This window comes from Streptomyces sp. NPDC058525 (assembly GCF_042719495.1).
In the GTDB taxonomy this organism is placed as follows: Bacteria; Actinomycetota; Actinomycetes; order Streptomycetales; family Streptomycetaceae; genus Streptomyces.
On record NZ_JBHXNP010000073.1, the window covers coordinates 1 to 48,547 of the forward strand.

40 protein-coding genes and 1 riboswitch are annotated in these 48,547 nt (G+C 73.4%); of the genes, 20 read left to right on the plus strand and 20 right to left on the minus strand.

All coding sequences use genetic code 11. From position 1 onward, the window contains the following. The first annotated feature begins 221 nt into the window (after window positions 1-221). From ACFWP3_RS28570 to ACFWP3_RS28585, 4 genes are all read left to right on the plus strand, one after another. Window positions 222-1,322 (plus strand): hypothetical protein, encoded by a 1,101-nt coding sequence (locus tag ACFWP3_RS28570; RefSeq protein WP_384226563.1) that lies wholly within the window; start codon window positions 222-224, stop codon window positions 1,320-1,322. Continuing rightward, window positions 1,319-1,897: a toxin-antitoxin system, toxin component gene (locus tag ACFWP3_RS28575; RefSeq protein ID WP_384226565.1), complete on the plus strand. Its 579-nt coding sequence runs from the start codon at window positions 1,319-1,321 to the stop codon at window positions 1,895-1,897. The genes ACFWP3_RS28570 and ACFWP3_RS28575 overlap by 4 nt, the downstream gene beginning before the upstream one ends. Before the next feature lie 70 nt (window positions 1,898-1,967). After that, the gene (locus tag ACFWP3_RS28580) at window positions 1,968-3,401 is read left to right on the plus strand and encodes an NAD(P)/FAD-dependent oxidoreductase (RefSeq protein WP_384226567.1); all 1,434 of its coding nucleotides are present in this window, start codon (window positions 1,968-1,970) and stop codon (window positions 3,399-3,401) included. Next, the gene (locus ACFWP3_RS28585; RefSeq protein WP_384226569.1) at window positions 3,398-4,555 is read left to right on the plus strand and encodes a DUF6545 domain-containing protein; all 1,158 of its coding nucleotides are present in this window, start codon (window positions 3,398-3,400) and stop codon (window positions 4,553-4,555) included. Before ACFWP3_RS28580 ends, ACFWP3_RS28585 begins: the two co-directional genes overlap by 4 nt. Window positions 4,556-4,627: 72 nt before the next feature. Here the strand turns inward: ACFWP3_RS28585 and ACFWP3_RS28590 are convergent, their stop codons facing one another. Together ACFWP3_RS28590 and ACFWP3_RS28595 are read right to left on the minus strand one after the other, a co-directional pair. Next, window positions 4,628-6,142: a peptide MFS transporter gene (locus ACFWP3_RS28590; protein WP_384226572.1), complete on the minus strand. Its 1,515-nt coding sequence runs from the start codon at window positions 6,140-6,142 to the stop codon at window positions 4,628-4,630. Window positions 6,143-6,267: 125 nt separating this feature from the next. Further along, on the minus strand, window positions 6,268-7,113 hold the full coding sequence (locus ACFWP3_RS28595) for a bifunctional 5,10-methylenetetrahydrofolate dehydrogenase/5,10-methenyltetrahydrofolate cyclohydrolase (protein ID WP_384226644.1): 846 nt from the start codon (window positions 7,111-7,113) through the stop codon (window positions 6,268-6,270). 96 nt (window positions 7,114-7,209) lie between these two features. Further along, window positions 7,210-7,303: riboswitch (ZMP/ZTP riboswitch) on the minus strand. Between the two features lie 64 nt (window positions 7,304-7,367). Between ACFWP3_RS28595 and ACFWP3_RS28600 the strand changes: the two genes are divergently transcribed. Further along, window positions 7,368-8,129, plus strand: coding sequence for a class I SAM-dependent methyltransferase (locus ACFWP3_RS28600; protein ID WP_384226574.1), 762 nt, complete (start codon window positions 7,368-7,370; stop codon window positions 8,127-8,129). Window positions 8,130-8,345: 216 nt separating this feature from the next. Next, window positions 8,346-9,935, plus strand: coding sequence for an RNA polymerase sigma factor (locus tag ACFWP3_RS28605; protein ID WP_384226576.1), 1,590 nt, complete (start codon window positions 8,346-8,348; stop codon window positions 9,933-9,935). Between the two features lie 4 nt (window positions 9,936-9,939). Here the strand turns inward: ACFWP3_RS28605 and ACFWP3_RS28610 are convergent, their stop codons facing one another. The 6 genes from ACFWP3_RS28610 to ACFWP3_RS28635 form a co-directional block, all read right to left on the minus strand. Beyond that, entirely contained in the window at window positions 9,940-11,730 is a 1,791-nt protein-coding gene (locus ACFWP3_RS28610) for a hypothetical protein (RefSeq protein WP_384226578.1), read from the minus strand. Continuing rightward, the gene (locus ACFWP3_RS28615) at window positions 11,727-12,788 is read right to left on the minus strand and encodes an ATP-binding protein (protein WP_384226580.1); all 1,062 of its coding nucleotides are present in this window, start codon (window positions 12,786-12,788) and stop codon (window positions 11,727-11,729) included. Before ACFWP3_RS28615 ends, ACFWP3_RS28610 begins: the two co-directional genes overlap by 4 nt. A gap of 98 nt (window positions 12,789-12,886) precedes the next feature. Next, window positions 12,887-13,336: an SRPBCC family protein gene (locus tag ACFWP3_RS28620; RefSeq protein ID WP_384226581.1), complete on the minus strand. Its 450-nt coding sequence runs from the start codon at window positions 13,334-13,336 to the stop codon at window positions 12,887-12,889. Window positions 13,337-13,378: 42 nt separating this feature from the next. After that, window positions 13,379-14,773 (minus strand): amino acid permease, encoded by a 1,395-nt coding sequence (locus ACFWP3_RS28625; RefSeq protein WP_384226583.1) that lies wholly within the window; start codon window positions 14,771-14,773, stop codon window positions 13,379-13,381. A gap of 75 nt (window positions 14,774-14,848) precedes the next feature. Then, the gene (locus ACFWP3_RS28630; RefSeq protein WP_384226586.1) at window positions 14,849-17,077 is read right to left on the minus strand and encodes a phage holin family protein; all 2,229 of its coding nucleotides are present in this window, start codon (window positions 17,075-17,077) and stop codon (window positions 14,849-14,851) included. A gap of 181 nt (window positions 17,078-17,258) precedes the next feature. Beyond that, a complete protein-coding gene (locus tag ACFWP3_RS28635; RefSeq protein ID WP_384226588.1) occupies window positions 17,259-17,663 on the minus strand; it encodes a hypothetical protein in 405 nt (134 codons plus the stop codon). A 150-nt stretch (window positions 17,664-17,813) separates the two neighbouring features. On the opposite strand from ACFWP3_RS28635, the gene ACFWP3_RS28640 reads away from it, so the two are divergent. Further along, complete coding sequence (locus tag ACFWP3_RS28640; RefSeq protein WP_384226591.1) at window positions 17,814-18,584, plus strand: MBL fold metallo-hydrolase; 771 nt, start codon at window positions 17,814-17,816, stop codon at window positions 18,582-18,584. Then, a complete protein-coding gene (locus tag ACFWP3_RS28645; protein WP_384226593.1) occupies window positions 18,581-19,237 on the plus strand; it encodes a DedA family protein in 657 nt (218 codons plus the stop codon). The genes ACFWP3_RS28640 and ACFWP3_RS28645 overlap by 4 nt, the downstream gene beginning before the upstream one ends. Window positions 19,238-19,248: 11 nt before the next feature. Here the strand turns inward: ACFWP3_RS28645 and ACFWP3_RS28650 are convergent, their stop codons facing one another. The 3 genes from ACFWP3_RS28650 to ACFWP3_RS28660 form a co-directional block, all read right to left on the minus strand. Then, complete coding sequence (locus tag ACFWP3_RS28650) at window positions 19,249-20,571, minus strand: MBL fold metallo-hydrolase (RefSeq protein ID WP_384226596.1); 1,323 nt, start codon at window positions 20,569-20,571, stop codon at window positions 19,249-19,251. 19 nt (window positions 20,572-20,590) lie between these two features. Beyond that, window positions 20,591-21,808 (minus strand): aminotransferase class I/II-fold pyridoxal phosphate-dependent enzyme, encoded by a 1,218-nt coding sequence (locus ACFWP3_RS28655; protein WP_384226598.1) that lies wholly within the window; start codon window positions 21,806-21,808, stop codon window positions 20,591-20,593. A gap of 146 nt (window positions 21,809-21,954) precedes the next feature. Next, entirely contained in the window at window positions 21,955-22,527 is a 573-nt protein-coding gene (locus ACFWP3_RS28660) for a TIGR03086 family metal-binding protein (protein WP_384226601.1), read from the minus strand. Window positions 22,528-22,750: 223 nt separating this feature from the next. Here ACFWP3_RS28660 and ACFWP3_RS28665 point away from each other — a divergent pair, with 223 nt between their 5' ends. After that, entirely contained in the window at window positions 22,751-24,538 is a 1,788-nt protein-coding gene (locus ACFWP3_RS28665) for an NlpC/P60 family protein (RefSeq protein ID WP_384226603.1), read from the plus strand. Between the two features lie 16 nt (window positions 24,539-24,554). On the opposite strand, the gene ACFWP3_RS28670 is transcribed toward ACFWP3_RS28665, so the two are convergent. The 7 genes from ACFWP3_RS28670 to ACFWP3_RS28700 all read right to left on the minus strand — a co-directional run bounded on the left by ACFWP3_RS28670 (window position 24,555) and on the right by ACFWP3_RS28700 (window position 32,966). After that, window positions 24,555-26,522: a DUF5107 domain-containing protein gene (locus ACFWP3_RS28670; RefSeq protein WP_384226606.1), complete on the minus strand. Its 1,968-nt coding sequence runs from the start codon at window positions 26,520-26,522 to the stop codon at window positions 24,555-24,557. 78 nt (window positions 26,523-26,600) lie between these two features. Further along, complete coding sequence (locus tag ACFWP3_RS28675) at window positions 26,601-27,500, minus strand: arginase family protein (protein ID WP_384226608.1); 900 nt, start codon at window positions 27,498-27,500, stop codon at window positions 26,601-26,603. Between the two features lie 25 nt (window positions 27,501-27,525). After that, on the minus strand, window positions 27,526-28,083 hold the full coding sequence (locus ACFWP3_RS28680) for a GNAT family N-acetyltransferase (RefSeq protein WP_384226610.1): 558 nt from the start codon (window positions 28,081-28,083) through the stop codon (window positions 27,526-27,528). Between the two features lie 68 nt (window positions 28,084-28,151). Beyond that, a complete protein-coding gene (locus tag ACFWP3_RS28685; RefSeq protein ID WP_384226613.1) occupies window positions 28,152-30,158 on the minus strand; it encodes a prolyl oligopeptidase family serine peptidase in 2,007 nt (668 codons plus the stop codon). 10 nt (window positions 30,159-30,168) lie between these two features. Continuing rightward, window positions 30,169-31,542: a M20/M25/M40 family metallo-hydrolase gene (locus ACFWP3_RS28690; protein ID WP_384226615.1), complete on the minus strand. Its 1,374-nt coding sequence runs from the start codon at window positions 31,540-31,542 to the stop codon at window positions 30,169-30,171. Between the two features lies 1 nt (window position 31,543). Further along, window positions 31,544-32,377 carry a M55 family metallopeptidase gene (locus ACFWP3_RS28695; protein WP_384226617.1) on the minus strand — a complete coding sequence of 278 codons (834 nt, stop codon included), beginning with the start codon at window positions 32,375-32,377 and terminating at the stop codon, window positions 31,544-31,546. A 145-nt stretch (window positions 32,378-32,522) separates the two neighbouring features. Beyond that, window positions 32,523-32,966 (minus strand): SRPBCC family protein, encoded by a 444-nt coding sequence (locus ACFWP3_RS28700; protein ID WP_384226619.1) that lies wholly within the window; start codon window positions 32,964-32,966, stop codon window positions 32,523-32,525. Between the two features lie 170 nt (window positions 32,967-33,136). On the opposite strand from ACFWP3_RS28700, the gene ACFWP3_RS28705 reads away from it, so the two are divergent. Continuing rightward, window positions 33,137-34,159 (plus strand): Rv2578c family radical SAM protein, encoded by a 1,023-nt coding sequence (locus ACFWP3_RS28705; RefSeq protein ID WP_384226621.1) that lies wholly within the window; start codon window positions 33,137-33,139, stop codon window positions 34,157-34,159. Window positions 34,160-34,270: 111 nt separating this feature from the next. After that, window positions 34,271-35,860: an alpha/beta hydrolase gene (locus tag ACFWP3_RS28710; protein WP_384226624.1), complete on the plus strand. Its 1,590-nt coding sequence runs from the start codon at window positions 34,271-34,273 to the stop codon at window positions 35,858-35,860. Between the two features lie 3 nt (window positions 35,861-35,863). On the opposite strand, the gene ACFWP3_RS28715 is transcribed toward ACFWP3_RS28710, so the two are convergent. Next, on the minus strand, window positions 35,864-36,298 hold the full coding sequence (locus tag ACFWP3_RS28715) for a RidA family protein (RefSeq protein ID WP_384226626.1): 435 nt from the start codon (window positions 36,296-36,298) through the stop codon (window positions 35,864-35,866). Between the two features lie 12 nt (window positions 36,299-36,310). Next, entirely contained in the window at window positions 36,311-36,871 is a 561-nt protein-coding gene (locus ACFWP3_RS28720) for an adenylosuccinate lyase (protein WP_384226629.1), read from the minus strand. Between the two features lie 405 nt (window positions 36,872-37,276). Between ACFWP3_RS28720 and ACFWP3_RS28725 the strand changes: the two genes are divergently transcribed. The 9 genes from ACFWP3_RS28725 (at window position 37,277) to pssA (ending at window position 48,362) form a co-directional block, all read left to right on the plus strand. After that, window positions 37,277-39,073 (plus strand): 3-hydroxyacyl-CoA dehydrogenase family protein, encoded by a 1,797-nt coding sequence (locus tag ACFWP3_RS28725; protein WP_384226632.1) that lies wholly within the window; start codon window positions 37,277-37,279, stop codon window positions 39,071-39,073. A gap of 190 nt (window positions 39,074-39,263) precedes the next feature. Further along, window positions 39,264-40,079 (plus strand): TetR family transcriptional regulator, encoded by an 816-nt coding sequence (locus tag ACFWP3_RS28730; protein WP_384226634.1) that lies wholly within the window; start codon window positions 39,264-39,266, stop codon window positions 40,077-40,079. Between the two features lie 410 nt (window positions 40,080-40,489). Further along, window positions 40,490-41,827 carry a crotonyl-CoA carboxylase/reductase gene (ccrA, locus tag ACFWP3_RS28735; RefSeq protein ID WP_384226636.1) on the plus strand — a complete coding sequence of 446 codons (1,338 nt, stop codon included), beginning with the start codon at window positions 40,490-40,492 and terminating at the stop codon, window positions 41,825-41,827. A 22-nt stretch (window positions 41,828-41,849) separates the two neighbouring features. Then, the gene (locus ACFWP3_RS28740) at window positions 41,850-43,919 is read left to right on the plus strand and encodes a protein meaA (protein ID WP_384226638.1); all 2,070 of its coding nucleotides are present in this window, start codon (window positions 41,850-41,852) and stop codon (window positions 43,917-43,919) included. Then, on the plus strand, window positions 43,916-44,947 hold the full coding sequence (locus ACFWP3_RS28745) for an HpcH/HpaI aldolase/citrate lyase family protein (RefSeq protein WP_384226641.1): 1,032 nt from the start codon (window positions 43,916-43,918) through the stop codon (window positions 44,945-44,947). The genes ACFWP3_RS28740 and ACFWP3_RS28745 overlap by 4 nt, the downstream gene beginning before the upstream one ends. Before the next feature lie 4 nt (window positions 44,948-44,951). Then, window positions 44,952-45,464, plus strand: a complete 513-nt coding sequence (locus tag ACFWP3_RS28750; protein ID WP_326587072.1) for a MaoC family dehydratase — start codon at window positions 44,952-44,954, stop codon at window positions 45,462-45,464. 2 nt (window positions 45,465-45,466) lie between these two features. Next, window positions 45,467-46,672 carry an acyl-CoA dehydrogenase family protein gene (locus tag ACFWP3_RS28755; RefSeq protein ID WP_267720682.1) on the plus strand — a complete coding sequence of 402 codons (1,206 nt, stop codon included), beginning with the start codon at window positions 45,467-45,469 and terminating at the stop codon, window positions 46,670-46,672. A gap of 186 nt (window positions 46,673-46,858) precedes the next feature. Then, window positions 46,859-47,515 (plus strand): phosphatidylserine decarboxylase, encoded by a 657-nt coding sequence (locus ACFWP3_RS28760; RefSeq protein ID WP_069922629.1) that lies wholly within the window; start codon window positions 46,859-46,861, stop codon window positions 47,513-47,515. A 64-nt stretch (window positions 47,516-47,579) separates the two neighbouring features. Further along, the gene (gene pssA / locus ACFWP3_RS28765; RefSeq protein WP_384226646.1) at window positions 47,580-48,362 is read left to right on the plus strand and encodes a CDP-diacylglycerol--serine O-phosphatidyltransferase; all 783 of its coding nucleotides are present in this window, start codon (window positions 47,580-47,582) and stop codon (window positions 48,360-48,362) included. Window positions 48,363-48,547: the final 185 nt, after the last annotated feature.

The window sequence follows — 48,547 nt, forward strand, 5'->3', positions numbered from 1 at the left end:
GATCAGGATGGGTGCTGCGGCTTCCACCGGTCCGGCGGCGCCGAGACCCAGCGCCTCCACTCTCTTTCGCTCCTCCGTCCCAACTCCACTGCCATGCCAACCTTTTTTGAGCCGTACGGCAGGAAATGTTGTGTTACCGCTGGTTCGGCGCGGGGCGGGCGGCTAGGCTTCACGCAGCCCAGCCCCCTCGAACGTCTTGTCGACTTACGGAGAAGCAGCCGGTGCGAGCCGCCGCCCGACCCGATCTCACCGCGCTCTGGCGGCGCGTGGAGGAGCTGTCGGAGCGGCACGGGCAGGATCCGGCGCACGTGCTGGCCGTACCGCGGCTGAGCCACCTCTCCGGGGTCGAACCCGGCCGGATACCGGCGGTCATCGCGGGCCGGGCCGCGGAACTCCCCCTGGAACAAAGGGTGCACGAGCGCTTCCTGCGACTGCGCGCCACCCGCCGCGACAAGCACGGCCGGGAGTGGCCGCTCGCCGCCATCGCCGAGGACTTCGACGCGACCGGGGCCTCGCTGGGCCCTCTCAACGCGGGCACCGGACTGCTCCGGCTGGGCCACGCGGCCGGTGTGCAGCGGTTCTTCGGCGTGTACGCCGGCTTCCTGCTGGCCGACGGCAAGAGCGCCGTCGAACGGGCCCTCGCCCTCACCCCGGAGGGCCGCGACGACCTGGAGCACCTCTCCCACCTCACCGGCATGACCCCGCAGGCCATCCGGCTCACCCTCGACGGCAGACCGCCCCGGCTCCCGTTAAGGGAGCAGGTGCGGGAGCGGTTCGACCACCTGCGCCGCACCCGGGTACGGGAGGACGGCCAGCCCCACTCGCTGGCGGCCATCGCCAAGTCCTTCGACGCCTCGGGCCAGTCGCTGACCCGCCTCACCCAGGGCGAGGGCCTGCCGAACCTCGCCGCGGCCGCCGGGATCCAGCGGTTCTTCGGCGTGGAGGGCGGCTTCCTGATGTCCGACGACGCCGAGGCGCTCGGCACCACCCTCACCGCCCTCGCGCGCGAACTGGAGTGCGCGGAGCGGCAGCAGGAGAATCCGATGCTCGCCGTGCTGCGCGCGCACGACGTACGGAGCATCGTCACCCGGGCCGGCCGGCTCTCCCCGCGGGGCTGGAAGTCCCTCGCCGACCACCTGGACGACCTGCTCGCCCGGGAGGGCCAGCTCGGCCGGGAGGGCCGGCTCGGCCGCCCGGCGGGCGGCGACACCGGCGGACACCCGCCGGCCGTCGACCCGGCCCCCGAACGCCCGGCCGCCGACAGCCCCGCCCCGGAAGGCCCCGCCCCCGAAGGCCCGTCCGCCGAAGGGGGAGCGCGATGAGGACCACGCGTGCGATGCGCCGGCTCGCCGGGGAGCTGCTGGCGGACGTCCGGCTGTCTCCGCCGGCCGCGGCCGGCGAGATCATCGGGCGGCTGTGCTCCGCCTACGCGCGTCGCCGCGGCGGCCGCACGGTCGACTTCCGTTTCGCCTCCTTCCCGCCCGGCACCGCCAGCGGGCTGTGGCTGGAGATGGACGAGCGCGACCTGCTCGTCATCGAGGAGCGCACCCGCCCCGAGCACCAGCTCGTCATCGCCTGCCACGAGTTGTGGCACGTCGACGAGGGAACCTGCGACAGCCACGGGCCGGGCATGGCGGTGGCCGCGCGCCTGACGGGACGTCAAGGCGACCTGTCCGCACTGCTGTACTCCGATGCCGGACTCACCGAGGTGATCCGGCAGGCCGCCGCCCGCGCCGACCACGGGGATCCGGCGGAGATCCGCGCCGAGATCTTCGGCCTGCACCTCGGCAAACTCCTCAGGCCGTACCTGCCTCCACCCCGGGAAGAGCAGTTCCCCGAGGCGATCGAGCGCATCAAGACCTCGCTCGGCTGGGGGAGCCCCGTGTCACGACGGTGACCGGCCCCGCCCCAGCCCGCACCCCTCGCGCCGATGCCCTCAGCACGGCCCCGACAGAGAGCACGACACGATGACCCAGCCTTCCCCGCCCCGCCACGCCGTCGTCATCGGCGGCAGTCTGGCCGGCCTGCTCGCGGCCGCCGTCCTCGCCGACCACGCGACGGTCACCGTCGTCGACGCGGACCCCCTCCCCGAGGGCCCGGCGCCGCGGCGCGGACTGCCGCAGGCCCGGCACACCCATCTCCTGTGGTCCGGCGGTGCCCGCGCGATCGAGAAGATCCTGCCCGGCATCACCGACGACTGGACGGCCGCGGGCGCCATCCGCCGTAGCCTGCCCACCGACCTGGTGACCAAGACCGCCCAGGGCTGGATCCCGCGCTGCGGGGAGAAGCAGTTCAACATCTCCTGCAGCCGCGACCTGCTCGACTCGGTGGTCCGCACCCGGGTAACCGGCCTGAAGGGCGTGACCACCCTCCAGCAGACCCGCGTCCGGGCCCTGGAGGGCACGGCGGCCCGGGTCACCGGCGTCCGGGTCGACACTCCGGAGGAGCAGGGCCTGCTGCTGTCCGCCGACCTCGTGGTCGACGCGAGCGGACGCGGCTCGCGCGCCCGGACCTGGCTCCAGGCCCTGGGCGTGACCGGGATTCGGCAGGCCGAGGTCGACTCCGGCCTCGTCTACGCGACGAGGATCTTCGAAGCCCCGGCCGGAGCCCACGAGATGGGCTTCCCCATCGTGAACGTGCAGTCGGACCCGCGGGTGCCCGTCCCCGGGCAGACCGCCACGATCGTGCCCATCGAGAACGGCCAGTGGCAGGCCACCCTCTCCGGCACCCGCGGCGGCCAGCCGACCGGCGACCCCGACCGGTTCATCCCCTTCGCCAAGAGCATCCGGGACCCGATCGTCGGCGAACTCCTCGAGGGCAGGAAGCCCCTGACGGACGTCGCCGTCACCCAGGGCACCGCCAACCGCCGGATCTACTTCGAGAAGGCCGAGCTGCCCGACGGGTTCTTCGCCGTCGGCGACTCGGTCGCCACCTTCAACCCGCTCTACGGACAGGGCATGACGGTCGCCGCCCAGGGTCTGCAGGCCGTACGCACCCTGCTGCGGCAGAAGGGGCTCGCCCACCCCGGCTTCGGCCGCGAGGCGCAGCGCGTGATCGCCCCGCAGGTCGCGACCGCCTGGGAGCTCGCCACCTCGCAGGACATCCTGTATCCGGGGGCTACCGGGATGAAGCTGCGGGCCGGAACCGGCCTGCTCAACGCGTACGTCAACCGGCTGATGACGGGCGCCACCACCCACGAGGCGCTCACCGCCGCCCTGTTCAAGGTGCTGACCATGAGCAGCGGGCCCGCCCACTGGCTGCACCCGTCGGTGGTCTGGCACGTCCTGCGCGCGTCGCAGCGCGGCGCGCTCAAGGCGCCGCCGCTCACCGCCGCCGAGCGGGCCGTCGCCGGGCTCGGCCCGGTACCCGGCCCGGCCGACCCCGTCGGACAGGCCCGGTGAGCGAGGAGATCCTGCGCTACCTGCCGGGATCCGTGATGATCCTGGCGCTGCTGATCAAGGCGCCCGCGCTGCGCCGGGGATGGGACCAGCCCCTGAACCGGGCCGCGTGCGCGCTGCTCGTCGTGGGCGCCCCCCTGACGTTCCTGGCGTCGCCGTCGACGATCTCCACGGTCAACCGGCTCACCGGCGTGGTCAACTTCTCCGCGCCGCTGGTGTTCGGCCTGATCACCGTCTTCTCGGGGACCTGCGTCGTGCTGGTCCTCCAGTGGGGCGGCGGCCCGCCCGCGGCCGTGCGGCGGGCCACCCGGCTGACCGTGGCCGCGTTCGGCTCGGTGACCGTGGCGATCGTGGTGCTGTTCGTGATCGGCGACGCGCCGGTGGAGCGGCTGCGGGACCTGGACACGTACTACGCGACGACTCCGTGTATCCGCGAGATGATCGTCTGCTTCCTGCTGGCCCACACCGTCGGGACCTCGGCGCTGACCGTGCTGTGCGGGAAGTGGCTGTGGCGCGCCGACCGTTCGCTGCGCCCGCTGCGCACCGGGCTGGCGCTGATCGTCTTCGGCGGGCTGCTGGACCTGGCCTACCTCGCCCTGAAGTGGGCCTCGGTGACGGCCCGCTGGGCCGGCCGCGACTGGGTGGTCCCGGCGGACCTGTCGCTGGGGCTGGCCTACGGGGCGGCCCTGATGATCGGTGCGGGGTTCGTCGCGCCGCTGGTCGGCGGGTCGGCGGCCTGGCAGGACTTCGGCCGGTACCGGCGGCTGCGCCCGCTGTGGAAGGCGCTGCGCGGGTGCGCCGGCGCCCGGGCCCGGACGGTTCCGCTGGCCTGGTGGTCGCCGGTCGGGATCCGCCTGGTCCACCGCGAGTCCGTGATCGACGACGGCATCCTGGCGCTGGCCCCCTGGTTCGACCCGGCCGTACGGGACACCGCGTACGAGGTGGCGCGCGGGCAGGGGCTGGGCGAGGCCCGGGCCGCCGTGGTCGCGGACGCGGCCATGCTCGCCGCGGCCTGCCGCCGCCGGGCGGCTGCCGCGGAGGGCGGGCACGCGGACCCGTACCGGCTGGACAGCGGCCCGCTGGACTCCCTGGCCCGGGAGTTCCGCGCCTCGCCCATCGTCGCCGCGGCCCGCGAGGGGGCCACCGCCGGGACCTGAGCGGCGGCGCGCGGGCCGGGCGGCCGTACGGGCCGCCCGGATCCCCGCCCGGATCCCCGCCCGGATCGACGGTCAGGCGACCGCCGGCACCGGCTCGCGCGCGGCGGCCGCGGCCTCGCCGGTGAGGACCTTCAGGCGGCGGGTGAAGTAGACCATCACCGCACCCGCCGCGATGACCATGGCGCCCTGCCACAGGAAGTTGAGGCTCTGGCCGATCACCGCGTCCAGCCGCGGCAGCTGCGCCCCGATGGCGTCGCCGGTGGCGGCGGCCAGGAACCAGACGCCCATCATCTGGTTGGTGAAGGCGCGCGGCGCGAGCTTGGTGGTGACCGACAGGCCCACCGGGCTCAGGCACATCTCGCCCATGACCTGGATGACGTACACGCCCACCAGCCACATCAGCGAGACCTTCACGCCCTTGGAGGCGATGGCCGCCGCGCCCGACATGACCACGAAGGAGGCGCCGGTCAGCAGCAGGGCCAGGCCGAACTTGAACGGCGTGCTCATGCGACGGCCCCGCCGCACCCAGAAGGCGGCGAAGAGCGGGGCGAGGACGATCACGAACAGCGCCGGCAGGGACTGGGTCCAGCTGGCCGGGATGTGCCAGCCGAGCAGGGACAGGTCGGTCTTCTGGGCGGCGAACATGTTCAGCTCGTTGCCCATCTGGTCGTACACCAGCCAGAACAGCGTCGCGGCCAGGAAGAGCCAGACGTAGGCGCGCAGCCGGGTCTTCTCGACGGGCGTGACCTTGGGGCTGCGGTACATCGAGAACAGCACGCCGGCGGGCACGACGACGGCGACCACGGTGAGCACGAAGGTGATGCCGTCGATGCTCAGGGCGTGTCCGGCGGCGAGCAGGGCGATCAGCACGGCCGTGAAGACCAGGCCGTACGAGGACGTGCGCCGGATCCTGGACCGCTCGGCGGGCGTCAGCCGCACCACGGGCTCCTCGCGCAGCTGCCGCGCGAGCCTGCGGCCGCCGAGGACGTACTGGACCAGGCCGAGGGCCATGCCGACGGCGGCGGCGCCGAAGCCGAGGTGCCAGTCGACCTCCTCGCCGAGGTAGCCGACGACGAGCGGGGCGATGACCGCGCCGAGGTTGATGCCCATGTAGAAGATCGAGTAGCCGGCGTCGCGGCGCTGGTCGTCGTCGGCGGCGTAGAGGCGGCCGACGAGGGCGGAGATGTTGGGCTTGAGCAGGCCGGTGCCGATGACGATGAGGACCAGGCCGGGCCAGACGAGGGCGGGCTGCGGGAAGGCCATCAGGACGTGCCCGGCCATGATCACCACGCCGCCCCACAGGACGGCCCGGCGGGCCCCGAGGAAGCGGTCGGCGATCCAGCCGCCGGGCAGGGCCAGGAGCGAGATCATGGCCATGTAGACCCCCTCCACCGCCTCCGCGGTGCCCTCGTGGAGGCCCATGCCGCCGTGGCCCCGGGAGGCCGCGAGGAAGTGCACGAGGATCGCGACCATGCCGTAGAGGCTGAAGCGCTCCCACAGCTCGGCGAGGACGAGGGTGGCGAGCCCCCGCGGGTGCCGCGCGGGGCGCCGGGGCTGCTGCGTCTGCGTATCCGTCGGTCCGTTCACCTCCCCAGTGCAGCGCCGCGGCCCGGGTGCGGGGATCGGTCCTTCGACCTGTTACCGGGGGAAACGCGACGCCCCGTACCGAAGGGCCCGGGGCGTTCGCCGTACGGAGGGGGGTGCGGGGCGGGTCAGAGGTCCGCGAGCGCCGGCCCGGCCTGTGCGGCGGCGGCCTGGACGGTCTGCTCCAGCAGCACGGCGATGGTCATCGGGCCGACCCCGCCCGGCACCGGGGTGATCAGCGAGGCGCGGGCGGCGGCGGACTCGAAGTGCACGTCGCCGACGTTGCCCTCGTTGTACCCGGCGTCCAGGACCACCGCGCCCGGCTTGATGTCCTCGCCGCGGATGAATTCGGCCTTGCCCACGGCGGCGACCAGCACATCGGCCTGGCGCACGATCGAGGGGAGGTCCACGGTGCGGGAGTGGCAGTAGGTGACGGTGGCGTTCTGCTCGAGCAGCAGCATGCCGGCCGGCTTGCCGAGGATCGCGCTGCGGCCGACGACCACGGCGTGCTTGCCGGTGAGGTCCACGTCGTAGGCGGCGAGCAGGCGCATGATGCCGCCGGGGGTGCAGGAGACGAAGCCGGGCAGTCCGAAGCCCATGGCGGCGAAGGAGTGCATGGTGACCCCGTCGACGTCCTTGCCGGGGGCGATGGCCTCGAAGGCGGCGCGCTCGTCGATGTGGTGCGGGACGGGGTGCTGGAGCAGGATGCCGCTGATCTCCGGGTCCTCGGAGAGCGCGGTGAGGGTGGCCACCAGCTCCTCGGTGGTGGTCTCGGCCGGCAGCTCCACGTGGCGGGAGGTGATCCCGGCCTTGGCGCAACGGTTCTGCTTCATGCGCACGTACGTGACGGAGGCGGGGTCCTCACCGACCAGCACGGTCGCCAGACAGGGCGCGGTGCCGGTGCGCTCGGTGAGCTCGGCCGCGAGGGCGGCGGTCTGCTCCGAGATGCGGCGGGCGAGGGCGGTGCCGTCCATCAGCCGCGCCGTGGCCGTTTCGGCGGCAGGAGCGGCGGAAGGGGCGGAGGAGGTCTGGGCAGTCGTCACGGGGTCTCCTGAACGTCGCTGCGGATCGCGGTTCGCCCAGGCGCGCGGCAGTCGGCGTACGAGACGTACGCGGGCCGCTCCCCGGTGGTGATCCACCCGAACGCCAGTCACGGCCCGCCGCCCACTGTAGTCGACGGCCCGGTAATCCGGTGGTTGACCGGCGCCCGACCTGGGACGATCCAGACATGACGCGTACTTTCGACCATCTCGTCGCCGAGGCCGAAGCGGTCTCCGTGGACGGCTGGGACTTCTCGTGGCTCGACGGCCGGGCCACCGAGCAGCGCCCGTCCTGGGGCTACCAGCGGCTGCTCGCGCAGCGCCTGGCCCGGGCCCGGTCCGCCCTGGACATCCAGACCGGCGGCGGTGAGGTGCTCGCCGGCGCGGGCCCGCTGCCCCCGCTGACGGCGGCCACCGAGTCCTGGCCGCCGAACATCGAGCGGGCGACCCGGCTTCTGCACCCGCTGGGCGCGGTGGTGGTCGCCGACGCCGACGAGCCGCCGCTGCCCTTCGGCGACGAGGCCTTCGAGCTGGTCGCCAGCCGGCATCCGGTGACCGTCTGGTGGGAGGAGATCGCGCGGGTCCTGCGGCCCGGCGGCACCTACCTGTCCCAGCAGGTCGGTCCGGCGAGCGTCTTCGAGCTCGTCGAGTACTTCCTCGGCCCGCAGCCGGAGGAGGTCCGGCGCGGCCGGCACCCCGACGACGCCGTGCGCGACGCCGCCGCGGCCGGCCTCGAAGTCGTCGATCTGCGCTCGGAACGGCTGCGCACGGAGTTCCACGACATCGGAGCCGTGATCTACTTTCTACGGAAGGTGATCTGGATGGTGCCCGGCTTCACGGTCGGGCAGTACCGGGACCGGTTGCGCGAGCTGCACGAACAGATCGAGCGCGAAGGCCCGTTCGTGGCGCACACCGCCCGCTTCCTCGTCGAAGCCCGCAAAACGGGCTGACGATCGGGGGCGGACGGATCTGGCGCGGATAGGTTGCGCGGCCACAGCGTGGCGCAGGTCACTCAATTCAGCGCGTAACGAATCGACTCGGGCATGCGATGAACCGACAGGCGTCCTCGCGCGGCCCCGGAATACAGACCCCCCTCGGGTCTGTTTCCCGAGTTCGCGCGATGATGTCCCGCCCACCCTTTATCTGTTCGCAACGAGAGGCTCCTTGTGTCGCTCAGCCCGTCCCGTACGTTCCCTCCGGAGATCGCCGAATCCGAGGCCCTCGTCGCGCTCGTCGAGCGCGGCCGCGAGCAGGGTCACATCAACGGTGACGACGTGCGCCAGGCCTTCGAGGCCGGCCGCATCCCGGTGGACCAGTGGAAGCGGGTCTTGCGCAGCCTGAACCAGGTCCTGGACGAGGAGGGTGTCGCCCTCCACGTCAGCGCCGCCCCCGCCACGAAGGCTGCTGCCAAGAAGCCCCGCAAGGCAGCCGCCGCTCCGGCCCGCACCGTGGCCAAGAAGGCGACCGCGGCGCCGCGCCCCATCGGCGCGCGCAAGACCTCGGCCGCCGCACCCCCGGCCACCGCTGCGGCGATATCCGCTCCGTCGGCCTCCGCCACCGAGGACGAGGCGGCGGCCGAGGCCGCTGCCGAGCCGAAGAAGCGGACGGTCAAGAAGACCGCGACCGCCGCGAAGAAGACCGCCACCAAGAAGACGGCGGCGAAGAAGACCAGCGCCAAGGACGCCGACGAGGGCGAGACCCCCGCGGCCGAGGGCGAGGACTGGGCAACCGAGGACCTCGCCGACGAGGCCGAGGAGGAGGCTCCCAAGGCCGGGGGCACCCAGGGCTTCGTCCTGTCCGACGACGACGAGGACGACGCTCCGGCGCAGACGGTCATGGTGGCCGGCGCCACCGCCGACCCCGTCAAGGACTACCTCAAGCTCATCGGAAAGGTGCCGCTCCTCAACGCCGAGCAGGAGGTCGAGCTCGCCAAGCGCATCGAGGCCGGCCTGTTCTCCGAGTACAAGCTCGAAGAGGAGGAGGACCACAAGCCCGCGTTCAAGCGCGAGCTGGAGATCCTCGTCGAGGACGGCCGCCGGGCGAAGAACCACCTGCTGGAGGCCAACCTCCGTCTCGTGGTCTCCCTCGCCAAGCGCTACACCGGCCGCGGCATGCTCTTCCTGGACCTGATCCAGGAGGGCAACGTCGGCCTGATCCGCGCCGTGGAGAAGTTCGACTACACCAAGGGCTTCAAGTTCTCCACGTATGCGACCTGGTGGATCCGGCAGGCGATCACGCGTGCCATGGCCGACCAGTCGCGCACCATCCGCATCCCCGTGCACATGGTCGAGATCATCAACAAGCTCGCCCGCGTGCAGCGCCAGATGCTCCAGGACCTGGGCCGCGAGCCCACCCCGGAGGAGCTGGGCAAGGAACTCGACATGACCCCCGAGAAGGTCATCGAGGTCCAGAAGTACGGCCGCGAGCCGATCTCCCTGCACACCCCCCTGGGTGAGGAGGGCGACAGCGAGTTCGGTGACCTCATCGAGGACTCCGAGGCGGTCGTGCCCGCGGACGCGGTCTCCTTCACCTTCCTCCAGGAGCAGCTCCAGTCGATCCTGGGCACGCTCTCGGAGCGCGAGGCGGGCGTGGTCTCCATGCGCTACGGCCTCAACGACGGCCAGCCGAAGACGCTGGACGAGATCGGCCGCGTGTACGGGGTCACCCGTGAGCGCATCCGCCAGATCGAGTCCAAGACCATGTCGAAGCTGCGCCACCCGTCGCGTTCGCAGGTCCTGCGCGACTACCTCGACTAGGCCCTCAGGCCAGTCGGAAGACGGGCCCCTTGGGGGTGAACGGCAGGGTGGCACCCTGCGGAACCAGATAGGCGTGCTCGCGCCGGATCCGCAGGGTGTCGCACCACCCGTCCGTGATCACCAGCACCGGGGCCCCGGGCGGGAAGTCCTCCGCCCGCTGGAGCAGGTCGATGCCCGGTTGCAGCACCGTCCCGCCCCGGCCGCGCACCTTCACCCGGCCCGCGATCTCGGCCGGGGGCACATAGCCCGCGTCGTACGGGGCCGCGTCGCAGAACACGACGCGGGCCGCCGGTACCTCGCGGGCTTCGGCGTACGAGGCGATCGCGCCGAGCGCCTTGCCGAGCAGGGCCGCGTTCATCGAACCCGAGGTGTCGAGCACCACCCCGAAGGTGCAGCGGGCCGTCTCCTCGGGCGGGAAGTACCGGCCGGCGCGCGGGATGTCCGGGGTGGACGCCTGACGGCGCGCCGGGCGGGCGTACGAGCGGACGGGCACCGGACGCGGCACGTACTCGTCGAACCAGCGGGCGAGGCGCGCGTCCCAGGGCACCGGAGGATGGGCGAGCGCCCGGATCTCCTGGATCAGCCCGGCGGGCAGCATCCCGCGCTTCCCGTATTCGTGCAGGTCGAAGCCCTGGGTCAGGCCGCGCCGGTAGAAGTCGTCGAGATCCGCGTACGGGACGCTGCCCGGGTGGGCGAGCGGCTCGCCCAGGATGTCCCCGAGGCCCTTGCCGCGCAGGGTCGCGAGGCGGCGCATGCGTCGCAGGTCGGTGGTGATGCGGTCGTAGACCTCTTCGACCGAGAGGTCCCTCAGCGCCGGGTCGTACAGCAGCCCCTCGGGCATCTCCCCGACGGCCATCTCCACGAGCCAGCCGTTCACCACGTAGTCGGCGGCGACGTTGTGCAGGTACGGGTCGCGGGCGCCGCGGCGCTCGCCGTGGCGCAGCGCGGCGTGCAGCATCTCGTGGGCGAGGATGAACCGCCATTCGCCGTCGGTGAAGACCCGCAGCGGGTTGACGTAGATCTCCCCGGCGCTCGCGCTGACCGCGGCGACGGCGATGTCCTGGGAGCGGGCCAGCTCGGCGTCGGCGACGATCCGCAGCCCCGCGGCGAGCCCGCCGAGGAGCGGGTAGGAGGAGACGAACCAGTTCAGGGCGCGGTCCCAGGGCTTCGGCCGGTGGTCCTCGCGGCCGGCCGCCCGCTCCATGGTGGCCGAGACGGCGCGGGTGAGGGCGTGGGCGAAGGCCGTCTCCCAGTCGGGGACCGCCGCGCCGTCGAAGGGGCGCCAGGTGGCGAGGACCTGGTCGGGCTGGTCCCCGGCGGCCCCGCAGTGCTCGTAGGCAGCCGGGATGCCGTCGCGGCGCCAGCGGGCGGCGAGCAGCTCCTCGTCCCCGCCGGGGTACTCGGCGGGCAGGTGGTCGGGGGCGCGGCCGGCCGGGGAGGTCAGCAGGAAGCGGTTGACCACGGTGCAGCGGGCGGCGAGGTCGAAGCGGTCGGGCTGCGGCCGGTCGGCGTCCTTGGCGGCGGGGACGTGCCCGAAGCCGAGGTGCAGCAGGCAGTGGGCGATCGTCCAGGCCCATTCCGCGGGTTCGGCGAGCCGGGTGGGGTGGGCGTGGACGGTGCCGTTGGAGGTCACGACGGCGAGGCCGCGGACGGGGGCCGCCGCGCAGTCGGCGTCGCGGCAGACGGAGGCCGCGACGGCGGCGAGGGCCGGGTTCCGCTTGACCAGGGCGAGGCCTTCGGCGAAGGCCTGGGTGGCGGGGTCGGGCTTGGCCTTCTTCTGCGTACGACGGCTCACCGGCGGGCCTCGACCAGCCGGGGCATGTCGCGGGCGGCCTCGACGAGGAACCATGCGGGCAGCACGGGCAGGCCGTCGGCGTCGTCGGCGATGACGGTCTGGGCCACCTCGACGGAGATCTCGGCGAGCTGCACGAGCAGTGATTTGGCCCGGTAGGCGGTCTGCCGGACGGCGGGCGAGAGGTGCTCGCGCTGCGCGGGGAGTTCCTTGACCAGGCGGCCCCGGAAGGCTTCGGCGAGGTAGTAGAGCAGGTCGCGGTCGGCGAGGCGGGTGGGCCAGGAGGCGTCGCCCTTGAGGATCGCCTCGATGCCGAAGGTGTGGCGGACGATCTTCGCGTAGCCGCAGAAGGAGACGGCGTGGGCGGGGGTGAGGGTGCCGTGCGCGACGACCTTCAGGGTCTGCTCGTCCAGGCCGGTCCCGAAGGAGTGCAGGGCGTCGGAGAGCATGTGCCAGGAACGCGGGGTGGAGAACGCCTCTTCCGTCTTGGGGGGCTGGGACCAGAGGTGGTCGGGGCGGTCGGTGAGGTAGTCGGTGACCCAGGGGTGGATGCCGTTCTCGCCGGCCCAGACCAGCCAGTCCCCCGCGGACGCCTGGAGGTGGACGTGGGTGAGGCGGTTGACGAGGGCGGAGGCGATGGGCCGGGCCAGGGCGTTGTCGGTGGCGCGGTTGCCCGCGCCGATCACGATGGAGCCCGCGGGCAGCTCGTAGGAGCCGATCCGGCGGTCCAGGATCAGCGAGTAGAAGGCCTTCTGGACGTCGGGGCTCGCGGCGTTGAGCTCGTCGAGGAAGAGGCAGTACGGCTCGTCGCGGGCGATGGCCTCGGGCGGGCAGAAGACGGACCGGCCGTCCCGGATCTGCGGTACGCCGATCAGGTCCTCGGGGGCGAGCTGGGTGCCGAGCAGGCTGACGCATTCCAGGCCGAGGGAGTCGGCGAACTTCCGCACGAGCGAGGACTTGCCGATGCCGGGCGCCCCCCAGAGGAACACGGGCCGCACGGTGGCGAGGCCGAGGAGCAGTTCGGGGATCTGGGCGGGGGTGACGGTGACGGCGGCCTGCACGGGTGGGGACGTCCTCGGGGGTTCGGGTGCTGTGGTGCGGCCAGTGTGGCCGTACCACGGCACCCCGGGCATCCCGTTTTTCGCCGTGCGCCCCGCGGTCAGCTCGCGGAGTGCTCCAGCAGGTGCTTGAGCTTCTCCTCGCTGCGGGGCATCTCCTTGCGGACCAGGGGCTTGACCGCGAGGGGCACCAGTGCCCGGCCCATGCCGTGGCCCTCGAAGTCGAGGGACAGGGTGACGCGCGAGCGCGTGCCGTCGTCGAGGGGTTCGATGTAGCCCCGGAGGTCCGGGCGGACCGGCCCGTCGATGCCGTGGACGTGCCAGCTCCGCGGCGGGTCGAGTTCCGTGTACTCCATGGTCGTGGGGACCCTGCGCCGGCCGATCTGCCGGGTGACGAGGACCCTCGAACCGATGTGGACGGGGAGGTCGCCCAGGGGGACGGCGGACACGGCGGTGTCCTGCCACTCCGGCAGGTGCGTGGGGTCCGTGACGTACGCGTAGACGTCCTCGGGCGTGCGGTCGATGTCGATGCTGTTGCTGATCGCGGACACGGCGACCCCCTGGAGCCCCCCTGGCGGCCCTGTCCTTCCAAGCTACCCCGCGGGTGAGGCGGTCGCGCGGCGCCTGCGGGCGGCCATCACGGCATAGACCGCGACGCCCGCGAAGAGGAAGAGCACGCCCTGGTAGACGGCGGCGTAGCCGGAGCCGGCCACCAGCCACATGGAGAAGGCGAAGGCCAGGCCGGCCAGGACGCCGTCGCGGACCAGGCGGCCCCGGTGGACCCGCTCGGCCTGGCCCGAGAGGAGGAAGTAGAGCTGCGCGGCGGTGGAGAGCAGGTACGGGACGGTCGCCGTGAAGGTGGTGACCAGGACCAGGATCTCGAAGACGCCCTCGGAGCCGGCCGTGTAGTTGTAGACGGTCAGGGCGGAGGCGAGGACCACGGTGACGACCACGCCGACCACCGGGACACCGCGCTTCTTCGTCTCGAAGACCTTCGGGAAGAGCCCGTCCTTGGCGGCGGCGTACGGGGTCTGCGCGCTGAGCAGGGTCCAGCCGTTGAGGGCGCCGACCATCGAGACGACGGCCGCGCAGGCCACCGCGGTGCCGCCCCAGGTGCCGCCGAACATTGCGTTGACGGCGTCCGTGAAGGGGGCCTGGGAGGAGACGAGGGTGTCGTGGGCGACCAGGCCGAAGACGGCGAGGGTGCCGAGCAGGTAGACGGTGGCCGCGCCGACGGTGCCGAGGATGGTGGCCCGGCCGACGTTGCGGGCGGGGTCGCGGACCTCGCCGGCGCTGACGGCAGCGGACTCGACGCCCAGGTAGCTGAAGAGCAGGATCGCGGCGGAGGCGGAGACGGCCCCGACGGCGGTCTGGTCGGTGGCCCGGAAGGGGCCGAGGTTGGCCGGGTCGAAGAACAGCAGACCGCCCACGGCGACGAGCAGCAGCGGGGCGAACTTCAGGACGGTGGCGACGAGTTGGACGGCGCCGACGTACCGGGTGCCGGCCAGGTTGGCGAGCGCCGGCAGCCACTGCACGACGAGGGCGGCCAGGCACATGGACCACTGGTGCGCGCCGATGGCGGGGAAGAGCACGCCGAGGTAGCCGACGGCCGCGACCGCGAGGGCCGCGTTGGAGACCCAGGTGGTGATCCAGTAGCTCCAGGCGGCGAGGAAGCCGGCGAAGTCGCCGAACGCGGCCCGGGCGTAGACGTACGGGCCGCCGGTCTGCGGGTGCCGCTGGGCGAGGCGGCCGAAGACGAGGGCGAGGGCGACCGCGCCCAGGGTGAGCACGGCGAAGGCGACGAGGCTGATGGTGCCGAAGGGGGCCACCGACGCGGGCAGGAGGAAGATGCCGCCGCCGATGATGTTGCCCATGACCAGGCAGGTGGCGACGGGCAGTCCGAACCGCCGGTCGCCGCGCGGCTGGGGCTCGGGCTGGGGCTCCGCAGGCCTGGGAGTTTCGGTGGGCGGGGCTGCGGTGCTGGTCATCGGTGGTGCGCCTCGGGGTGTCTCACATGGTGGGCAGGTCCCCACATGGTTGACCACGGTCAAGGAGGTACCAAATCACCGGGTTTCGTCCGGCACGGGGCACCCTGCGGAAGGAAACGTTCCGCCCGGGGCGCGCAACGGCCGGGAAATCTCCTCCCGCTCCGGAACGGGGTGGTACGGCGCGGCCTCCGCGCCCGGCCCGGCCTCCGCGGCGGGGCGCGGCTCGGCAGCGGGGCGGAGCCCGGTCTCCGGATCGCGGCCGTCGGTGCGGGCGTGCGGCCGGTGGTCCACCGGGACCTGCGGGCCGTCCGCCTCCCGCAGCCAGCGCCGCAGTACGCCGTGCACCGCCTCGGCGCCCACCAGCTCGCCGTCCGGGTCGGACAGCTCCGTCGGCCACATCAGGAACGGGTGCCCCTGCTCCCCGCCCAGGCCTCCGTGCGAGCCGATCTGCTCCTCGAAGGCGTGCACCTCGCCCGTCCGCGGGTCGTAGGCCGAGTTCACCATCACGTCGGCGACGTGCGGGAAGGTGTCGGTCCGGCGCACGGCCGCGGCCGCTCCGGGCCCGAACGGAGCCAGCAGTTCCTCGGCCTCCCCGGGCACGTCCAGGCGGGCCACCGCCCCGCCGGGGCCCAGCACCACGCCGTCCACGAGCACGAAGCCCACGCCGGGGTGGTTCGCCAGGGTCGTCAGCAGGGCCGGGTGCGTGCGCTCGATGCGCGCGCGTGAGGCCCGGCCGGGGACGTCCGGGAAGGAGATCAGCCCGAGGTTGCCGGAGGCGAGCACCACCGGGTCGGAGCCGCGCCGCGGATGGGCCTCCTCGTCCTCCTCCACCGGCCGGTGCAGCGCCGCCAGCACGGCCGCCCGGGCCTCGGCGCCGCTGCGGGTGCGGCCGGCCCGGCGCGAGACGGGCAGTCCGCAGCCCGCCCGGACCAGGTCCTTCAAGGTGAGCCCGTACCGCCCGAGGAAGGTCTCCCCCGGGCTCTGCCCGTGGTCGGAGAGCAGCACGATCCGGTAGGCGCGCGGCGCGTGCTCGGCGACCCGGGCGATCATCGCGAGGCTGCGGTCGAGGCGCGCCAGCACCTGGTCGGTGTCCCGGCCGTGCGGGCCGGAGTGGTGCGCGACCTCGTCGTAGGCGACCAGGTCGGCGTAGACGGCGGCGCGCCCGGCCAGCATGTCGCCGATCACGGCGGCCACCACCACGTCCCGTTCGACCACCGTCGCGAAGGCCCGGATCAGCGGGTACAGCCCGCCGCGCGCCACGCGCGGCCGGTCCCCGCGGATCCGGGCCCGCAGCGACTGGCCGATCTCACGGGCCACCTCGGCCACGAAGGACAGGGCGGTGCGGACGGCGTTGGCCGGATCGGAGAAGTACGCGAAGTAGCCGGCGCGGGACCGGTTCGCGCGGCCCCGGCGGGCGGACACCGAGAGCACCAGCGCCAGCTGGTCCGCTCCCCCGCTGAACAGGTTGCCGCGGCTCGCCCCGTCGAGGGTGAGCAGCCCGCCGTCCGCGGTCCGCGCCACGGCGCGCCGTTGGAGCTCGGCCGCGCTGGTGGGCCGGTTGCAGACGACCACCTCGCCGGTGTCCTTCTCGTACCAGCGGAAGGCGGGCACGTCGAAGGTGGAGCCGTGCAGGATGCCGAGCTGGCTGGCGCCGGTCTGGCTCGACCAGTCGGTGCGCCAGGGCGCGATGCGGTGGCTGCCGACCAGCCAGCCGGCGACGGACGGCATCAGGCCCTCGCCCGCGGCCCGGCGCAGCGTCTCGTACCCGACCCCGTCGAGCTGGAGGAAGACCAGCCCGGGCGCGGACTCGTCGGCCCCGGGCGCGCCCGCCCGCTGCTGCCTGCGCCGGCGCCGGTCGGCGAGGCGGTAGAGGCGCCGCCGGTAGGCCTCGTCGTCACGGACGGCGAGCGCCGTCGAGGTCGCGGAGGCCACGGCCGACATCACGGCGGCCACCACCACGGCCGTTTCGGGGGCCGCCTCGCCGCGCCCGGCGGGGATAAGGCTCAGGGCTATCAGCAGCAGGGAGCCGTTGAGGAAGAAGACGAGCAGCCCGAGCACCAGGGCGGGCACCAGCAGCAGGGCCCTTACGAGCACGGGCCAGACCAGCGCGCTCAGCAGGCCGAAGGCCCCGGCGCCCCAGGCCGCCGTCAGCCCGATCTGCGTGATGCTGTCGCCGTCACCGGACTGGAGCCGGAAGTCCGGCAGGATGCCGGCGAGCGCGAGCATCGTCAGGGTGGACACCGCCCAGACGAGAACCACCCGTACCAGGGCGCCGCCCGCGGTCCGCCACCGTCCTCGCCACACGCCGCAACCTCCCGCGAGCCCGTCCCGCCTTCCAGGCTCGCACAGCGCGGCCCGCCCGGCCGGACGACACGGACGGCGCACCGGTGTGCGGGCCGGGCCCGGTCCGGCGGGCGGTCGCCGGTGCTGTGACCCGAAGGGTTCACCGGATCGCGGCGCCCGGCAGACCTTCCCGGCAACAGCACTAGGTGCCGTCGTAGCCTGCCGTCGGCATGGACAGCCGGCGGTGCACCTCCGCCTTCATCGCCGGGGTGTACGGGGGCTCCTGGTGTCCGGCGGTCTCCAACCGCACCCCGCGCCGCTCGCACTCGGCGCTGAACTCCTCGACGGAGCCCAGCGCGCGGGCCAGCACCCGCTGGTTGGCGGCGACGAAGAGGTCGACGTGCCCGGCGTCGACGTCGGACCACAGTCCGCAGTGGTCGGCGCGCAGCCCGTAGACGAGCAGTTGCCTCGTGACGACGTACCCGCGGTCGGCGGCCCACCGCGCGCACACGGCGTGCTGGCTGCGGGTGTCCACGGCGAAGGGGTCGGCGTCGAGTTCCTCGAGCGGGGCCAGGCTGGCGATCGCGGCCACGCGCAGCTCTTCCATGCCGCCCGACCCTACTCCGATCCGCCGCCGGGGAGGAGGGGCGGCGGCCTTCCGGTTCCGGGCGGATCGGCGGGGCAGCCTTTAGGGTCGTGGGAGCCGTGCGCAGCGGTGCGGGGCGTACGGCTCCGCGAGGGAGGGAGGCCGGTACCGGTGGAGGTCACCTGGTGGGGTCATGCCACGTGCACGGTCGAGGACTCCGGGGTGCGGCTGCTGACGGACCCGCTGTTCGCGCGGCGGCTGGCCCATCTGCGGCGGCGGCGCGGTGCGGTGCCCCCGCCCGAGGCGGCGCGGGCGGACGTGGTGCTGGTCTCGCACCTGCACGCCGACCACCTGCACCTGCCCTCGCTGGCGCGGCTGGAGCCCGGCACCCGGCTGCTGGTCCCGCGCGGTGCGCGCCGGGCCGTGCCGGGGCTGGCCCGGACGGCCGGGCTGCGCGGTCTGACGGTGGCGGAGGTGGCGCCGGGCGAGGAGGTGCCCGTGGGGAGCGGCGTACGGGTGCGGGTGGTCAGCGCCCTGCACGACGGGCGGCGGCTGCCGTTCGGGCCGCAGCTCGCACCGGCCCTCGGGTACGTGGTCCAGGGCGCGGCCCGGACCTACTTCGCCGGGGACACCGGGCTGTTCGCGACGATGGCCGAGGAGGTCGGACCGGTGGACGTGGCCCTGCTGCCGGTGGGCGGCTGGGGCCCGTACCTGGGGCCGGGGCACCTGGACGCGGGGCGGGCGGCGCGGGCGCTTGCGGAGCTGGCCCCGGCGGCGGCGGTCCCGGTGCACTACGGGACGTACTGGCCGATCGGGATGGACGCGGTGCGTCCGCACGAGTTCCACGCGCCGGGCGAGGAGTTCGCGCGGCGCGCGGCGCGGCTGGCGCCGAAGGTGACGGTACGGGTCCCCGCGCACGGCGAGCGGGTGCGGCTGCCGTGACCTGGGCCTGGGGCGAGTTCGCGGTGGCGGCGGCCGGTCAGGTGCCGCCGGAGACCACCCAGCAGGCGGTGGGCTACCCGGCGTTGTTCGTGCTGGTGGCGCTCGGCGCGCTGGTGCCGGTGATCCCGACGGGGGCGCTGGTGAGTTCGGCCGCGGTAGTGGCGTTCCATCAGGAGTCGCTGCCGTTCGGGGTGTTGCTCGTATTCGCGGTGTCGGCGCTGGCGGCGTTCACCGGGGACGTCGCGCTGTACTGGCTCGGCCGGCGCGGGGTGCGTTCGCGGGGCGGCTCGCGCTGGCTCGAGGCGCTGCGGGGCCGGGCCACGCCCGAGCGGCTGGAGCAGGCGCAGGCGCGGCTGGACGAGCACGGCGTACTGGTCCTGGTGGTGTCCCGGCTGGTTCCGGCGGGCCGGATCCCGGTGATGCTGGCCTGCCTGCTGGCGGAGCTGCCGCTGCGCCGCTTCGCCCGCGGCGACGGCCCGGCCTGTCTCGCGTGGGCGGCGACGTACGGCCTGATCGGCATCCTGGGCGGCTCGCTCTTCTCGGAGCCCTGGAAGGGCGTCGCCCTGGCGGTGGGCCTGACCTTGCTGATCAGCGCGGGTCCGGCGGTGTGGCGGCGGATCCGGCCGGGGCGGGGCCGGCCGGTCCGGGGCTAGCCGGGGCGGGGCTAGCCGGGGCGGAGTCCGGTCGGGCCGAGGCTGCGGGAGGCGCCGATCGGGAGGTCCCAGAGGTGTTCGCGGGGCAGGGCGGCGCGGGACCAGGCGGCCCGGACCCGGTGCAGGGGTTCCATGACCGGTTCGGCGGACAGGACGAAGGCCGCCCAGTGCATGGGGGCCATCCGCCGGGCTCCGAGGTCGAGGAAGGCCTGTACGGCCTCCTCGGGGTCGGCGTGGACGTCGCCGAGCCACCAGCGCGGGGCGTAGGCGCCGATGGGCAGCAGCGCCAGGTCGATGCCGGGGTGGCGGCGGCCGATTTCGCCGAACCAGTGGCCGTAGCCGGTGTCCCCCGCGAAGTAGATCTTGCGCGGGGCGGGGCTGCGGGTGTCGGTGAGGATCCAGCCGCCCCACAGGGAGCGGCAGGTGTCGATCAGCGAGCGCTTGGACCAATGGTGGGCCGGTACGAACTCGAAGCGCACGCCGTCCAGTTCGGCCGACTCCCACCAGTCGAGCTCGGTGACCCGGGTGAAGCCGCGGCGGCGGAACCAGCGGGCCAGGCCGGCCGGGACGAAGAGCGCGGTGTGCCGCGGCAGCCGCTTGAGGGTGGGGGCGTCGAGGTGGTCGTAGTGGTTGTGGCTGATGACCACCGCGTCCACCGGCGGCAGGTCCGCCCAGCGCACTCCGACGGGCGTCATCCGGGACGGGGTGCCGAGGATCCGCCGGGACCAGACGGGGTCGGTGAGCACGGTCAGCCCGCCGGTCCGCAGCACCCAGCTGGCGTGCCCGGCCCAGGTCACGCAGACCGAACCGGGGCCCGCCGGGGGCAGCGGGGCGGGCGCGAAGGGCAGGTCGGGGATCCCGCGCAGCCCTTCCGGCCCGGGCCGGAAGGCACCCTCCCGCGCGAGCCGCGCGAAGCCCCGGACACCGGGGAGCGGGGTGGTGAGCCGATCCGCGAACGAACGGGGCCACCGCCGATGCTCCCCGATCGGCCGCGGCCCCGCCACCCCGCCCACGGGGCCAACCCCGCCGCCCCGCCCGCCGGCCGCGGCGGCCGACGCGGCGGCGGGGGCGGGCGCAGAAGCGGGAGCGGCAGGGCCGGGGGCAGGCGCAGGAGCGGCGGGGCCGGGGGCGGAGGCAGGCGCGGGAGCCGCGGGGCCGGGGGCGGGGGCTGCCTCGGCGGGTGGGGTGAACGCGAGGGCCGGGGCAGGCGCGGCGACGGGGCCGGAAGCGGGGGCAGGTGAAGGAGCGGCGGGGCCGGGGCCGGGGGTGGCTTCGGTGGGTGGGGTGGGCGGACGGTTGGGCATGGGGCGGGCTCCGTTCACCGGGGTGGGCATCAGGTCACCGGGGTGGGCATCAGGTCAGGCCGGCCAGGACCGATCCGAGGAGGTCCAGGGAGCGCCGTACGTGCGGCAGCGCGAGCGGGTCGGGGGCGGCGAGGGCGGCCAGCCGTTCCTCCGGAGTGGCGCCGAGCAGCGGCCCGGTGGACAGCCGTACCCGCAGGGCCACCGGTTCGTCCGCGAACCGCTGCCCGCCGGGCGTGGGCGCCCCCAGCCGGGCGCCGAGCCAGTCCTCCAGCTCCATGGCGTCGCCGACTCCGTGCCGCGCCAGCCCCTCCCGCAGCGGGGTCAGGTCCGCGTAGAGGTGCCGGCCGGCCTCCGGGGGCCGGGCCAGCGCCCCGACGGCGAGGAGCTCCCGGTGCGCGGCGGCGGCGACCGCGCCGTGCAGGGCGGCGGCCGCGTAGGCCCGTCCGGCGACGGCGTCGGGTTCTTCGAGGGCGTACGCGGCGGCCCCGGCGACCGGGCCCGCGACGAGCGCGCCGGTGGCGGTCAGGACGTCGAGGGTGCGGGCGCGCAGCCAGGTCCCGCGGGGGGTGTCGGGGAAGCGGACCACGGCGGCGGGCCAGCCGGCGGGCAGCAGCGCCCCGGACAGGTCGACGAGGACGGCCGCCCGGTCGGGGAGCATCTCGGCGGGGCTCAGGACCAGGGTGTCGTGCGGCCGGTGGACGGTGTCGCGCCAGCTCTCGTCGCTGACGACGAAGAGCCCGGCGGATTCGGCGGCCTCGCAGGCCTCGCGCAGTATCTCGGGCGGCGGCACGGTCGCGGTCGGGTCGTCGGCGACCGACAGGAGCAGCACGCGCGGGTCGCCGCCCTCCGCGCGCACCCGCCGTACGGTCTCCAGCAGGGCGTACGGGTCGGGGATGCCTCCGCATTCGGCCGGCGTCGGCACGTGGTAGGCCCGCCGTCCCAGCAGCCGGACCTGCGGGGTCCACCAGGCGGGACAGGGCCGGGGCAGCATCACGTCGCCCCCGTACGCGCCGAGCAGCGCGAGCAGCAGCCCGGGGGCTCCGGGCCCGGCGGCCACGTTCTCCGGGGTGGTGAGCAGTCCGCGGCGGCCCCAGTGACGGCAGGCCGCCTCGCGGACGGCCTCCCCGCCGCCGGGGGGTTCGGGCGCCGAGCGTCCGGCGGCCGCGGCGAGGACGCCGACGAGTCCCGGGAGCACGGGCAGACCGGGCTCGGGGGACGGCGGGCCGTACCGGACCGGGCCGCGGCCCTCCGCCGTGGTGCGCTGCATCCCCTCCACCGTCGCCCGCCTTCCGCGCTCGTCCCGCTCCGCTCCTCCAGCCCTGACCTTTATACGATTAATCGGGGCACTACGCCCGCTTACGCCCACTTACGCCCGCTTTCGATATCCGGACCGGCCCCGGGGGCTCCGGGGGCTCAGCCCCGCCTCCCCAGCAGCCCCAGCAGCCTCGTCTGCGCGTCCGCCCCGGCCGGAACCTCGAGCGGAGCGGCGTACATCCCGCTCGCCGCGAGCCCGTCGGCGTACGGCATGACCTCCTTGATGGAGAACTCCACGAGGCCGTCGGGCAGCCGGTCGTCCGCGCCGATCGCCCGGGACAGGTCCCAGGTGTGCGCGACGCAGTCGGCGGTCAGCTCGGAGCAGTACGCGGAGCCCAGCGCGGGCCCGTAGGAGAGCCGGACGGTCCGGTCGAGCGCCCCGGGTGCGGCGAAGGCGGCGTGCGCGGCGGCGGAGGCCCGCTCCCAGGCCGCGACCGGGTCCTCGCCCAGCACGTCGCCGGAGAACGCGTCGCCCATCTCGGCGACCGTGCGGCCCTCGGAGACCAGCGGCGGGATCCAGAGCTGCTCACCGGTGACGTGGTTGACCAGATCCCGCACGCTCCACTCCGAGCACGGGGTCGGCGCGTCCCACTGGGCGTCCGCGACGGCGCGCAGCCGCTCGCCGAAGAGGCTCAGCGCCTCGGCGTGCCGCTCCAGCAGCGATTCCGGCATGGCTCCCACCACCCTGGTGTGACCGGTCCCCCTGGGCCCCACTCTCCTCGCCCCCACAGGGCCCTGCCAGCCGGGCCGCGGCAAGCGGGAGACGGGCGAGGAGGGCGGGGCGGGGGGCGGCGTCCGGCGGGGCGGGGGACGGCGTCCGGCGGGGCGGGGCACGGCGTCCGGCGGGGCGGGGGGCGGCGTCCGGCGGGGCGGGGGCCCGTCGGATCATGTCCGCATGTCATTCGCATCCCGTCGCAACGTCCTGACCGTCCTCGCCTCCGCGGCCGCGGCCGTCCCACTCGGCTCCATGACCGCCGCGGCCTCGCCCAGATCCGCCGCACCGGCCGCAGCCCCCGCCGCCGCCCCCGCCGCCGCGCCCGCCGCGCTCGCGGGCGCGCCCGTGCCGCCGTCCCTCACCTCGCCGCGGTCCTCGGTCACCATGCCCCCGCTGGAGCCGTCCTACTTCGCCCAGGTCTCCCTCGGCGCCCTGTCCGCGAAGGTGCTGCCGGGCACCCCGGAGCGCACGGAGATCACCTCCGGGGGCGCCCGGGTGGCCGTGCTGACCAAGGGGGCGCGCACGGTGGTCGTGACCGGCCCCGAGCGGACCTTCACGGAGAACAAGCAGTCCTTCGCCGACGACTTCCAGCGCACCCTCCCCGACCCGGCGCTGCCGGCCGCCGAGCGCAAGTACTGGGGCACCTCCCCCGGCGGCGGCAGCTGGTCCACGCTCGGCCCGGCCGACACCGACTACTCGGTGGTCCCGGGCAGCGCGGTCATCGCGCTCACGACCGACTACGCCAGCCGTCACGCCACCCTCCGGGACGACGAGATCACCGACGTCGACGTCCGCGCGGTGGCGAAGTTCGACAAGGTGCCGACCGGCCAGGCCTGTTCGTACGCGCTGTCCTTCGGCTACCAGGACACGCACAACAACTACCGGGCCCGGCTGTCCTTCCTGACCTCCGGCGCGGTCGAACTGCGCGTGGAGAAGGAGGTCGCCGACACCGTCACGCAGCTGGCCACGGCCGCCACCCTGGCCACCGGCGTCCCGGCGGGCACCAACTGGACGATCCGCGTGCGCCGCGAGGGCACCCGGATCCAGGTCAAGGCCTGGCGCACCGACTCCGCCGAGCCCGCCGCGTGGGCCGTGGACGTCACCGACGCGACCTTCGCCAAGGGCCGCGTGGGCCTGCGCGCCCTCGCCAACCAGGGCTGCACGAACCTCCCGGTCAAGCTGGTGGTCAGCCGCTTCCAGGTGGACGCCGCGACCTGGCAGCAGCAGCCGTCCGTCACGCACACCTCCTGGGTACGGGTCCTGCCCGCGCCCTTCGACGGGACCTGGACCCCGGAGCTGGAGCAGACCGTGCGCGGCTGGGCCGCCTCCGCCGCCCCGGACGTCCTCGCGTACGCGGCCATGTTCCTCGCCGGGGCGCCGGCGGTGACCGCCGGCGCGGGCCCGGCCGCGGGCAAGCAGGTCCTGGGCAAGGCCGGCTACGGCTACCTGGACCCGCAGGGCTTCCGCTACGAGGGCGCCGACTTCCACGAGTACATGAACCTCGGCTGGACCTTCCCCGACGGCACGTACACCGGGCCGTCGAGCAAGCAGGTCGGCAACCTCGACTGCTCGGGCTACACGCGCATGGTCTACGGCTACCACATGGGCGTGCCCGTGGCCGCGGGCGAGGACACCTCCAAGACCCGCATCCCCCGCAAGTCCCGCCACATGGTGGACCACGCGCCCGGTGCGCGGATCGACCAGACGAACGGCACGGCCCCGCCCGCGGCCCAGCAGCTCCAGCCCGGCGACCTGCTCCTCTTCAACGCCGACTCCGGTGACGACACGGTGACCGTCACCGTCGACCACGTGGGCATCTACCTCGGCCTCGACGCCGCCGGCAAGCGCCGCTTCCTCTCCAGCCGCAAGACCGGCAACGGACCGACCATGTCCGACCTGGGCGGCGCCTCGCTCCTCGACGGAACCGGCACGTACGCGCAGAAGCTGCACACCGTGCACCGCATCTGACGGGGCGCCGGGCCCATCAGTGCGACGGGCGCATGCGGAAGTCGTAGCGGGGCGGGAGCGGGCGGCCGGTGAACGCCGACCAGGCCTCGCCGAGCGTTTCCTCCCCCTCCCGCAGGTCCGGGATCTCGAAGCCGTCCTCGAAGACGCGCCGGGCGGCCGCCACATGGCCCTCGGCCGCCAAGAGCCGGGCGGCGAGGAGCCGGAAGCGGCCCCGCTCGCGCAGGGCGGGCCGCAGCCGGTCCCAGACCCGGCGCGTCTCGGGCAGGCGGCCGGCGGCCAGCAGGGCCGCCATCGCCTCCTGCCCGAGCGCGGACTCCGCGGCCGTCCACGACGCGCCGCCGCGGCTCTCCGCGACCAGGTCGTCGAAGGCCGCCGCGTACCCGTCGGCCGCCCTGGCCAGGTCACCGGCCAGGGCGTCCGCGAGCGCGAGGCAGCGCAGCAGCGGCCACCGCGAGGGGGCCGGCGCCAGGCCGCGCTCCCAGCTCCGTACGGCCTGGGCCACGTCCCCGGCGTGCCACTGGGCCACACCCAGGTGGTATTCGGTCAGCGGTTCCGCCGGGGCCGTCTCCAGCATGTCCCGCCAGTGCGCGGCGACCAGGCTCGGCCCCGGCGGCGCCACCCGGCGCGGGGGCGGGAAGACCCCCGTGCGCCACAGGTCCAGCCAGGGCTCCTGGGCCTCGCCGAGCAGGGACTCCTCGAAGGGGGTGCCCGGCAGCTTGAAGCCGCCGCACAGCACCTCCAGCGCGCCCCAGCCGGAGCCGGCGGCCAGCCGCTCCCCCGGCTCGGTGTCGGCGCGGCCGCGCCAGGCCTCGTACGCCGCGTCCACCCGCTCCCGGGGCAGTACGGCGTCCAGCGCGTCCTGCGCGGCGCCGCGGGCCGCCGCCCAGTCGGGGCCGTGCACGGCCGCGGCGTCCGCGGCCAGCGGCCCGTACGCCTCCAGCCAGCTGAACTCCGCCCCGCCCTCGAGCCGTACGTGCTCCAGCTGGGTGCGGGCCAGCCCGGCCTGGATCTCCGCGTAGCCTCCCGTGCCCGGTTCGGTCAGCCACTCCTGCCAGCGGCGGCCGCCGCCGCCCGCGCCCCAGACGAACAGCTTGCGCCCGCGCAGCCGTGCGGTGGAGGTCTGCACCAGCCCGTGCCCGTCGGCTCCGAGGGAGGCGATCCAGAGCCGGGCCCCGTCCGGGACCTCGTAGAAGAAATCGGCCGGGTACTCGCTGCGCAGCGGGTACGTGCGGTCCGCGGCCTCCCACTGCGGTACGGGGATGCGGCGCAGCGAGCGCTCGTAGCCGAAGTGCCAGGCCTCGTCGGCGGGGGCGAGGACGCGGGTGCCCGCGTCCTCGGGGACGGCGATGTTGGACCACCAGTAGACGGGGGCGGGCCGCTCGTGCGGGTTGCGCACGCGGACGCCGACGTAGAGGAACTCCGAGTCCCCGGGCAGCCAGAGGTCCACCTGGAAGGGCAGGTCGCGCAGCCGCTCCCACTCCCACAGCCGGACCATCACCCCGCCGTCCGGGGCCGGGACGAGCGCGGCGTGCAGCGGGGCGCAGGAGAGGGTGGTGTGGCCGGTGGCTCCGGTGTTCCACTCGATGCCGCCGGAGAACCAGGCGCCGTTGAGGGCGAAGTTGGCGGGCTGGAACACCGGGTTGCGGTAGAGCAGTTCGCGGCCGGTGGGCAGGTGCACGAGGGAGTGGACGCGCCCGCCGAGCCCCGGGAGCACGGTGACCCGCAGGTGTTCGTTCTCGATGACGACCGAGTCGAACTCCCGCTCCGACCGCTCCCGTCCGTAGCCGTCCGCGATCCGGACCGGCAGCAGCGAGCGCAGCGGCTCGTAGCCGATCTGCCGCGCCATGTCGCGCGGCAGCCCGGCGCGCGACCTCTCGTCCAGTGTGTGGACCCCGTCGGGCGCGCGCAGGGCGGGCAGCGGGTTCTCGGGCCCCAACGGGGCTGCGGGAAGGGTCAGTACGGCGCGTCTGACGATGGTGGCCATGGGGAAATGGAACACGCAGCGGGGGCCGCTGCACAGGGGTTCCGCAGATCACCGCCGGTCAGGATTGGGCAAAGGCCGTTATGCGAAGGCGCCCGCGACAAGGTCGGCGAGCAGGGCGCCCGCCCGGCCGTCCGGGTCCAGGTCCGGGTCGTAGATGGTGACGTTGATCCCGACGCAGCGCGGAGAGCTCACCAACACGCCCAGGAGTTCGGCGAGTTCGTCGGGGAGCAGGCCGCCGGGGTCCGGGCTGTCCACGGCCGGCATGACACCCGGGTCCAGTACGTCGGCGTCCAGGTGCACCCAGAAACCGGCGGTGGCCGGCGGGTGCAGTCCGTCCAGCGCCGCCCTGGCCGCCGGTCCGGCGCCGTGCTCGCGGATCTCCCCGACGGTCGCCACGCGGATCCCGGCCGCGCGCAGTTCGGCGAGGTCGGCGTCGCCGTCCCGGATCCCGAAGAGCCGTACGTCCTCGTCCCGCAGGTACGGGGAGCGGCCCTCCAGGTCGGCGAGGCCGGCCTGCCCGCGTCCGGTCGCGAGGGCGAGCTCCTCCCCGCCGGCGGCGCCGACCGGCCCGTTCACGTCCTCGTTGCCGGGGTGGCGGAAGTCGGCGGAGCCGTCGATGGCGGCCAGTCCGTACCGGCCCAGGCGGCGCATGGCCAGCGAGGCGCCGAGCTGGATCGAGCAGTCCCCGCCGAGGACCACGGGGAACTCCCCGGCCCTCAGGTGCCGTTCGATCCGGTCGGCGAGGGCGACGGTGTACGCGGCGAGGGCGTCGGCGTGGAACACGCCGTCGCCCTCCTTCCAGTCTCCCCGGTCGTAGCGCGGCGGGACCACCACCCCGCCCTCGCGCGCGCCGAGCCGGGCCAGCAGGCCCTGATCCCGCAGTGCTCCGGCGAGCTTGTAGACGCCGGGCACGGCGCCGGGCGCGGGCGGGCGCAGGCCCAGGTTGGACGGGGCATCGAGCAGCACGAGGGATCGCATGGCCCCATCCTGGCCGACGGAGCGCTCACGGGCGGGGCATTTCGGCGGTGACGGCCCAGCGCTCGTGGTCGCGCCAGGCTCCGTCGACGTGCAGGAAGTCCGGGGAGAGCCCCTCCAGGCGGAAGCCCGCGCCGCGGACCAGGGCGATCGAGGCGGTGTTGCCCGGCTGGATGTTGGCCTCCAGCCGGTGCAGGCCGAGGCCGCCGTCTTCGGCCGGGGCGAAGGCGTGCGCGAGGACCAGGCGCAGGGCCTCGCGGAAGAGTCCCCGGCCGGCGGCGTGCGCGAAGGCCCCGTAGCCGAGGGCTCCGCAGCGGAAGGCGCCCAGCACGATGTTGTTGATGTTGACGAAGCCGGCGAGGGCCCCGGTGCCGAGCTCGCACACGAGGAACCCGGCGCGGCCCTCGCCCTCCGTCAGCCGGGTCGCGTACGGCTCGTACTCCTCGATGGTCACGGGCGGGAACAGCCAGGGGTGGTGAAGCTCCCGGCTCTCGTGCGCGCGTGCGGTGAACTCCGGTCCGTCGGCGAGCCGGAAGGGCCGCAGGCCCACCAGGGCGCCCTCCCGCAGGTACGTGGAAAAGGTCATCCGCCCAGGTTAGGAGGTGCGCCGGGATCCGCGGTGAAGGAGGGCTCCGCGTGCCCGGACACGGCCGCCTAGAGTTCCAGCCGCAGCTCCAGCCGGGGCACGTCGGTGCGGTCGATTCCGAACACCTGCGCGTACAGCGAGAGTTCGGCCTCCAGGGCGCGGATCATCGTGTCCGCCCGGCGGAAGCCGTGCCCCTCGCCCTCGAAGGCCAGGTACGCGTGCGGCACCGGCCGCCCCCGCAGGGCGGCGAGCAGGCGCTCCGCCTGGGCGGGCGGACAGACCGGGTCCGCCAGCCCCTGGAGCAGTACGAACGGGGCGGTGATCCGGTCGGCGCGGGCCACCGGCGAGCGCTCGCGACAGCGGACGGCGAGGGTCTGCGCGGGTCCGGCCAGGCCCTCGACGTAGCGGGACTCCAGGTCGTGGGTCTCCTCGGCGAAGCGGAGCAGGTCCAGGACCGGGTAGATGATCGCCGCGCAGGCGTACACGTCGGTGGCGGCCAGCGAGGCGGCCGCGGTCCAGCCGCCCGCGCTCGCGCCGCGGATGGCAAGCCGGTCGGGGTCGGCGGTGCCCTCGGCGGCCAGCGCCCGCGCCACCGCCGCGCAGTCCTCCACGTCCACGACGCCCCACTGCTCCCGCAGCCGCTCCCGGTAGGCGCGGCCGTAGCCGGTGGAGCCTCCGTAGTTCACCTCGACCACGCCGATGCCGCGGGAGGTGAAGTAGGCGATGTGCAGGTCGAGTACGGGCGGCACGTGGTCGGTGGGGCCGCCGTGCGCCCACACCACGTACGGGGGCAGTTCGTCGGCGGCGGCGCGGCAGGCCGGGTGGTGCGGCGGGTAGACGTGCGCGTGGATCTCCCGGTTGTCGGGGCCGGGGAAGGTCCGGCTCTGCGGCTCCGGGTAGTAGGCGGGGTCCACCGGGTCCACCCCGTGCGCGCCGACCACCCGGGCGTGCCCGGTGGCCGTGTCCAGTTCCACGACCTCGTACGCGCTGCGCGGGCTGGCGGCGACCCCGTACACGCGGGTGCCGCTCACGGCGAGGGTCGGCTGCCAGGCCGTCCACGGTCCGGCGGCGTCCACCAGGTCCCCGCTCTCCGGGTCGAGGACCCCGAGCACGCAGGCGCCCTGGCCGTGCAGGACGGCGACCAGGCCTTCGGGCAGCGGGGCGAGCCAGCGCAGCCCGGGCTTCCACAGCGGGCCGCCGAACTCCTCTTCCCTGGGGCACAGGTTGACCGCCTCGCCCGTCGCCGGGTCCACCCGGTACGGGTTCCACCAGCCGCTGCGGTCGCTGACCGCGAGGAGGCTTCCGCCGGCCGTCCACTCGGCCTGGGCGACGGCCTCGGCGGGGCCGCCCAGGACGGTGCGGATCCGCTCGAAGCGGCCGTCCCCGGTGATCTCGGCCAGGAGCAGCTCGGTGCCGTCCCAGGGCATCCGCGGGTGGTCCCACACCAGCCAGGCCGCGTGCCGCCCGTCCGGGGAGAGCCGCGGTCCGGTGCTGAACCGGTGCCGGCCGTCGGTCAGTTCCCGTACGGCGGCCCGGTCCTCGGCCGCCGACCCGTCGAGCGGGACGGCGGCGGTCACCCGGCGGACGTCGGTGGGGGCGGGCCCGGTGAACTCCTCGAGCACGCACCAGACTTCGGAGCCGCGCAGCACCGGGTCGGCCCAGCGCAGCCCGCCGCCGACCTCGGAGACGGGGGTCAGGGGCCGCGGCCGCGCGGCCCCGCCGGGGGCGTCCGGTTCGTAGGCGTAGAGCCGCTGGTCGGCGAAGTGGGCGAAGACCACCAGCGGTCCGCCTTCGGCCCGTTCGGCTCCCGTCCAGGGCAGGCCGCCGTACTCGGTGACGCGGCTGCGCACGTCCCAGGGCGCGGGCAGCTCGGTGGCGCCCCCGCCGCCGGGGCCGCCGCCGGCGGGGCGCCGCACCAGGGCCCGCCGGCCGCCTTCGCGCGGCCGGGGTTCGGTCCACCACACCTCGGTGCCGACCGTGCCCACGTACTCGGGGCGCCCGTCGAGCGAGGCGGCGAGTTCGGCGGTGACGGGCGAGGGCCAGCTGCCGTAGGGCCGGGTCCGGGCCGCGGTCACGGGGTGCCCCTCACAGCGTCCGCAGCGCGTGGTCGAGGACGCGGACGCCGAAGTGCAGGGCGTCGACGGGGACCCGCTCGTCCACGCCGTGGAACAGGGACCAGTAGTCGAAGCCGGGCGGCAGCTTCAGGGGGGAGAAGCCGTAGCCGGTGATGCCGAGGCGGGAGAACTGCTTGGCGTCGGTGCCGCCCGCCATGCAGAAGGGCACCACGTGCCCCTCCGGGTCGAACCGCTCGACGGACTCGCGCAGGATCCCGTAGGTCCGTCCGTCCACGGGGGCTTCGAGCGCGACCTCGCGGTGGTGGAACCGCCACCGCACGTCGGGGCCGGTGAGCGCGTCCAGGGTGGCGATGAACTCGGCTTCGCCGCCCGGCAGCATCCGGCCGTCCACGAAGCCGGTGGCCTGGCCGGGGATCACGTTGAGCTTGTAACCGGCGCTGAGCATGGTCGGGTTGGCGCTGTTGCGCACGGTCGCGTCGACCAGGGCGGCGGCCGGGCCGAGGCTGCCGAGGACGCCGTCGAGGTCGAAGCCGGGGGCCCTCGGGTCCACCGACAGGCCCTGGAGGGCGGCGAGTTCGGTGATGCAGGCGACGACGGTGTCGGTGAGGCGGACCGGCCACTCGTACGCGCCGATCCGGGCGACGGCGGCGGCGAGCCGGGTCACGGCATTGGCCCTGTTGGGCTTGGAGCCGTGCCCCGCGACGCCGTGCGCGGTCAGCTCCAGCCACGCGGTGCCGCGTTCACCGGCGGCGATCGGGTACAGGGCCTGCCCGTTGCCGGGGTGCACGGTGAAGGCGCCGGATTCGCCGATGCCCTCGGTGCAGCCCTCGAAGAGGTGCGGGTGGTGGTCGGCGAGGAAGCCGGCGCCGTCGACCGCGCTGTCCTCCTCGTCGGCGGTGAAGGCGACCACGATGTCCCGGCGCGGCTGCACGCCGGCCCGCGCCCAGGCCCGTACGACGGCCAGCACCATCGCGTCCATGTTCTTCATGTCGACGGCGCCGCGGCCCCAGACCACGCCGTCGCAGACCTCGCCCGAGAAGGGGTCGACGCTCCATTCGGCGGCTTCGGCCGGTACCACGTCGAGGTGGCCGTGGACCAGGAGCGCCTCGGCGGACGGGTCCGAACCGGCGATCCGGGCCACCACGTTGGTGCGGCCCGGGGTGCGCTCCAGCAGGGCCGGTTCCAGTCCGGCCGCGGCGAGCCGCTCGGCGACGTACTCGGCGGCAGGGCGCTCGCGGCAGTCCCCGCCGCCCCGGTTGGCGGTGTCGATCCTGATGAGGCCGGAGGTGAACTCGACCGCCTCGTCGAGGGCGGCCTGGTCCACGGCGTCGGCCGGGGCACGGTCCTGCGCCTGGGCCGGGACGTCGGCGGTGACTACGGGCATGTCAGCCATACTGCTCCTCCACGGCCGCGGAGACGACCGTCGTGACCGCCTTGAAGGCGCGGATCCCCTCGTACATCGTCTCGCTGCTGTACGCGACCCTGCGTTCGCCGCACCGCTCGACGCCCGGGACCACCGCGGCCGTCAGGGCCAGGTGCTCGGCGTCGAACTCCACTTCCACGGTGTGGGGGCCGCCGGACACGGGCTCGTGCCGGACCGCCAGGGCGGTGGCCTCCTTGGCCGCCGCGCGGATGTCGGCGGCGGTGCGGGCGGGGGTCCGGCACACGGCGGCGTAGCGCGAGACGTGGTCCTTCACGGCGACGGTCACCGCGTCCGGGGCGTATCCGGCGGCGTCGGCGCAGGTCAGGTCGTCGCCGGTGACCAGGATGACCGGTACTCCGTACTCGGCGACGACGTGCGCGTTGAGCAGGCCCTCGCTGGCCCGGGTCCCGTTGAGCCAGACGCCGGTGATGGAGTTGGCGAGGTAGGTGTGGGCGAGGACCCCTTCGGAGCCGGCTCCGGTGTGGTAGCCGACGAAGGCGATCCCGTCGACGTCACCGTGCTGGACGCCCTCGACCATGGAGAGCGACTTGTGGCGGCCGGTGAGCAGTTCGGCCCGCGCGTCGAGCTTCTCCAGGAGCAGATTGCGCATGGTCGAGTGGGCCTCGTTGACGATGACCTGCTCGGCGCCGCCGTCGTAGAAGCCGAGCACGGCCGCGTTCACGTCGGAGGTGAACAGGCCCCGGCAGCGCTCCCACTGGGAGGCCCCGGGCACCACGTCCTCGGGCCAGGTGACGCCGGTGGCGCCCTCCATGTCGGCGGAGATGAGGATCTTCATCGGGCCCCCGGGGTCGGTTGCGGAGACCCAGCCTAGCTCTCGGACCCCGCCCCGGCCCGGGGGCCACGCCCGGGTTCCGGCGGCTCACCGGGGCCGGGAAGTCCACCCGATCCGGTGAGCCTCCCGGCGGCGCGGGGGTGCGGGATCAGGCCTCGACCTCGGCGGCCAGCTTGGCCAGCAGGGTGTCGTAGATGCGGCCGAGGCCCTTGGGGGCGAAGGTGCGCTCGAAGAAGCCGCCGATGCCGCCGGCGCCGTCCCAGACGGTGGTGACCACGGCCTTGGACTTGCCCTCGCCGGCCGGGGTGACCACCCAGGTGGTCACCATGGAGGAGTTGCGGTCCTTCTCGACGAGCTGGCCGTCGTTGGGCTCGCTGACCTCCAGCAGGCAGTCGCGCACGCGCTTGCTGGTGGCCTGGAGCTTCCAGTGCACCAGGGTCCCCTCGCCGTCGCCGCCCTCGCGCACCTCGTACTCGCTGAAGTGCTCGGGCAGCAGCTTCTCGCGGGTCCCGGTGTAGTCCGCCAGCGCGTCGAACACGGTCTCCGCGTCGGCCGCGATGATCCGCTCCGTGGTGGCCTCGACCTGCGCCATAGCTGTTCCTCCAGCAGTTGTGATCGCTCGTCACGCCGAAGCCAACCACCTCCGGGGCGGTCGCCCAAATCCGGTGCCGGGAAGGGCCTCTCCGCCCTCCCCCGGGGCACCTCCCGCACGATCATGGGAACGTTTGTTCTATTCTCGGTGGCGACACCGAGGAGGCGCCCATGCGCTGGGAGAATCTGACCGGGGGCCCGGGCGGCCCCGCCGCGCTCTTCGGGGCCGACGCCGTCGTGACGCGCACCGTCGACACCCCCGAATTCCGCGGAATCACCTTCCACGAGGTCCGGGCCCGCTCGATCGTCAACCGGGTGCCGGGGGCCTCGCGCATGCCGTTCGAATGGACGGTCAACCCGTACCGCGGGTGCAGCCACGCCTGCGTGTACTGCTTCGCCCGCAAGACGCACGGCTATCTGGACCTCGACACGGGGCTCGGCTTCGACTCGCAGATCGTCGTCAAGACCAACGCCCCCGAGCTGCTGCGCCGCGAGCTCGGCTCGCGCCGCTGGACCGGCGCGCACATCGCCATGGGGACGAACGTCGACTGCTACCAGCGCGCCGAGGGCCGCTACCGGCTGATGCCCGGCATCATCGAGGCGCTGCGCGACCGCGCGAACCCCTTCTCGATCCTGACCAAGGGCACGCTGATCCTGCGCGACCTGCCCCTCCTGCGGGAGGCCGCCGCGGTCACCGAGGTCGGGATCTCCGTCTCCGTCGGCTTCACGGACACCGGCCTGTGGCGCACCGTCGAGCCCGGGACGCCCTCCCCCGCCGCCCGGCTGAACACCGTACGGACGCTGACCGACGCCGGGATCGAGTGCGGGGTGCTGATGGCCCCGGTCATCCCCTTCCTCGGCGACGCGCCGGAGCAGCTGCGGGACACCGTCCGCGCCATCGCCGCGTCCGGGGCCACCTCGGTGACACCCCTGGTACTCCATCTGCGGCCCGGGGCGCGCGAGTGGTTCACGGCCTGGCTGGGCGAGCACCACCCGCACCTGGTGGAGCGGTACGAACGGATGTACGCGGGCGGCTCGTACGCGCCCACCTGGTACCAGCGGCAGATCACCCGCCAAGTGCACGAGCTGGCGGCGGAATTCGGCATCGGCCCGAACGGGCCCGGTCCGGCCCGCCGGACCGCCGTCCCCGAGCGGCCGGTGCCCGCCGGTCCCGCGCAGCTCACCCTCCTCTGACGCCCGTCACCCCCGAGGGGTCATCACATCGGGCCAATGGGCGGCCCAATCCCGCTTTCCGGGCATGGTTTCCGGGACGATTCCGCCCAGAACCCTCGGCTGGGAGGCCCCATGCTCCACCCCTTGAAGAAGCGCGCCGCTGTCCTGCTGTCGATCTCCACCGTCGCCGCCGTCGCCTCCGTCCTCGCGAGCCCGGTCTCGGCCGCTCCGGCCGCTCCGGCCGCCCCGGCCGCCGCCGCGCCGCAGCAGGCCGCGCTGCGCTGGACGAACTGCGCGACGCCCCGCTACCCGACGCTCCAGTGCGCCTCCCTCAAGGTCCCCCTCGACCACGCAGCGCCCGCCGGCCGCCAGATCTCCCTCGCCCTGACCCGGGTCCCGCACACCGCCGCCACCTCCTCGGGCCCGCTGCTGGTCAACCCCGGCGGCCCGGGCGGCAGCGGGCGCGCCCTGGCGGGCTTCGTCGCGTCCGCCCTGCCCAAGGACGTGGCCTCCCGGTACGACGTGATCGGCTTCGACCCGCGGGGCGTCGGCAAGAGCGAGCCGGCCCTCGACTGCGCGTCGGGCCACTTCACCCCGGTCCGGCCCGACTCCGTACCGCTCGACGCGGCGACCGAGCGGGCCAACCTGGAGCGGGTGCGGTCCTTCGCCGAGTCCTGCCACACCCGGCACGCGGACGTGCTGCCGCACATCGGCACCGTCTCCGCCGCCCGCGACATCGAGGTGCTGCGCACGGCCCTCGGCGCGGAGCGGATCAGCTACTTCGGCTACTCGTACGGGACCTACCTGGGCGCGGTGTACGCCAAGCTCCACCCGCAGCGGGTGCACCGGCTCGTCCTGGACTCCGTGGTCGACCCGGGCGGCGTCTGGTACGAGGACAACCTCGCGCAGGACCGGGCCTTCGACGCCCGGCACAAGGCCTTCCTGGCCTGGGTCGCGCAGCACGACGACACCTACGGGCTCGGCACCGGCGCGGCCGGGGTCGAGCAGCGCTGGTACGCGATGCGCGACGAGCTGCGCCGGACGGCCGCGGGCGGCAAGGTGGGCCCCTCCGAGCTGGAGGACACCTACATGCCGGGCGGCTACTTCAACGGCTACTGGCCCAGCCTCGCCGAGGCCTTCGCGGCGTACTCCGTGAAGAAGGACCCGAAGCCGCTCGTGGCGGCGTACGAGCGGTTCGGCGCGGTGGAGCCGTCCGCGGGCAACGGCTACAGCGTCTACACCGCCGTGCAGTGCCGGGACTCGGCCTGGCCGAAGGACTGGAACCAGTGGCGCGCGGACATGTGGCGCACGCACGCCGAGGCGCCCTTCATGACCTGGAACAACGCCTGGTACAACGCCCCGTGCGCGTTCTGGCCCACGGAGCCGCTCCAGGCCCCGGACGTGACCAACGCCGACCTGCCGCCCGCCCTCCTGCTCCAGGCGACGGAGGACGCGGCGACCCCGTTCCGGGGAGCGCTCAGCATGCGGGACAAGCTCAAGGGCGCGGCCCTGGTCGTCGAGGAGGGCGGCGGCAACCACGGGATCGCGCTGAGCGGCAACAAGTGCCTGGACGACAAGGTCGCGGCCTACCTGCGGACGGGGCAGGCGGCGGACGCCGTCTGCCCCGCCCAGGGGGCCCCGAAGCCGACCACGGCGACCCGCGCGGTCCCGGCGTCGGCGGGCGGCGCGGCCCTGCACGGGCTGCTCGGCTTCCGGGGCTGACGCTCAGCCCTCCGGCAGTGCCGGCGGGACCGGCAGCACCGCGAAGGCCTCCACCTCCAGCAGCAGTTCCGGCCGGAACAGGGCGGCGACCTGGACGGCCGAGGACGCGGGCAGCCGGTCGGCGGGGATGACGGCGTCGCGCGCCTCCCGTACCGCGGGGAGGTGGGCGACGTCCGTGACGAAGTAGGTCAGCTTCACCACGTCGTCGAAGGTGGCCCCGGCCGCCGCCAGGCAGCGCCGCAGGTTCTCGAAGACCCGGCGGGCCTGGGCGGCGGGGTCGCCCTCGCCGACGACCTCGCCCTTCTCGTCGAGGGCGCACTGCCCGGAGACGGCGATGAACCGCCCGGTGCCCATGACGACATGGGCGTAGCCGGAGGCGGGGGCGATGCCCTCGGGTGCGGGTATGCGGGTGAGGTGGCCGGTCTGGTGATCGTTCATGGGCCGATCCTGTCAGCCGAGCGCCCGCAGCGCGGCCGTGGCCGCCACCGCGAGGCGGGGGTGCGCCTGGGCGCGGGTCAGCAGCTCGCGGGCGCGGGGGTCGCCGAGGGCGCCGAGGCCCTCCACGCAGGCCAGCGCCACCCGCCAGTACGGGTCGTGCGGGGAGAGCAGCCGGGACAGGGTCGTCATCAGGGCGGGGGCCGACTCCGGGGCCCGCAGGGCGGTCAGCAGCCGGACGGGCTGGAGGGCGTAGGCCGTGCGCAGGCCGTTGGTGGCGAGGGCGGCCGCCGCGCGGGCGGTGCGCGGGTCGCCGAGTACGGCCAGCGCCTCGGCGGCGGCCGCGCAGCGCGGCGGGTCCCGGTGGTTGAGCAGCAGCACGAGGGCCTCGAAGGCGCGGCGGTCCCCCGCCAGACCCAGCCGGTACGCGGCCAGCTCGCGGGCCCACAGGGGCAGCCCGGCCGTGGTCAGGGCGGCCGCCAGCGCGTCGGGGCCGGCCGCGAGCAGCACCTCGTACCGCGGCTGCTCCGGGGAACCGGTGGCTTCCGCCCGCAGGCGTTCCAGCACGTCGTTCACGCGGCCACCCTAGGGGGCCGGGGCCGCCGCCACGGGCTGTTCTCGGCGATTGATGATCGATGATCGATGATCGGTACATTTGGGCGGTACAGGTCACATCTCCGCGCTCTGGCGCGCCAGTTACCGGCGGGTTACTGTCGCTTCAACACGTACGGGGGCGGCCTGGTGACGCAGCCGCCCCGTGCCGGTCGGTTCAGCACAACACCACGGCGTGGCCCCGGGACAGGGTGCCGCCGCTTTCGCCCTCCGGGCTCCCGCTCCTGCCGGGTTCCCGCCCGCGGGCTCCTCACCCACGGCATTGCCCGCCGTCATCCCCGCGGCCTCCCGCGCGCGGGGACCCGGCATCCGCGCGCGCTGTGCGGCGCGCGCCCCTCAGTCGTCACCCTCTTCCACTGGAGTCCCTCGATGGACCGTCAGTCCAGTCACCCCACCCTCCAGACCATCGCCGTCGTCGGCCTCGGCACGATGGGCACCGGCATCGCCGAGGTCCTCGCCCGCGCCGGCCGCGAGGTCATCGGCATCGACGTCAGCGAGACCGCCGCCCGCCGGGCCGAGGCAGCGCTCGCGGCGGCCACCGCGCGCTCCGTCACCCGGGAGCGCCTCACCGAGCAGGAGCGGGCGGACGTGCTCGCCCGCTTCCGCACCTTCACCGACCTGGGCGCGGCCACCGAGGCCGATCTCGTCATCGAGGTCGTGCCGGAGTCGTACGAGCTCAAGCAGCAGGTCTTCCGCGAGCTCGACGCGATCGTCCGGCCCGACACGATCCTGGCCACCGGTACCAACGCCCTGTCGGTGACCCGGCTCGCCGCCGAGTCCCAGCGCCCCGAGCGGGTACTGGGCCTGCACTTCTTCAACCCGGCCCCGGCGATGAAGCTGGTCGAGGTCGTCTCCTGCGTGCTGACGGCCCCGCCGGCCGTCGAGGCGGTCACCGCCCTGGCCCGCGAGCTGGGCAAGGAGCCGGTCGCGGTCGGCGACCGGCCCGGTTTCGTCGCCGACGGCCTGCTCTTCGGCTACCTCAACCAGGCCGCCGCCATGTACGAGGCGAAGTACGCCTCCCGCGAGGACATCGACGCGGCGATGCGGCTCGGCTGCGGTCTGCCCATGGGGCCGCTGGCGCTGCTCGACCTGATCGGCGTGGACACCGCGCGCACCGTCCTGGAGGCCATGTACACCTCCTCCGGCGACCGGCTGCACGCCCCGGCCCCGATCCTGGGCCAGCTCGCGGAGGCGGGCCTGACCGGGCAGAAGGCCGGGCGCGGCTTCTACACGTACGAGGGTCCGGGCAGCTCGGCGGTGGTCCGCGACGGGCAGACCCCGCCGGAGGAGTCCCGGGCGGGCGCGGGGCGTCCGGTCGCCTCGGTCGGCGTGGCCGGCTCGGGCACCATGGCGAGCGGGATCGCGCAGGTCTTCGCGCAGTCCGGGTTCGACGTGGTGCTGGCCGCCCGCAGCCAGGAGAAGGCGGACGCGGCAAAGGCCTCTACGGCCAAGTCCTTGGGCCGTGCGGTGTCCAAGGGCCGGCTGACCGAGGAGGCCGCCGAGCGGACCCTGGGCCGGATCACCACGGCCGGTTCGCTGGACGCCTTCGCCGAGGTGGACCTGGCCGTGGAGGCCGTGGCCGAGGACCTCGCCGTCAAGCAGGAGCTGTTCGCGGCGCTGGACAAGGTCTGCAAGCCGGGCGCAGTGCTGGCGACGACCACCTCCTCGCTGCCGGTGATCGCGGTGGCCCGCGTGACCTCGCGCCCGCAGGACGTGATCGGCATGCACTTCTTCAACCCGGCCCCGGCGATGAAGCTGGTCGAGGTGGTCCGTACGGTCCTGACGGCCGACGACGTGCACGCCACGGTCCGCGACATCTGCGTCAAGGTGCGCAAGCACCCGGTGGACTGCGGGGACCGGGCCGGCTTCATCGTGAACGCCCTGCTGTTCCCGTACCTCAACAACGCGATCAAGATGGTCGAGCAGCACTACGCGAGCCTCGACCAGATCGACGCGGCGATGAAGCTCGGCGGCGGGTACCCGATGGGGCCCTTCGAGCTCCTCGACGTGGTCGGCCTCGATGTCTCGCTGGCCATCGAGAAGGTCCTCCACAAGGAGTTCCGCGACCCGGGCCTGGCCCCGTCCCCGCTGCTCGAGCACCTGGTGGCGGCGGGCTGCCTGGGCCGGAAGACCGGCCGCGGATTCCGTGAGTACGCCCGCCGGTAACCACAGGCCGGGCCACGAGCCGGATGCGTGGGGAGGGCTCCTCGGGCCCACCGGACCCTCACGGTGGGCGAACCCTCCCGACGAGCACTGTGTGCCCAGTGCCGGCCCTCCCCCGCATCCTCCCCCGCATCCACCCCCGTCCCACCCCCCTCGGGCGCGCTCAGGTGCGCAGATGAAGTACGTTCGCTCTATGTCCCAGCCCGCCAAGACCTCGTCCCGCGCCGCCGCGGCCTCCGACGCACAGGAGAGCACCGCCGGCACCAAGGCGGCCGCGCAGCGGCTCAAGATGCGCCGCGAGCTGGCCACGGCCGCGATGGAGCTGTTCGCGACCAAGGGGTACGAGGCGACGACGGTCGACGAGATCGCCGCGACCGCCGGGGTGGCCCGCCGCACCTTCTTCCGGCACTTCCGGTCCAAGGAAGAGGCGATCTTCCCGGACCACGACGACACCCTGACCCGCGCCGAGGCCGTCCTCGACGCGGCCCCGGCCCACGAGCACCCGCTCGACACGGTGTGCCGGGGGATCAAGGAAGTCATGAAGATGTACGCCGCCTCGCCCGCGGTGTCGGTGGAGCGCTACCGGCTGACCCGCGAGGTGCCGGCGCTGCGGGAGCGGGAGATCGCCTCGGTGGCCCGCTACGAGCGGCTGTTCACCCGCTACCTGCTCGCGCACTTCGACGAGCAGGACCACCACGACGGCAACGACGACCCGCTGCTGGCCGAGGTGGCCGCCTCCGCCGTCGTGACCGCCCACAACCACGTGCTGCGGCGCTGGCTGCGGGCGGGCGGCCAGGGCGACGTGGAGGCGCAGCTGGACCACGCCTTCGGGATCGTGCGCAAGACCTTCGGCACGGGGATCGGCGCCGGCCGCTCCCTGACCACCGCGGCGCCGCCCGCGCCGGCCGCCGTCCGCACGCAGGGCGAGGTGCTGGTGGCGGTGGCCCGGACCGACGCCCCGCTGGACGAGGTCATGCGGACCATCGAGGAAGCACTGCGCACCGCGTAACCCGAGAGCAGCACGTGCGCCAGCGCCGCGCGCGATCCTCGTCACACAGGGCCGCCCCCGTTTCGGGGGCGGCCCTCTGCGTATGTCCGGCTTGCCCCTACTCGCGGGTAACTCTGATCGATCATCGCTCATCCGTGCAGGTCAATCGGCAAATGAGAGAAAGTTTTGGCACGCGGTGCCTTGCCGGGTGACACGGGGTGCCATACGTTGAATCTCGTCCGGATGTCCCCGCGGCCCACGCCCACTCGGCACGGAACGCGCCCCGGATGCCTGCGTCACCAGGCACCGCACGCCGCACCACAGGCGTCGCCAGCACCACCGCACCAGCCGGACCGACGGCACACCCGCACCCGCTCCACGCATCCCCTTACCTCAGCGCACCCTCATCAGCGCTAGCCGGAGGCTCTACCGTGAAGGACATCCTGGACGCGATCCAGTCGCAGGCCGCTACGGCCGCCGACTTCGCGGCCCTGCCGCTCCCCGACTCGTACCGCGCGATCACCGTGCACAAGGACGAGGCGGAGATGTTCGCCGGGCTCACCACCCGCGAGAAGGACCCGCGCAAGTCCCTGCACCTCGACCAGGTCCCGGTGCCGGAACTCGGCCCGGGCGAGGCCCTGGTGGCCGTCATGGCCTCCTCGGTCAACTACAACTCCGTGTGGACCTCGATCTTCGAGCCGGTGTCCACCTTCAGCTTCCTGGAGCGCTACGGGCGCCTGTCGGAGCTGACCAAGCGGCACGACCTCCCGTACCACGTCATCGGCTCCGACCTCGCGGGCGTCGTGCTGCGCACCGGCCCCGGCGTCAACGCCTGGAAGCCGGGCGACGAGGTCGTCGCGCACTGCCTGTCGGTCGAGCTGGAGTCCTCGGACGGCCACAACGACACGATGCTCGACCCCGAGCAGCGCATCTGGGGCTTCGAGACCAACTTCGGCGGCCTGGCGGAGATCGCGCTGGTCAAGTCGAACCAGCTGATGCCCAAGCCCGGCCACCTCAGCTGGGAGGAGGCCGCCTCCCCCGGCCTGGTCAACTCCACCGCCTACCGCCAGCTGGTCTCCCGCAACGGCGCCGGCATGAAGCAGGGCGACAACGTCCTGATCTGGGGCGCCAGCGGCGGCCTCGGCTCCTACGCCACCCAGTTCGCGCTGGCCGGCGGCGCCAACCCGATCTGCGTGGTCTCCAGCCCCGAGAAGGCCGACATCTGCCGGGCCATGGGCGCGACCGCGGTCATCGACCGCAACGCCGAGGGCTACAAGTTCTGGAAGGACGAGCACACCCAGGACCCGAAGGAGTGGAAGCGCTTCGGCAAGCGCATCCGCGAGCTGACCGGCGGCGAGGACATCGACATCGTCTTCGAGCACCCCGGCCGCGAGACCTTCGGCGCCTCGGTCTACGTCACCCGCAAGGGCGGCACGATCACCACCTGCGCCTCGACCTCCGGCTACATGCACGAGTACGACAACCGCTACCTGTGGATGTCCCTGAAGCGGATCATCGGCTCGCACTTCGCGAACTACCGCGAGGCGTGGGAGGCCAACCGCCTCATCGCCAAGGGCAAGATCCACCCCACCCTCTCGAAGGTGTACTCCCTCGAGGAGACCGGCCAGGCCGCGTACGACGTCCACCGCAACCTGCACCAGGGCAAGGTCGGCGTCCTGGCGCTGGCGCCCGAGGAGGGGCTCGGCGTCCGCGACCACGAGCTGCGCGCCCGGCACATCGACTCCATCAACCGGTTCCGCAACATCTGAAGTCCGCAGAGGATCGCCTGAGATGACAGAGCGCCAGAAGGACAGGCCGTGGCTCATGCGGACGTACGCCGGCCACTCCACGGCCGAGGCGTCCAACGAGCTGTACCGCCGCAACCTCGCCAAGGGCCAGACCGGCCTGTCGGTCGCCTTCGACCTGCCGACGCAGACCGGCTACGACCCCGACCACATCCTCGCCCGCGGCGAGGTGGGCCGGGTCGGGGTCCCGGTCTCCCATCTGGGCGACATGCGGCGGCTGTTCCAGGACATACCCCTGGAGCAGATGAACACCTCGATGACGATCAACGCCACCGCCATGTGGCTGCTGGCGCTCTACCAGGTGGCCGCCGAGGAGCAGGGGGCCGACGTCTCCAAGCTCCAGGGCACCACCCAGAACGACATCGTCAAGGAGTACCTCTCGCGCGGGACGCACGTCTTCCCGCCCGGGCCCTCGCTCCGCCTGACGACGGACATGATCGCGTACACGGTCAACCACATCCCGAAGTGGAACCCGATCAACATCTGCAGCTACCACCTGCAGGAGGCGGGAGCCACCCCGGTCCAGGAGATCTCGTACGCGATGTCCACCGCGATCGCGGTGCTGGACTCGGTGCGCGACTCGGGCCAGGTGCCCGAGGAGCGCTTCGGCGAGGTGGTCGCCCGTATCTCGTTCTTCGTGAACGCGGGCGTCCGCTTCATCGAGGAGATGTGCAAGATGCGCGCCTTCGGCCGCATCTGGGACCAGGTCACCCGTGAGCGCTACGGCATCGAGAACGAGAAGCAGCGCCGCTTCCGCTACGGGGTCCAGGTCAACTCCCTGGGCCTCACGGAGGCGCAGCCGGAGAACAACGTCCAGCGGATCGTGCTCGAGATGCTGGCCGTCACCCTCTCCAAGGACGCCCGCGCCCGCGCGGTGCAGCTGCCCGCCTGGAACGAGGCGCTGGGCCTGCCCCGGCCCTGGGACCAGCAGTGGTCGCTGCGCATCCAGCAGGTCCTCGCCCACGAGAGCGACCTCCTGGAGTACGAGGACATCTTCGCCGGATCCCACGTCATCGAGGCCAAAGTCGACTCCCTGGTCGCCGACTGCCTTGCCGAGATCGACCGGATCCAGGAGATGGGCGGCGCCATGGCGGCCGTCGAGTCCGGGTACCTGAAGGGCGAGCTGGTCTCCTCGCACGCCGAGCGGCGGGCGCGGATCGAGGCCGGCGACGACAAGATCGTCGGCGTGAACTGCTTCCAGCAGACCGAGGAGAACCCGCTCACGGCCGACCTGGACGGCGCGATCATGACGGTCGACCCGGCCACAGAGGCGCTGACCGTGGAGCGCATCGGCCGCTGGCGCGCCGAGCGCGAGGAGTCCTCGGAGCGGCAGGGGAACGGCGACCCGTTCGTCTTCCCCACCACCCGGCAGGCCCTGGAACGCCTCAAGGAGGCCGCGGCAGGCACCGAGAACCTGATGGAGGCCACCCTGGAGTGCGCCCGGGCGGGTGTCACCACCGGCGAGTGGGCGAGCGCCCTGCGCGAGGTGTTCGGCGAGTTCCGCGCCCCGACCGGGGTCTCCTCGGCCCCGGTGGCGGTCACCGCCGAGCCCGGCACGCCGATGCACGAGGTCCGCGAGAAGGTGACCCGTACGGCCGAGGAGCTGGGCAGCGGGCGGCTGCGCCTGCTGGTCGGCAAGCCCGGCCTCGACGGGCACTCCAACGGAGCCGAGCAGATCGCCGTCCGGGCCCGCGACGCCGGCTTCGAGGTGGTCTACCAGGGCATCCGGCTGACGCCGGAGGAGATCTCCTCCGCGGCGCTGGCCGAGGACGTGCACTGCGTGGGACTGTCCATCCTGTCCGGCTCCCACAGCGCCCTGGTCCCGGACGTCCTGGAGCGGCTGCGCGCGGCGGGGGCGGGCGACATCCCCGTCATCGTCGGAGGCATCATTCCGAACGCGGATGCCGTGACGCTCAAGGCGGCCGGCGTGGCCGCCGTGTTCACGCCGAAGGACTTCGGCATCACGGAGATCATCGGACGTATCGTCGACGAGATCCGCAAAGCCAACAAACTCGCCCCTCTCGAAATCCTTGCAAGCACGGAGGTCCCCGCATGACCACGCCAGCCCACCCGTCGCCCGCCGCCACCCTGCCTGACCTCCGCTCCGCGTCGGGCACCCCCGGCCCTGTGGTCAACCGTCTTCGCCCGCGCCGCTCCTGCCTCGCGGTGCCGGGTTCGAACCCGCGCTTCCTGGAGAAGGCCCAGGGCCTGCCGGCCGACCAGGTGTTCCTGGACCTGGAGGACGCCTGCGCGCCGCTGGCCAAGCCCGAGGCCCGGCACACCATCGTGAAGTTCCTCAACGAGGGTGACTGGACCGGCAAGACCCGGGTCGTGCGCGTCAACGACTGGACCACCCAGTGGACGTACCGGGACGTGGTCACCGTCGTCGAGGGCGCGGGCCAGAACCTCGACTGCATCATGCTGCCGAAGGTGCAGACCGCCGACCAGGTCGTCGCGCTGGACCTGCTGCTCACGCAGATCGAGAAGACCATGGGCTTCGAGATCGGCAAGATCGGCATCGAGGCCCAGATCGAGAACGCCCAGGGCCTGAACAACGTCAACGCCATCGCCCAGGCCTCGCCGCGCATCGAGACCATCATCTTCGGCCCGGCCGACTTCATGGCCTCCATCAACATGAAGTCCCTGGTCGTCGGCGAGCAGCCGCCCGGCTACCCGGCGGACGCCTACCACTACATCCTGATGAAGATCCTGATGGCGGCCCGCGCCAACAACCTCCAGGCGATCGACGGCCCCTACCTCCAGATCAAGAACGTGGACGGGTTCCGCGCCGTCGCCGGCCGCGCCGCGGCCCTCGGCTTCGACGGCAAGTGGGTGCTGCACCCGGGCCAGGTCGACGCGGCCAACGAGGTCTTCTCCCCCTCCCAGGAGGACTACGACCACGCCGAGCTGATCCTCGACGCGTACGACTGGTGCACCTCGGAGGCCGGCGGCAAGAAGGGCTCCGCGATGCTCGGCGACGAGATGATCGACGAGGCCAGCCGCAAGATGGCCCTGGTCATCGCGGGCAAGGGGCGCGCCGCGGGCATGCAGCGCACCGGCAAGTTCGAGATCCCGGAGGCGTAGGACCATGCAGTTCGGACGCACGTACGAAGAGTTCGAGATCGGTGCGGTCTACAAGCACTGGCCCGGGAAGACGGTCACGGAGTACGACGACCACCTCTTCTGTCTGCTGACCATGAACCACCACCCGCTCCACATGGACAGCAATTACGCCGAGAACACCACCGACTTCGGCAAGAACGTGGTCGTGGGCAACTACATCTACTCGCTGCTGCTCGGCATGTCGGTGCCGGACGTCTCCGGCAAGGCCATCGCCAACCTGGAGATCGAGTCCCTGCGGCACGTGGCGCCGACCTTCCACGGCGACACGATCTACGGCGAGACCACGGTCCTCGACAAGACTCCGTCGAAGTCGAAGAACGACCGAGGCATCGTCTACGTCGAGACCAAGGGCTACAAGCAGGACGGCACCCTCGTCTGCGTCTTCCGGCGCAAGGTGATGGTCCCGACCGAGACGTACATCAAGGAGCGCGGCGGCGAGCAGCCCGGCCGCCCCCAGCTGAAGACCCAGGAGAAGTAGCCATGGCCCGACTCGCCCAGACCGCCGGGCTGACCGACGTCCAGCGGGAGATCCTCAAGACCGTCCGGGAGTTCGTCGACAAGGAGATCATCCCGGTCGCGACCCAGCTGGAGCACCGCGACGAGTACCCGCAGGACATCGTCGACGGCCTCAAGGAGCTCGGCCTCTTCGGCCTGATGATCCCGGAGGAGTACGGCGGCCTGGGTGAGTCGCTGCTCACCTACGCGCTGTGCGTCGAGGAGATAGCGCGGGGCTGGATGTCCGTCTCGGGCATCATCAACACGCACTTCATCGTGGCGTACATGCTCAAGCAGCACGGCACGCAGGAGCAGAAGGACCACTTCCTCCCGCGCATGGCGCTGGGCGAGGTGCGCGGCGCGTTCTCGATGTCCGAGCCGGCGCTGGGCTCCGATGTGTCGGCCATCACGTCCAAGGCGGTCAAGGACGGCGACGAGTACGTCCTGAACGGCCAGAAGATGTGGCTGACGAACGGCGGCACCTCCACGCTGGTGGCGGTCCTCGTGCGAAGTGACGAAGGACACCCTGAGGGCACGGCGCCCCACAAGTCGATGACGACCTTCCTCGTCGAGAAGGAGCCGGGCTTCGGTGAGGTCCGGCCGGGCCTGACCATCCCCGGCAAGATCGACAAGATGGGCTACAAGGGCGTCGACACGACCGAGCTCATCATGGACGGACTGCGCATTCCGGCCAATCGGGTCCTCGGGGGCCAGACCGGCCGAGGGTTTTACCAAATGATGGACGGAGTCGAGGTCGGCCGCGTCAACGTGGCGGCCCGTGGCTGCGGCGTCGCTCAGCGTGCTTTCGAACTGGGTGTCTCTTATGCCCAGCAACGTCACACTTTCGGCAAGGCGATCGCCGAACACCAGGCCATTCAGTTCAAGCTGGCCGAGATGGCTACCAAGGTCGAAGCCGCCCATGCGATGATGGTGAATGCAGCACGCAAAAAGGACTCCGGGGAACGAAACGACCTCGAAGCAGGGATGGCGAAGTACCTCGCCTCCGAGTACTGCAAGGAGGTGGTGGAGGACGCCTTCCGTATCCATGGCGGCTACGGGTTCTCCAAGGAGTACGAGATCGAGCGCCTCTACCGGGAGGCTCCGATGCTGCTCATCGGTGAGGGTACCGCCGAGATCCAGAAAATGATCATCGGGCGACGCCTGCTCGAGGAGTACCGACTCCAGGGCTGAAAGTCCCTTTTGCGGCGGATCATCCACCGATTCGCCGCGAAAGAGTCACTAGCAGTCACTGGCTGATGGACATCGACTCGGCTTCTGGCTTGCCCAGTTGTTGCGTGCAACCGATAGCATTCCAGTAAAGCCGCCGTCCCGTCCCCCCGTTTGCGGCGCGGCAATCACCCGCTACGAAGGTCATCCATGCCCCACAGCCAAACCTCTGCACCTCGCGACAGCCTCCGTGGCGTACGCCTCGCGCGCGGAGCATCGCCGTGGCTTCTGCCGACCCTCGCCACCGCGGCGCTCAGCCTGACCCGGGCTCGCAAGTCCGGGCGCTGGGCCGCGGCGGCCGTGCCCACCACCGCGCTCGCGGCGGGCATGCTGTGGTTCTTCCGCGACCCCGAGCGCGAGATCGCCCAGGGCCGTGTCATCTCCCCCGCCGACGGTGTGGTGCAGAGCATCATGCCGTGGAAGGACGGACGGACCCGGGTCGCGATCTTCATGAGCCCGCTGAACGTCCACGTCAACCGCGCGCCCCTGGCGGGCACGGTGACGTCCGTGGAGCACATCCCCGGCGGATTCGTCCCGGCGTTCAACAAGGAGAGCGAGAACAACGAGCGCGTTGTCTGGCACTTCGACACCGAGCTCGGTGACATCGAGATGGTGCAGATCGCCGGTGCAGTCGCCCGGCGCATCGTTCCGTACCTGCCGGCCGGAACCAAGGTCGAGCAGGGCGAACGGATCGGTCTGATCCGCTTCGGCTCCCGCGTCGACATCTACCTCCCCGAGGGCGTCGAGGTCGCGGTCGAGGTCGGTCAGGCCACCACCGCGGGGGTGACACGAATTGACCGTGACTGACCCTGAGACTCCGGCAGCCGGCTGGGTGCCCGAGTCCGCCGAGGAGGAGTCCGCCGAGGACGACATGCCGCTCTCGCTGCGGCTGTCGATAGCGGACACCCTCACGCTCGGCAACGCGACGTGCGGATTCATGGCGGTGTACTTCACCACCACCGGAATCCTCATCCCGCACCTCACCGGCAGCGGCGAGTCGGGCATGGCCCGCAACAGCGCCGCGACGGCAGTGATACTGATGCTGCTCGCCGCGGTCTTCGACCTCTTCGACGGCATCGTGGCCCGCAAGCTGCGCAGCTCGCCGATGGGCGCCGAGCTGGACAACCTGTCCGACCTGATCAGCTTCGGCCTGGCTCCCGCGTACTTCGTCCTCGTCTACGGCATGGTCGCCGACGACGCGGTGCAGAAGATGTCGGCGCTGGCCGCGATCGTGGTCCTGCTGGCCGTGGTGCTCAGACTCGCGAGATTCAGCTGCGTGACCATGAAGGACGGCATGTTCCAGGGCATGCCGAGCCCCTTCGGCGCGCTCACGGTCGTCTCGATCGTGCTGCTGGAGCTGCCGTTCGTCCCGACGCTGCTCGCGATCATCGGTGTGGCCTGGCTGATGGTGAGCCGGGTCGAGTACCCCAAGCCGCGGGGTGTCCTCGCGGTGGCGATGCTCTGCTGGATCATCAGCGCGATGGGGCTGCTGGCGGCCTGGGCGTTCGACGCCCCGGGCGGCCTGCTGCTGCTCCAGACCGGCTGCGCGCTGCAGATCGCGATGGCGGCGACGATTCCGCTGTTCGCGACGACCCGGCGGGCGAACACCTTCCGGCACAACCGTCGCGAGGCCCGAGCCACTACGCTGCGCTGAGCTTGACGTGAGAGGGCCCCGGATGCCACTAGGCATCCGGGGCCCTCTTCGTGTGTGCGGCACCAGCGGCTCCGGGCTGCGCCCGGACATTCTGGGGGGGCGGCCCCCACCCCCCCCCCCCCACCCCCCACCGGGGGGGGGTGGGGGCGGGCCGCGCCGGGTATTGGCCAGCGGGGCGAAAAAAA

Excerpts from the sequence above, each read along its gene's own strand:
- ACFWP3_RS28575 (WP_384226565.1), top strand. The coding sequence starts at position 1,319 with ATGAGGACCACGCGTGCGATGCGCCGGCTCGCCGGGGAGCTGCTGGCG.
- ACFWP3_RS28580 (WP_384226567.1), top strand. The coding sequence starts at position 1,968 with ATGACCCAGCCTTCCCCGCCCCGCCACGCCGTCGTCATCGGCGGCAGT.
- ACFWP3_RS28595 (WP_384226644.1), bottom strand. The coding sequence starts at position 7,113 with ATGGACGGCACCGCCCTCGCCCGCCGCATCTCGGAGCAGACCGCCGCC.
- ACFWP3_RS28600 (WP_384226574.1), top strand. The coding sequence starts at position 7,368 with ATGACGCGTACTTTCGACCATCTCGTCGCCGAGGCCGAAGCGGTCTCC.
- ACFWP3_RS28625 (WP_384226583.1), bottom strand. The coding sequence starts at position 14,773 with ATGACCAGCACCGCAGCCCCGCCCACCGAAACTCCCAGGCCTGCGGAG.
- ACFWP3_RS28635 (WP_384226588.1), bottom strand. The coding sequence starts at position 17,663 with ATGGAAGAGCTGCGCGTGGCCGCGATCGCCAGCCTGGCCCCGCTCGAG.
- ACFWP3_RS28650 (WP_384226596.1), bottom strand. The coding sequence starts at position 20,571 with ATGCCCACCCCGGTGAACGGAGCCCGCCCCATGCCCAACCGTCCGCCC.
- ACFWP3_RS28655 (WP_384226598.1), bottom strand. The coding sequence starts at position 21,808 with ATGCAGCGCACCACGGCGGAGGGCCGCGGCCCGGTCCGGTACGGCCCG.
- ACFWP3_RS28660 (WP_384226601.1), bottom strand. The coding sequence starts at position 22,527 with ATGCCGGAATCGCTGCTGGAGCGGCACGCCGAGGCGCTGAGCCTCTTC.
- ACFWP3_RS28665 (WP_384226603.1), top strand. The coding sequence starts at position 22,751 with ATGTCATTCGCATCCCGTCGCAACGTCCTGACCGTCCTCGCCTCCGCG.
- ACFWP3_RS28670 (WP_384226606.1), bottom strand. The coding sequence starts at position 26,522 with ATGGCCACCATCGTCAGACGCGCCGTACTGACCCTTCCCGCAGCCCCG.
- ACFWP3_RS28675 (WP_384226608.1), bottom strand. The coding sequence starts at position 27,500 with ATGCGATCCCTCGTGCTGCTCGATGCCCCGTCCAACCTGGGCCTGCGC.
- ACFWP3_RS28680 (WP_384226610.1), bottom strand. The coding sequence starts at position 28,083 with ATGACCTTTTCCACGTACCTGCGGGAGGGCGCCCTGGTGGGCCTGCGG.
- ACFWP3_RS28690 (WP_384226615.1), bottom strand. The coding sequence starts at position 31,542 with ATGCCCGTAGTCACCGCCGACGTCCCGGCCCAGGCGCAGGACCGTGCC.
- ACFWP3_RS28695 (WP_384226617.1), bottom strand. The coding sequence starts at position 32,377 with ATGAAGATCCTCATCTCCGCCGACATGGAGGGCGCCACCGGCGTCACC.
- ACFWP3_RS28700 (WP_384226619.1), bottom strand. The coding sequence starts at position 32,966 with ATGGCGCAGGTCGAGGCCACCACGGAGCGGATCATCGCGGCCGACGCG.
- ACFWP3_RS28705 (WP_384226621.1), top strand. The coding sequence starts at position 33,137 with ATGCGCTGGGAGAATCTGACCGGGGGCCCGGGCGGCCCCGCCGCGCTC.
- ACFWP3_RS28710 (WP_384226624.1), top strand. The coding sequence starts at position 34,271 with ATGCTCCACCCCTTGAAGAAGCGCGCCGCTGTCCTGCTGTCGATCTCC.
- ACFWP3_RS28715 (WP_384226626.1), bottom strand. The coding sequence starts at position 36,298 with ATGAACGATCACCAGACCGGCCACCTCACCCGCATACCCGCACCCGAG.
- ACFWP3_RS28725 (WP_384226632.1), top strand. The coding sequence starts at position 37,277 with ATGGACCGTCAGTCCAGTCACCCCACCCTCCAGACCATCGCCGTCGTC.
- ACFWP3_RS28730 (WP_384226634.1), top strand. The coding sequence starts at position 39,264 with ATGTCCCAGCCCGCCAAGACCTCGTCCCGCGCCGCCGCGGCCTCCGAC.
- ACFWP3_RS28740 (WP_384226638.1), top strand. The coding sequence starts at position 41,850 with ATGACAGAGCGCCAGAAGGACAGGCCGTGGCTCATGCGGACGTACGCC.
- ACFWP3_RS28745 (WP_384226641.1), top strand. The coding sequence starts at position 43,916 with ATGACCACGCCAGCCCACCCGTCGCCCGCCGCCACCCTGCCTGACCTC.
- ACFWP3_RS28750 (WP_326587072.1), top strand. The coding sequence starts at position 44,952 with ATGCAGTTCGGACGCACGTACGAAGAGTTCGAGATCGGTGCGGTCTAC.
- ACFWP3_RS28755 (WP_267720682.1), top strand. The coding sequence starts at position 45,467 with ATGGCCCGACTCGCCCAGACCGCCGGGCTGACCGACGTCCAGCGGGAG.
- ACFWP3_RS28760 (WP_069922629.1), top strand. The coding sequence starts at position 46,859 with ATGCCCCACAGCCAAACCTCTGCACCTCGCGACAGCCTCCGTGGCGTA.
- pssA (WP_384226646.1), top strand. The coding sequence starts at position 47,580 with ATGCCGCTCTCGCTGCGGCTGTCGATAGCGGACACCCTCACGCTCGGC.